48 protein-coding genes, 1 pseudogene and 1 riboswitch are annotated in these 56,676 nt (G+C 53.6%); of the genes and pseudogenes, 25 read left to right on the top strand and 24 right to left on the bottom strand.

The window, feature by feature from the left end; all coding sequences use genetic code 11:
- Window positions 1-253: 253 nt before the first annotated feature.
- The 4 genes from mdh to K4305_RS03905 all read right to left on the bottom strand — a co-directional run bounded on the left by mdh (window position 254) and on the right by K4305_RS03905 (window position 2,446).
- Window positions 254-1,186 (bottom strand): malate dehydrogenase, encoded by a 933-nt coding sequence (mdh, locus tag K4305_RS03920; protein WP_331561053.1) that lies wholly within the window; start codon window positions 1,184-1,186, stop codon window positions 254-256.
- A 153-nt stretch (window positions 1,187-1,339) separates the two neighbouring features.
- Window positions 1,340-1,594: a 50S ribosomal protein L27 gene (gene rpmA / locus K4305_RS03915; RefSeq protein ID WP_331561052.1), complete on the bottom strand. Its 255-nt coding sequence runs from the start codon at window positions 1,592-1,594 to the stop codon at window positions 1,340-1,342.
- A gap of 39 nt (window positions 1,595-1,633) precedes the next feature.
- Window positions 1,634-1,924, bottom strand: coding sequence for a 50S ribosomal protein L21 (gene rplU, locus K4305_RS03910; RefSeq protein WP_331561051.1), 291 nt, complete (start codon window positions 1,922-1,924; stop codon window positions 1,634-1,636).
- An 84-nt stretch (window positions 1,925-2,008) separates the two neighbouring features.
- Window positions 2,009-2,446, bottom strand: coding sequence for a hypothetical protein (locus tag K4305_RS03905; RefSeq protein ID WP_331561050.1), 438 nt, complete (start codon window positions 2,444-2,446; stop codon window positions 2,009-2,011).
- A 135-nt stretch (window positions 2,447-2,581) separates the two neighbouring features.
- Here K4305_RS03905 and mutS point away from each other — a divergent pair, with 135 nt between their 5' ends.
- Window positions 2,582-5,212 (top strand): DNA mismatch repair protein MutS, encoded by a 2,631-nt coding sequence (gene mutS / locus K4305_RS03900; RefSeq protein ID WP_331561048.1) that lies wholly within the window; start codon window positions 2,582-2,584, stop codon window positions 5,210-5,212.
- Between the two features lie 9 nt (window positions 5,213-5,221).
- Window positions 5,222-6,676 (top strand): B12-binding domain-containing radical SAM protein, encoded by a 1,455-nt coding sequence (locus K4305_RS03895; RefSeq protein ID WP_331561047.1) that lies wholly within the window; start codon window positions 5,222-5,224, stop codon window positions 6,674-6,676.
- Here K4305_RS03895 and K4305_RS03890 read toward each other — a convergent pair.
- Window positions 6,669-8,432: an ABC transporter ATP-binding protein gene (locus tag K4305_RS03890; RefSeq protein WP_331561046.1), complete on the bottom strand. Its 1,764-nt coding sequence runs from the start codon at window positions 8,430-8,432 to the stop codon at window positions 6,669-6,671. The two genes, K4305_RS03895 and K4305_RS03890, sit on opposite strands and share 8 nt — an antisense overlap.
- A 78-nt stretch (window positions 8,433-8,510) precedes the next feature.
- Here K4305_RS03890 and K4305_RS03885 point away from each other — a divergent pair, with 78 nt between their 5' ends.
- Window positions 8,511-8,912, top strand: a complete 402-nt coding sequence (locus K4305_RS03885) for a MerR family transcriptional regulator (protein ID WP_331561045.1) — start codon at window positions 8,511-8,513, stop codon at window positions 8,910-8,912.
- Between the two features lie 120 nt (window positions 8,913-9,032).
- Here K4305_RS03885 and K4305_RS03880 read toward each other — a convergent pair whose 3' ends face one another.
- Window positions 9,033-10,133 (bottom strand): bacteriochlorophyll a protein, encoded by a 1,101-nt coding sequence (locus K4305_RS03880; protein ID WP_331561044.1) that lies wholly within the window; start codon window positions 10,131-10,133, stop codon window positions 9,033-9,035.
- A 210-nt stretch (window positions 10,134-10,343) separates the two neighbouring features.
- Between K4305_RS03880 and lnt the strand changes: the two genes are divergently transcribed.
- The gene (gene lnt / locus K4305_RS03875; RefSeq protein ID WP_331561043.1) at window positions 10,344-11,966 is read left to right on the top strand and encodes an apolipoprotein N-acyltransferase; all 1,623 of its coding nucleotides are present in this window, start codon (window positions 10,344-10,346) and stop codon (window positions 11,964-11,966) included.
- 25 nt (window positions 11,967-11,991) lie between these two features.
- Here lnt and K4305_RS03870 read toward each other — a convergent pair whose 3' ends face one another.
- Window positions 11,992-13,161 carry a sigma-54 interaction domain-containing protein gene (locus tag K4305_RS03870; RefSeq protein WP_331561042.1) on the bottom strand — a complete coding sequence of 390 codons (1,170 nt, stop codon included), beginning with the start codon at window positions 13,159-13,161 and terminating at the stop codon, window positions 11,992-11,994.
- A gap of 25 nt (window positions 13,162-13,186) precedes the next feature.
- Complete coding sequence (locus K4305_RS03865; RefSeq protein WP_331561041.1) at window positions 13,187-13,888, bottom strand: SPOR domain-containing protein; 702 nt, start codon at window positions 13,886-13,888, stop codon at window positions 13,187-13,189.
- Window positions 13,889-13,987: 99 nt separating this feature from the next.
- Between K4305_RS03865 and ispE the strand changes: the two genes are divergently transcribed.
- Complete coding sequence (gene ispE / locus K4305_RS03860; protein ID WP_331561040.1) at window positions 13,988-14,866, top strand: 4-(cytidine 5'-diphospho)-2-C-methyl-D-erythritol kinase; 879 nt, start codon at window positions 13,988-13,990, stop codon at window positions 14,864-14,866.
- Here the strand turns inward: ispE and K4305_RS03855 are convergent.
- Both K4305_RS03855 and K4305_RS03850 read right to left on the bottom strand, forming a co-directional pair.
- Complete coding sequence (locus K4305_RS03855; RefSeq protein ID WP_331561039.1) at window positions 14,861-15,724, bottom strand: nitrilase-related carbon-nitrogen hydrolase; 864 nt, start codon at window positions 15,722-15,724, stop codon at window positions 14,861-14,863. The two genes, ispE and K4305_RS03855, sit on opposite strands and share 6 nt — an antisense overlap.
- Before the next feature lie 13 nt (window positions 15,725-15,737).
- Entirely contained in the window at window positions 15,738-17,039 is a 1,302-nt protein-coding gene (locus K4305_RS03850; RefSeq protein ID WP_331561038.1) for an NCS2 family permease, read from the bottom strand.
- 194 nt (window positions 17,040-17,233) lie between these two features.
- Between K4305_RS03850 and K4305_RS03845 the strand changes: the two genes are divergently transcribed.
- The gene (locus tag K4305_RS03845; RefSeq protein WP_331561037.1) at window positions 17,234-17,824 is read left to right on the top strand and encodes a peroxiredoxin; all 591 of its coding nucleotides are present in this window, start codon (window positions 17,234-17,236) and stop codon (window positions 17,822-17,824) included.
- 134 nt (window positions 17,825-17,958) lie between these two features.
- Here the strand turns inward: K4305_RS03845 and proS are convergent, their stop codons facing one another.
- Window positions 17,959-19,404, bottom strand: a complete 1,446-nt coding sequence (gene proS, locus K4305_RS03840; RefSeq protein WP_331561036.1) for a proline--tRNA ligase — start codon at window positions 19,402-19,404, stop codon at window positions 17,959-17,961.
- 51 nt (window positions 19,405-19,455) lie between these two features.
- Entirely contained in the window at window positions 19,456-20,199 is a 744-nt protein-coding gene (locus tag K4305_RS03835; protein WP_331561034.1) for a DUF4412 domain-containing protein, read from the bottom strand.
- A 191-nt stretch (window positions 20,200-20,390) separates the two neighbouring features.
- Between K4305_RS03835 and prmC the strand changes: the two genes are divergently transcribed.
- From prmC to dnaJ, 4 genes are all read left to right on the top strand, one after another.
- Window positions 20,391-21,290, top strand: a complete 900-nt coding sequence (gene prmC / locus K4305_RS03830; RefSeq protein ID WP_331561033.1) for a peptide chain release factor N(5)-glutamine methyltransferase — start codon at window positions 20,391-20,393, stop codon at window positions 21,288-21,290.
- Window positions 21,291-21,517: 227 nt separating this feature from the next.
- Window positions 21,518-22,591, top strand: a complete 1,074-nt coding sequence (gene hrcA, locus K4305_RS03825; RefSeq protein WP_331561032.1) for a heat-inducible transcriptional repressor HrcA — start codon at window positions 21,518-21,520, stop codon at window positions 22,589-22,591.
- Window positions 22,592-22,616: 25 nt separating this feature from the next.
- The gene (locus K4305_RS03820; protein ID WP_331561031.1) at window positions 22,617-23,219 is read left to right on the top strand and encodes a nucleotide exchange factor GrpE; all 603 of its coding nucleotides are present in this window, start codon (window positions 22,617-22,619) and stop codon (window positions 23,217-23,219) included.
- A gap of 57 nt (window positions 23,220-23,276) precedes the next feature.
- On the top strand, window positions 23,277-24,476 hold the full coding sequence (gene dnaJ, locus K4305_RS03815) for a molecular chaperone DnaJ (protein WP_331561029.1): 1,200 nt from the start codon (window positions 23,277-23,279) through the stop codon (window positions 24,474-24,476).
- Window positions 24,477-24,556: 80 nt separating this feature from the next.
- Here the strand turns inward: dnaJ and K4305_RS03810 are convergent, their stop codons facing one another.
- The 3 genes from K4305_RS03810 to K4305_RS03800 form a co-directional block, all read right to left on the bottom strand.
- Window positions 24,557-25,207, bottom strand: coding sequence for a flavodoxin domain-containing protein (locus tag K4305_RS03810; protein WP_331561028.1), 651 nt, complete (start codon window positions 25,205-25,207; stop codon window positions 24,557-24,559).
- A 178-nt stretch (window positions 25,208-25,385) separates the two neighbouring features.
- Window positions 25,386-26,390, bottom strand: coding sequence for a type I glyceraldehyde-3-phosphate dehydrogenase (gap, locus tag K4305_RS03805; protein ID WP_331561027.1), 1,005 nt, complete (start codon window positions 26,388-26,390; stop codon window positions 25,386-25,388).
- 105 nt (window positions 26,391-26,495) lie between these two features.
- The gene (locus K4305_RS03800) at window positions 26,496-27,920 is read right to left on the bottom strand and encodes a UDP-N-acetylmuramate--L-alanine ligase (protein ID WP_331561026.1); all 1,425 of its coding nucleotides are present in this window, start codon (window positions 27,918-27,920) and stop codon (window positions 26,496-26,498) included.
- Between the two features lie 260 nt (window positions 27,921-28,180).
- Here K4305_RS03800 and K4305_RS03795 point away from each other — a divergent pair, with 260 nt between their 5' ends.
- Window positions 28,181-29,299, top strand: coding sequence for a DegT/DnrJ/EryC1/StrS family aminotransferase (locus K4305_RS03795; RefSeq protein WP_331561025.1), 1,119 nt, complete (start codon window positions 28,181-28,183; stop codon window positions 29,297-29,299).
- A 29-nt stretch (window positions 29,300-29,328) separates the two neighbouring features.
- Here the strand turns inward: K4305_RS03795 and K4305_RS03790 are convergent, their stop codons facing one another.
- The 3 genes from K4305_RS03790 to proB are packed head-to-tail and all read right to left on the bottom strand — an operon-like array spanning window position 29,329 to window position 32,384.
- Entirely contained in the window at window positions 29,329-30,018 is a 690-nt protein-coding gene (locus K4305_RS03790) for an ABC transporter ATP-binding protein (protein WP_331561024.1), read from the bottom strand.
- Window positions 30,019-30,022: 4 nt separating this feature from the next.
- The gene (locus K4305_RS03785; protein WP_331561023.1) at window positions 30,023-31,279 is read right to left on the bottom strand and encodes a glutamate-5-semialdehyde dehydrogenase; all 1,257 of its coding nucleotides are present in this window, start codon (window positions 31,277-31,279) and stop codon (window positions 30,023-30,025) included.
- 19 nt (window positions 31,280-31,298) lie between these two features.
- Window positions 31,299-32,384 (bottom strand): glutamate 5-kinase, encoded by a 1,086-nt coding sequence (gene proB, locus K4305_RS03780; RefSeq protein ID WP_331561022.1) that lies wholly within the window; start codon window positions 32,382-32,384, stop codon window positions 31,299-31,301.
- 373 nt (window positions 32,385-32,757) lie between these two features.
- Here proB and K4305_RS03775 point away from each other — a divergent pair, with 373 nt between their 5' ends.
- Window positions 32,758-34,950 carry a cation:proton antiporter gene (locus K4305_RS03775; protein ID WP_331561020.1) on the top strand — a complete coding sequence of 731 codons (2,193 nt, stop codon included), beginning with the start codon at window positions 32,758-32,760 and terminating at the stop codon, window positions 34,948-34,950.
- Window positions 34,951-34,977: 27 nt separating this feature from the next.
- Here the strand turns inward: K4305_RS03775 and K4305_RS03770 are convergent, their stop codons facing one another.
- Window positions 34,978-35,493, bottom strand: coding sequence for a Fur family transcriptional regulator (locus K4305_RS03770; RefSeq protein ID WP_331561019.1), 516 nt, complete (start codon window positions 35,491-35,493; stop codon window positions 34,978-34,980).
- A 280-nt stretch (window positions 35,494-35,773) separates the two neighbouring features.
- Between K4305_RS03770 and def the strand changes: the two genes are divergently transcribed.
- From def to lepB, 4 genes are all read left to right on the top strand, one after another.
- On the top strand, window positions 35,774-36,340 hold the full coding sequence (gene def, locus K4305_RS03765; RefSeq protein ID WP_331561017.1) for a peptide deformylase: 567 nt from the start codon (window positions 35,774-35,776) through the stop codon (window positions 36,338-36,340).
- A 39-nt stretch (window positions 36,341-36,379) separates the two neighbouring features.
- Window positions 36,380-37,327: a methionyl-tRNA formyltransferase gene (gene fmt, locus K4305_RS03760; protein WP_331561016.1), complete on the top strand. Its 948-nt coding sequence runs from the start codon at window positions 36,380-36,382 to the stop codon at window positions 37,325-37,327.
- Window positions 37,328-37,455: 128 nt separating this feature from the next.
- The gene (gene lepA, locus K4305_RS03755) at window positions 37,456-39,273 is read left to right on the top strand and encodes a translation elongation factor 4 (protein ID WP_331561015.1); all 1,818 of its coding nucleotides are present in this window, start codon (window positions 37,456-37,458) and stop codon (window positions 39,271-39,273) included.
- Between the two features lie 156 nt (window positions 39,274-39,429).
- A complete protein-coding gene (gene lepB, locus K4305_RS03750) occupies window positions 39,430-40,260 on the top strand; it encodes a signal peptidase I (RefSeq protein ID WP_331561014.1) in 831 nt (276 codons plus the stop codon).
- Here lepB and K4305_RS03745 read toward each other — a convergent pair.
- The gene (locus K4305_RS03745; RefSeq protein WP_331561013.1) at window positions 40,254-40,667 is read right to left on the bottom strand and encodes a hypothetical protein; all 414 of its coding nucleotides are present in this window, start codon (window positions 40,665-40,667) and stop codon (window positions 40,254-40,256) included. The genes lepB and K4305_RS03745 overlap by 7 nt on opposite strands.
- Before the next feature lie 102 nt (window positions 40,668-40,769).
- On the opposite strand from K4305_RS03745, the gene trpE reads away from it, so the two are divergent.
- The 5 genes from trpE (at window position 40,770) to tpiA (ending at window position 45,588) form a co-directional block, all read left to right on the top strand.
- Window positions 40,770-42,260 carry an anthranilate synthase component I gene (gene trpE / locus K4305_RS03740; protein WP_331561012.1) on the top strand — a complete coding sequence of 497 codons (1,491 nt, stop codon included), beginning with the start codon at window positions 40,770-40,772 and terminating at the stop codon, window positions 42,258-42,260.
- A 31-nt stretch (window positions 42,261-42,291) separates the two neighbouring features.
- Entirely contained in the window at window positions 42,292-43,809 is a 1,518-nt protein-coding gene (locus K4305_RS03735; RefSeq protein ID WP_331561011.1) for a DegQ family serine endoprotease, read from the top strand.
- A gap of 155 nt (window positions 43,810-43,964) precedes the next feature.
- Window positions 43,965-44,444: a transcription elongation factor GreA gene (greA, locus tag K4305_RS03730; protein WP_331561010.1), complete on the top strand. Its 480-nt coding sequence runs from the start codon at window positions 43,965-43,967 to the stop codon at window positions 44,442-44,444.
- A gap of 157 nt (window positions 44,445-44,601) precedes the next feature.
- On the top strand, window positions 44,602-44,826 hold the full coding sequence (locus tag K4305_RS03725; protein WP_331561009.1) for a hypothetical protein: 225 nt from the start codon (window positions 44,602-44,604) through the stop codon (window positions 44,824-44,826).
- Between the two features lie 6 nt (window positions 44,827-44,832).
- Window positions 44,833-45,588, top strand: a complete 756-nt coding sequence (gene tpiA / locus K4305_RS03720; protein ID WP_331561008.1) for a triose-phosphate isomerase — start codon at window positions 44,833-44,835, stop codon at window positions 45,586-45,588.
- A gap of 120 nt (window positions 45,589-45,708) precedes the next feature.
- Here the strand turns inward: tpiA and thiC are convergent, their stop codons facing one another.
- A complete protein-coding gene (gene thiC / locus K4305_RS03715; protein ID WP_331561054.1) occupies window positions 45,709-47,397 on the bottom strand; it encodes a phosphomethylpyrimidine synthase ThiC in 1,689 nt (562 codons plus the stop codon).
- Window positions 47,398-47,467: 70 nt separating this feature from the next.
- Window positions 47,468-47,589, bottom strand: a riboswitch (TPP riboswitch).
- A gap of 133 nt (window positions 47,590-47,722) precedes the next feature.
- On the opposite strand from thiC, the gene K4305_RS03710 reads away from it, so the two are divergent.
- Both K4305_RS03710 and K4305_RS03705 read left to right on the top strand, forming a co-directional pair.
- Complete coding sequence (locus K4305_RS03710) at window positions 47,723-49,072, top strand: BCD family MFS transporter (RefSeq protein ID WP_331561007.1); 1,350 nt, start codon at window positions 47,723-47,725, stop codon at window positions 49,070-49,072.
- 2 nt (window positions 49,073-49,074) lie between these two features.
- Window positions 49,075-50,058 carry a radical SAM protein gene (locus K4305_RS03705; protein WP_331561005.1) on the top strand — a complete coding sequence of 328 codons (984 nt, stop codon included), beginning with the start codon at window positions 49,075-49,077 and terminating at the stop codon, window positions 50,056-50,058.
- A 49-nt stretch (window positions 50,059-50,107) separates the two neighbouring features.
- Here K4305_RS03705 and K4305_RS03700 read toward each other — a convergent pair whose 3' ends face one another.
- Both K4305_RS03700 and K4305_RS03695 read right to left on the bottom strand, forming a co-directional pair.
- A complete protein-coding gene (locus K4305_RS03700) occupies window positions 50,108-53,125 on the bottom strand; it encodes a S8 family serine peptidase (protein WP_331561003.1) in 3,018 nt (1,005 codons plus the stop codon).
- A gap of 39 nt (window positions 53,126-53,164) precedes the next feature.
- Window positions 53,165-53,605, bottom strand: a complete 441-nt coding sequence (locus K4305_RS03695) for a hypothetical protein (protein WP_331561002.1) — start codon at window positions 53,603-53,605, stop codon at window positions 53,165-53,167.
- A 62-nt stretch (window positions 53,606-53,667) separates the two neighbouring features.
- Here K4305_RS03695 and K4305_RS03690 point away from each other — a divergent pair, with 62 nt between their 5' ends.
- Window positions 53,668-53,874 (top strand): hypothetical protein, encoded by a 207-nt coding sequence (locus tag K4305_RS03690; protein ID WP_331561001.1) that lies wholly within the window; start codon window positions 53,668-53,670, stop codon window positions 53,872-53,874.
- A gap of 6 nt (window positions 53,875-53,880) precedes the next feature.
- Here K4305_RS03690 and K4305_RS03685 read toward each other — a convergent pair whose 3' ends face one another.
- Window positions 53,881-54,309, bottom strand: coding sequence for a 6-pyruvoyl trahydropterin synthase family protein (locus K4305_RS03685; protein ID WP_331561000.1), 429 nt, complete (start codon window positions 54,307-54,309; stop codon window positions 53,881-53,883).
- A gap of 601 nt (window positions 54,310-54,910) precedes the next feature.
- Between K4305_RS03685 and K4305_RS03680 the strand changes: the two are divergent.
- Window positions 54,911-56,676: pseudogene (locus K4305_RS03680) on the top strand (hypothetical protein); the annotation flags it as partial.

Genomic DNA, 56,676 nt, shown 5'->3' with positions numbered 1-56,676 from the left:
GAGACGTTATGTATCGGTTATCGGGTTGTTTGGGGATCGTTGTTTTGTTCGGTCGGCCAGAGCGGGGCGTCTGTATTGAGTATAAGGAGCGAGCATGTTGTTGTGCATGTGTTGGCACGAAGTTTGTAGATATAATGGTGAAACTCCTCACGCCCGTGAGGACGATCGGGTGTAATGGGGGACACCCGGTCAAGGAAAAAGCGGCTTCACGGCCGCTTTTTCTTTTTTATGCATGTTCCTCATCCGACGGGTTTCATGCCAGAATGGATGCGAGGCTTTTGCAGTTCTCTTCTACCAGCGCGGCCGATTTCTGCAGCGCTCCGAGTTCGTCGCCGGAGAGATTGATTTCGAGGATCTGCTCGATGCCGTTTTTGCCGAGTTTGACCGGGACGCCGCAGAATATGCTGTCGATGCCGTACTGCCCGCTGAGCAGGGTTGTGCAGGGGAGAATCCGCTTGCGGTCATTGACGATGGCATCTATCATTTCCACTGCCGATGCGGCCGGCGCGTAGTAGGCTGAACCGGTTTTCAGGTGGTTGACGATTTCGATTCCGCCGTTTCTGGTGCGTTCGACTATGGCGTCGATCTGTTCCTGAGGGAGCAGTTCAGTCAGAGGTATACCGGCAACGCTGGTGTATTTGACGACAGGTACCATGGAGTCGCCGTGTCCTCCGAGCACAAAAGCGTTGATATCCTGCATCGAGACGTCGAGCGCTTCGGCGATGAAGCTTCTGAATCTTGCCGTATCGAGTACGCCGGCCATGCCGATAACGCGCTCTGCAGGAAGGTTGCTGATCGAGTGGGCTACATAGGTCATGACGTCGAGGGGGTTCGATACCATGATGAGAATGGGGTTGTGCGAATACCGCATTACCTGCGAGGTTACCTCTCTGATGATCGATGCGTTTTTCTGAAGCAGATCTTCTCTGCTCATGCCGGGTTTTCTAGCAAGTCCCGCGGTAATAAGTATGATGTCGGAGTTTTCCGAGTCTTTGAAGTCGTTCGAGCCGTAGATTCTCGTATCGAACAGCGCGACAGGGCCGGATTCATACATATCGAGCGCTTTTCCCTGAGGGATGCCTTCAACAATATCAATCAGTACGACCTCCTTTGCGAGTTGTTTTTCAGCAATGCGGAGTGCTGCTGTGGCGCCGACGTTTCCGGCTCCGATAACGGTGATTTTCATGAGGCTCTATGTTTAAGGTGTAAAGGAAGCTCTTGTAGCGGCGGTTCGGGATCCTGCCGCTTAAAGCCGGTTTGTGCGATGTAGCATAAAAAAAGCCGCCCTGTGGTGGTAGACGGCTTTTATAAATATAAGCTTAATTTGCTTTAACCCAAATCAGGCAGGGAGGATGTCAACGTGTTTTTTGTCGTTGCGTCCGTTGCGGAACGTTACAACTCCGTCAACAAGCGAGAATATGGTGTGGTCACGACCGATTCCGGCATTGTTGCCCGGTTTGATCACGGTGCCCCGCTGTCTGACGATGATGGTGCCCGCGGCGACTGTCGATCCGCCGGCTGCTTTTACGCCGAGATATTTTGGGTTGCTGTCGCGTCCGTTTTTCGTCGATCCGCCGCCTTTTTTATGTGCCATAGTAAGATATGATTATAACGTTAGCAATCTTTTCGGTTGTCAGAGTGATACCACTTCGATACGGGTCATCTGCTGGCGGTGCCCGTTTCTTGACTGGTAGCGTTTTCTGCGTTTTTTCTTGAAAACGATGACTTTCTCATCCTTGACATGGTCGATAACCTTTACCTGTACGGTTCCGGAGGATTGTAATGATGTATTTTCCCCATCGACAGCCGCAATGGATGTTACCTCCAGGGTTGCGCCGATTTCGGCTTTCTGCTTCGGTACGAAAAGCTTGTCACCCTGTTTTACCAGATACTGTTTATCGGAAATCTTGATCAGCGCCTGCATCTTGCTCGTATAGTTTAGTGATAAAGGGTTTGAATATAGTCAATCATTCTCTCAGGATCAAATTATTTGCCCATTACCGCTGCTTCAAAGCATAAAAAACGTTACGCAGAGCACAAGGGCGAACATGGTGAGAGAAATTGCGAACAGTTTATACCAGTTGCGGAACGATTCGAGGGAGCAGGGGTAGGTCAGAGGCTGAATGGCCCGGATGATGTATCCCATGGTAAGGGCTACCTGCAGCACGATCAGGAGCGTTTTTGCGATAACCCAGAAGGTCCATCCGTGAAACAGGGAGGCAAGCAGAATTCCCGAGAGCACGACGCCGATGAATGCCACGTCTGCGACTTTCGTTTCTCGTCTGATGAACTCCCTGAGAAGACGCCCGTTTTCGAGGGCGTTTTCAGCGGCTCCTGTCAGTCCGGATTCGAGCGTTCTGAGGAGAAAAAGTGATGCGAGTACCGTTCCGAACCATGCGGCAAAGCAGGTGACGTGCACGAAAAGGAGAATGGTTTTAATGTCCATGGATGTGATTTACGGGTTCTTCGGGTTTTATGGAGGCTATTGGGTAAAGTATCGTTCTGTTGAACTGTTGTCAAGCGGCGTGTTGTATATTATGGGGATTGTGCAGTTTTGGGTTCATGAAGAATATTCGATCGTATGAGCGGCAAACGTGTTGAGAACAAAGAGCATTCTCCCATGATGCGCCAGTATCTGGAGGTAAAGGAACGCTATCCGGATCATCTGCTGCTTTTCAGGGTCGGTGATTTCTACGAAACTTTTTTCGATGATGCCGGAACGGTTTCCGGTGCGCTGAATATCGTGCTGACAAAGCGCTCGAATGGTTCGTCGGCAGAGATTCCTATGGCGGGCTTTCCGCATCATGCCAGCGAAGGGTACATTGCAAGGCTCGTCAAAAAGGGGTACAAGGTCGCGGTGTGCGACCAGGTCGAGGATCCCGCCACGGCAAAAGGGATCGTCCGCAGGGAGATCACCGATATCGTCACTCCCGGGGTTGCTTACAGCGACAGCATTCTTGATGACCGTCACAACAATTATCTTTGCGCGGTCGCTTTTCTTCGTTCGGGGCGGCAGCTGCTTTGCGGCGCGGCTTTTATCGATGTGACGACGGCGGAGTTCAGGATCAGCGAACAGCATCCCGACAGGATCGCGGATTTTCTTCGATCACTGCATCCTGCGGAGCTGCTTGTGTCTGCTGCCGATCGAGAGCGTACGGAGCAGCTGCGGGGCCTGCTGCCGCCCGAAACCTCTTTTACGGTGCTCGATGAGTGGCTTTTCAGGGAGGATCATGCTGCCGGGCTGCTTGCCCGTCAGTTCCGGACGCATTCCCTGAAAGGGTTCGGAATTCATGGCAGTCCGGCAGCGAAGATTGCCGCCGGAGCGATTCTGCACTATCTCGAGGAGACGCGTCAGAACAGTCTGCATTATATCACCCGCATCAGGCCGCTGCAGAGCGGCGAGTTCATGACGCTCGACCTGCAGACGAAGAGAAATCTTGAAATTATCTCGTCCATGCAGGACAGTTCGAAGGTCGGAAGTCTGTTGCAGGTGATCGACAGGACGAGAAATCCGATGGGCGCGCGACTCTTACGGCAATGGCTGCAGCGCCCGCTTCTGCATGCTGCTGATATCGTGCTCCGTCAGGATGCCGTTGAGGAACTGAAGAACCTGAAATATCTGCGCGACGGGGTTGCTGAGCTTCTTGCTGAAATCAGCGATCTGGAGCGGGTGCTTTCGCGCATTGCGACCCTTCGCACCATACCGCGCGAGGTACGCCAGCTTGGCGAGGCGCTCTCGGTTATTCCCCGCCTGAAAGAGAGACTTTTCGGAGCGTCTTCCGGGCGTCTTGCCGCGATTGCCGGTTCACTCGAGCCGTTGCCCGAACTTGCGGAGCTGATTGCAAATGCTGTCGATCCGGATGCCGGAGCTTCGATGAGGGACGGGGGGTATATCCGTTCGGGTTATCATGAGGAGCTCGACGCGCTCCGCATGACGGCTTCGAGGGCGAAGGAGCGCCTGCTTGAAATACAGCAGCAGGAGCGTGAGCGAACCTCGATTTCGTCTCTCAAGGTCCAGTTCAACAGGGTGTTCGGTTATTATATCGAAATCAGCAGGGCAAATCTCGACAGGGTGCCTTCGTATTACGAAAAGAAACAGACTCTCGTCAATGCGGAGCGGTTTACCATTCCCGCACTGAAAGAGTACGAGGAGCGGATCCTGAATGCCGAGGAGCGCAGTCTGCTGCTCGAACGGCAGCTTTTCGATGATCTCTGCCGCCGGATTGCCGTTTATGCCGAAGCGATACAGGATATCGCAGCTTTTGTCGCCGAGATCGACTGTCTGGTGTCGTTCGCTCTTTGCGCCGACGAATACGGGTATTGCAAACCCGTCATGAGTGGACAGGGCGGACTTTCAATCGTAAAGGGACGTCATCCCGTGCTTGAGCGGATCATGCCGGCCGATGAGCCTTATGTTGCCAACGACTGTTTTTTCGACGACCGGCAGCGGATGTTCATCATTACCGGTCCGAACATGGCCGGCAAGAGTTCCTACCTTCGCCAGACAGGGCTTATCGTTCTGCTTGCCCAGGCGGGGAGTTTCGTGCCGGCAGAGAGGGCTGAGATCGGTATCGTCGACCGGATTTTCACCAGGGTCGGCGCATCCGATAATCTTGCTTCGGGTGAGAGCACGTTTCTGGTCGAGATGAACGAGGCGTCGGCCATTCTCAATAATGCCACGGAGCGAAGCCTGCTGCTTCTCGACGAGATTGGCAGGGGCACCAGTACTTCGGACGGTCTCGGCATTGCCTGGGCGATATGCGAATACATTCAGCGAGAGATCGGCGCACGTACGCTTTTCGCCACCCATTATCATGAGCTTGCGGAACTGGAATCCCGCATTGCGGGCGTGGTGAACTATAATGCGACGGTCATCGAAACCGCCGACAGCGTGGTGTTTCTGAGAAAGATCGTCAGGGGGGCTTCGGATAACAGTTACGGTATCGAGGTTGCCCGGATGGCGGGCATGCCTTCGGCCGTGACCGATCGGGCCAAAGAGATTCTTGCAGGCATGGATCGTCCTGACGTGGCTGTTCCGGCGGTGCGGGAAAAGATGCTGCAGAGCGTGCAGATCAGTCTTTTCGACGAGATCGACGATCGTCTTCGCCGAGCGATCGAAACGATCGATATTGACCGGATGACGCCTCTCGAAGCCCTGATTGAACTGAAACGGCTGCAGGTGCTCGCGAAAACCGGAAAAGAACCCTGTTAATTTTTTTGTATGAATGGCGAGAAGTCTGTTTTACTGATTTTTGTGCAGGCAAGCAGCGGTGTGGACGGAGCTTCACTGCTCGATGATCAGGCCGGAGGAAGGAGTGTGCTCGGAACGATGCGCGACCGGGCCATGAACGTGCTGATCAAGAGAGCCCAGTTCGCCATTCCGCCGCTTTCCCTGATGATTCTCAGTTCCGTATCGGTTCGCGGAGTACGGCAGGAGATCTGCGATCTCCGGTTTGACGACCTGCCGCTCCAGAGGGGCTGGGATCTTGCCGGAATAAGTGTTCAGACCGGCGCCGTGAAGCCGGCTTTCGAGCTTGCGGCGGCCCTCCGGCGCCTGGGTATCCGTGTTGTGCTCGGAGGGCCCTACGTCACGATTTTTCCTGAACGGTGCCGGGAGCATGCCGATGTGCTTGTTATCGGAGAGGCGGACGATGTGTGGAGCGAAGTGCTCGGGGATCTTGTGTCGGGCACGCTTAAGGCGGAGTACAGGGCGGAGGCTTTTCCGGATCTTTCCAAAGAGCGTCTGGTGCGCAAGGATGCGTTGCGTCCCGGCAGCTATTTTACGACGAACGTCGTGCAGACGACGCGGGGGTGTCCGTACAGCTGCGATTTCTGCAATGTGCATGTCATGAACGGCCACAAGCTTCGGCATCGCCGGATCGACGACGTGGTTAGGGATGTGGAAAGGTATCTGAAAGAGGATAAGCGGATTTTTTTCTTTCTTGACGATACGGTCAATGCCGACGAGGCTTATGCTCTGAAGCTGTTCAGGGAGCTGATTCCATTCAGGATCCGGTGGGTAGGCCAGGCGACGACCCAGCTCGGCGAGCATCCCCGATTGCTCGATATGTTCGCAAGGTCGGGGTGCGGCGCGCTGCTTGTGGGCATCGAGAGTCTGTCGGACGGCAGCAATTTCGCGCACCGGAAATACCATAATCCCTCGGCTCGCCAGGTGGAGTGCATCCGTTCCATACGGAGCGCAGGAATCTGCGTTTACGGGAGTTTCATTTTCGGTCTCGATGGTGATACGCTTGCCATGCCGGAGGCTATAGAAGAGTTTATCGGCCAGACCGGTATCGATGTGCCGGGTATAAACCTGCTTCGACCTATTCCCGGAACCGGAGTATTCGAGCGTCTGGCCGAGGAGGGGCGGCTGCTGCACGACAGCGCCAATCACGATGCTTTCAGGTTCTCCTGGGGGCAGGAGATGCTCTATCGCCCCAAGGGGATTCCTCTCGAGGAGTTCATTCCGGCTTATACGGCCATGACCCGGAGGGTGTTCACTGTCGGCAATGCCCTCAAGCGGGCTGCGCAGGCGCCGACCCTCAGGAGCGCGGTGCTGATGTTCAATATGCTCTATGTGCACATGTATGCGCTCTCGCGCAAGGATCTGAACCGACAGCTTGAGGGGCTTTCGGGCGATGAAGTTCCGGTTTCTCCGCACGCGCTCAACTGAGCGCGAGAATCTCCTCTTCGAGCAGCTGCATGTTGTAGAGTTCGGCGTACAGTCCGTTCTGCTTCAGCAGTTCTTCGTGGGAGCCGTTTTCGGCTATCGATCCTTCGCTGAGCACGAAGATGCGGTCGCAGTTTTTTACCGTCGATATTCGGTGTCCGATCAGAATTATCGTGGTGTCTGGCAGCTTTTTCAGGAGAGCGTCGAAGATGCTTGCTTCGGTTGCGGTATCGACGGCCGAGAGGGCATCGTCGAGCACCAGTATGGCGGGATCGCGGGCAACGGCGCGTGCTATGCATGTCCGCTGTTTCTGACCGCCCGAGAGGTTGATGCCTTTTTCTCCGAGCATGGTCTGATATCGTTCGGGAAACTCCTCGACATCGGGGTGAAGCATGGCTATGCGGGCTGCGTTGGCAATGGTTTCAGGGTCTGTTTTTTCTGCCTGTCCGTAACCGATATTATGCTCAATGGTGTCGGAAAAAAGGAAATTGTTCTGTGGGACGAATCCGATCAGCTGCCGCAGCCGGTCCGGCGGCATCGAGCGGATGTCGCGACCGTCAAGATGGATCGATCCGCCCGAAGGATCGTAGAGACGGGGAATGAGGCTGACAAGGCTTGTTTTTCCTGAACCGGTTGCGCCGACGAATGCGATTTTTGAACCTGGTTCGACCCTGAAGGTGATGTTTTTCAGTACCGGGGCGTCAGGTTGCGATGGATAGTGAAACGATACGTTTCTGAACGAGAGTTCTCCCTTTGGTTTTTCGCTGTGCTTCGCTTCGGTATGCGATGGTTCGGAAGCGGGGATATCGGGAACCGTGGCGAATATTTCGTTCAGGCGTTCCTGCGCAGAAGCGGCTTTCTGGATAATGCCGGTCACCCAGCCGATCGATATGATCGGCCAGCTCAGCATGGAGACATAGACGATGAACTGGGTTATGCCTCCGATCGTCATCTCGTTGCCGATGGCGCCGATGCCTCCTAACCAGATCACCGGTATGAGCGAGAAAGCCGTCATTGCTGTCAGGATGGCGAAAAAGAGCGCCTGCAGTTTTGCCAGTTCAAGGTTTTTGTCGTAGTACTTTCTGTTGAGTTGTGCGAATCGTTGGATTTCAAAGGGTTCTCTTGTGTAGCTTTTTACGATCCGGATGCCGTTAAGGTTTTCCTGGACAAGGTTGGTGAGTTCCGCATAGCTTTCCTGAATGCTTTTCGATCGTTTCTGCATGGAGCGGCCTATCCGGTAGACCAGATAGCTGAGCAGGGGGGCGGGAAGCAGCGCGAAGAAGGTCAGTGCGGGAGAGAGCGCCAGCATCGCCACGATGGCGAACAGGAGCCGGAAGAAGGTGCTGATGGAGTACATGATGCCGGGACCGAGAAAATCCCGCACCGCATTGAGGTCGTTGGTGCCTCTTGAAATAAGTTCTCCGGTGCTGGTCCGGTCGTAAAAACTTCGGGAAAGGAGCTGCAGATGGCTGTAATAGTCGTTTTTGAGGTCGTATTCGATGTGTCTTGAGGTGACGATGATTTTCTGTCGTACAAGGAAGAGGAAGATACCGCTCAGGAGAGCGAAAAGAGTGTACATTGCCGCGTCGCCAAGGATGTTCTCGATGCTGAACGGGCCCTGCATTGCGTCGATAGCGTTGCCGATATACTTTGGTCCGGCTACCGCAAAGATGTTTGTGAGGATAATGAATAGAAAGCCTTCGCCGAGCTGACGTTTATACCTGAGAAGGTAAGGTTTCAGTGCGAGCAGATTTTTCATCCGTTGTGTTTTTGTTATTGCCGTTGTAATGTATAATAAAGCAGATGTAAAAAAAATTTTACCGCGACAGGGAATCGTATGCCGTTCGAAACAAGAAAGAGTTACTATTCCATAGGCGAGGTGAGTCGGATAGCTGGCGTGCCGGCCTATCTGCTGCGTTACTGGGAGGGTTTTTTCACCGAATTGAATCCGGCGAGGGATACGCGCGGTAACCGGCGCTATACCAACAGGGATATCGCCATGGTGCTCAATATCAAGGAGCTGGTCTATGATAAAGGCTACAAGCTCGGCAGGGCGAGCGAGCTTGTCAGAAACGAACCGTTGGAGGTCGATGCCGATCGGAAAACGTCGGAAATTCTCAAGCTTCAGAAACAGATAGAGAGGGAGCAGAAAAAAAGTTCGTCCGTGGAAGACCGCCGGCGTGTGCTTCTGCAGGAAATCCGCGATGAGGTCGAGGATCTGCTGCAGATGCTGGGGTAGTGGGTTGTGGGTTGTGGGGGTTTGAGTCCGATCGGTCTGATTTGCCGGATCGGACTGACTCGATTTCATGCAATAAAAAAGCCGGCTTTTGCCGGCTTTTTTATTGGAGCTGAAGAATGCTTACTGTGCGTAGAGCACTTCGAACTGACCGCAGCCGCCTTTGCAGACGTGCTCGACCCAGCGGGCGTAGGCGCCGCCGCTCCAGCGGTATTCCTCGAGGTTCTGCGAACGGAACTGAGGCGCTGCGTAGCGGATCTTGTATCCTTTCGGAAGTACGATCTTGAGCTGGGTGTCAACCGTGAAGTCGTTGAATTTGCCGACCATGCCGTGGTGCACCAGCGGAATGAGCGGGTGGTTGAGAATTCTGCGGAGTCCGCCGCCTGCGTCTACCGATACGCCGGGGAATTCGCCGTCAACCTTCACTTCAATACCCTGAGAGTCGGAACGGAATCCGGCTTCCACGGAGGCAGGCCTGTTGAGCTTGTCCGACGGGAAGAGTTCCGCCCAGCGGGAGATGGAGTCTACAACACCGGAACCGCCGTGGGAGAAACGCCACCTTGTTACCCCGACCGGCCCTTTATCGCTGCCCTGGGTGCCAATGCTGTTTACCTCTATTTTGGAAATTCTCTGACCGCCTTCGTTCAGCGCTGTGAAGGCTGGACCGATAAACCAGAAATCGCGGATCCAGTCGTTGAACGTACCGGTGCTCGATATGGCTCTGACGGTGCCTTCCCACGTGTCGATGACGTCGTTGTTGTCGAGCGGCACTTTCATGATGATGTCGTGGAACTGACGACCCTGCATGTAGATCGGGTTCGGAACGTTTCTGCGTACAGCGTCGGAGCGGTAGTAGTACATGTTGACAACGGAACCTTCAAAGGAGAAGGAGTGCGAGAAGTCGCCGACAGAAACGGAGCCTTCGCCTACACAGATTCTTCTTTCCTTGGTTTCATTGGCAATATCGGCCTCGACGACCAACTTGTTCTTGGTGCTGTCAACAATCGATTCGATCACTGCCGAAAAGCGCACGAACCCTTTTGCGGGATCGAGAGGCTTGACGTTGATCTTGACGTTACAGTCTGCAGGGAGAAGAGGACTTGCAGGAGGTACGTTGACCTTTGCGCGACCTTTTACCTTTCCCCACGAGCTCGATCCACCCTCGAGGATTATCTCATAATCCGAGTGGGCGGTGGTGGTGTCTTTTGTGCCGAAAAGAGCCATAGTGATTTCTCCTTTTTCTGGTGGCGTTGAAATTGGATATTTTCAGGAAGTACACGGAGTGTATTCCTGTTAAATAACAGCTTGTAATAAATTTAAAGAATAAAAATCAATAATTAAAGGAAAATATATCTCGCCGCCCTTCGTCATTGCATTGATATAATGTATACTGACAGCGGTATTTCCCTTTTCATGCAAACCGTCGAAAATTTCATGCCCGCCAATTTCGGGAAATTCAATGCAGCAACGCTTTCCTGGATCGGGATGCCGGTTCTGAGCGGTATCCTGCTCGGCATTTCATTTCCATCCTATCCTGTCGTCAGACTTGAGATTCTGGCATGGATCGGACTTGTTCCTCTCCTGCTTTCCCTGAAGAGGGATGAGCCGTTCGGGCAGGCTTACCGCAAGGTCTGGTTTTCGATGCTGATCTTTTCCGTCGTTTCTCTGTGGTGGGTCTCTCTTGCCACTTTGCCGGGAGGGATTCTGACCGTAATAGCCGAGTCTTTTTTTCTGACGGTTCCTTTTCTGCCTTTTCTGCTGGTGAAGCGGAAGCGGGGTTACCGTTTTGCCCTTTTTTCGCTTCCTTTTTTCTGGACCGCGTGGGAATGGGCGTACATGGAACAGGATCTTTCCCTCGGATGGCTTACCCTGGGCAATTCCCAGGCAAACCTGACGGGCATGATACAGTATGCCGATATTACCGGCGTCTGGGGCATATCGTTCTGGCTGTTATTGTTCAATGTGCTTGCTGCGCTGTTCTGGCTTGAGAGAAAAGCGGTTCCGATGCCTCGCCGGTCACTTTCCATTCTTCTTCTGCTGATCGCCGTGCCGTTTTTTTACGGATGGAAGGTTTTCAGCGGGGAGGCATCGCATGATTCCCGTTCGGGATCTGTCAGGGTGACGCTTGTGCAGCCGAACATCGATCCTTTCAGCAAGTGGCAGCTTTTTACAGGGCAGGATATGATGGACAGCTATTACCGTCTGACGGGGCGAGCTGTTTTCAGGGATGCTCCCGACCTGGTTATCTGGCCGGAAACCGCTATTCCTTTTTTTATTCTCGATACCGTGAATTCAGGTTATCTGCAGTCGCTTCGTTTTACGCTCAGGGAGTGGAGGGTTTCACTGCTCAGCGGGTTTTCTGATATCGTCTATTACCATCCGGATTCCGAACGGGCAAGGAGCGGAGAGGTCAAGTTTGACAGTTCGAGCGGCCGGCATTTCGAAACCTTCAACGCTTCCATGCTGCTCACTGCCGACGCAGCAGATCCGCAGGTGTATCGCAAGAACAGGCTGGTTCCTTTTGCGGAGCGGGTTCCCTATGTGGAGTATTTCCCGTGGCTTGACCGGTTCACCGTATCTCTGGCCGGCATCAGCAGCTGGGGGCGGGGTTCGGATACTCCGTCTATGGAATTCGATTCGAGGAGGAACGGTAAGGTGAAAACCGCCAATATCATCTGTTACGAATCGATTTTTCCCGGTCTGGTGACGGGGTTTGTCCGTAACGGAGCCCAGTTCCTGACGCTGGTAACCAATGACGGCTGGTATTCGACTTCATATGGCCCTTACCAGCATGCCGCTATTGCAAAACTTCGCTGCATCGAGAATCGCAGGGCCATGGCGCGTTGCGCCAATACAGGCATTACCGGGTTTATCGACCGGTACGGAAGAGTCTACGCAGAGATTCCGTGGTGGGAAGAGCGGACGCTTACGGCTGATGTGCCGCTGTACAGCGATCTGAGCCTGTATACCCGTTTTCCGGATATGTTGCCGAGAGCAGCTGCGCTGGTGTCCGTCGTGTTGGCGGGTGTTGCCCTTTTCGGCAGAGAACGCGGGTAAGCGGTTTTTCCCGTTCGGCAGCCATTCAATTGCCGATTCCGTAGGATTTGATTTTACGGTAAAGGGTGCGTTCAGTGATTCCCAGTGTTTTTGCGGTCAGTCGTTTGTTGTTGCCATTGGCTTTCAGGGTGTCGATAATGGTTTGTTTCTCGATATCCCCGAGAGATGGCGAGGTTGCTTGCTTTTCCGCCGCTCCGGTTTCGGTGCGGGCTGCCGGTGGTTCCTGCGTTTGTGCTGCGGTCTGGCTCGCTGGGCCGGGAAGAAGGAGCGGCGAAGGTTGCGGGCGGTTGTGGAGGAGCAGCTGCAGGAGGTGGCGGATCTCGCTCATTTCCTGGCGAAGCTGAATGATGCTGCTGTATATCAGGTTCAGCTCCTGTTTTTCGGATCGGGACGGGTCGTGAACGAGACTTTTGTGCCGGCTTCGCTGAATGAGATGTTTTTCGAGGATCCCGGATGTTATTTTCCTTCCTTTTTCGAGCACGAGCAGCGAGTCGATGAGGTTTCGCAGTTCCCGGATGTTTCCCGGCCATGGGTAACGAAGCAGCATATCGGCGGCTTCGGCGTCGAATCCTTCGAAGGCGATTCCGTTGCGCTGTTCGGCTTCGCGGACGAAATGCTCGGTCAGCACAAGGATGTCGCGGCCTCGTTCCCGCAGGGGAGGGAGCTGGAGTTCGACGCTTCTGAGCCGGTAGTAGAGATCTTCCCGGAACCTGTTTTCGGCCACTTCCTGATAGAGATTCCTGTTGGTTGCCGCAATGATCCGCGCGTCGGAATAGATGGCCCGGGATGCGCCGACCCGCTGGAATTCACCGGTTTCAAGCACGCGGAGAAACTTGACCTGGGTTTCGGGGGGCATTTCGCCGATTTCGTCCAGAAAGATGGTTCCTCTGTCGGCGCTTTCGAAATATCCTTTTCTGGCCTGCACCGCACCGGTGAATGAGCCTTTTTCATGTCCGAACAGTTCTGATTCAAGCAGTCCCGAAGGGATTGCTCCGCAATTGACCGGTATGAAGTTGTTTGTTGATCGACGGCTGTGTTCGTGGATGTATCGCGCGAGCACCTCTTTTCCGGATCCTGTTTCGCCGGTGATGAGGACGGTGATATCCGTTTCGGCGACCTGCAACGCAAGTTCCCGGAGGCGGATCATGACGCTCGACTGTCCAATCAGAAGGCTGTGTTCTCTTGCGGGTTTCATGGAAATCCTGTTCTGGCGTTGCCGCTTATCTGACAGGCACCGCAACGGAGGTAAAGGGTATGGTGCGGCCGGCATCGATCGCCTGGTTTTCCGATTGCCATGTTTTCCGGAGCCTGACTTTGTGCATACCGTCGTTCTGAATAATCGCCACTTCGCCATAGGATGCGAGCTGCATGGCAAGGTTTTCGGCGTTTGTCCTGTTGCTGAAACTGCCGAACTGCAGGGTGAAGAGCGTTCCTGCGGTATCGGGCCGTAGGGCGGGGCCTGGCATGGTGGTGCTCTCTTTCAATTGCTGAGGTTGTGTTATTGCCGGTTTCTGCGTTGCGGCCTGGGTTTGCGCAGGCGTTTTTTGCGCTGGCGCCGCAACGGCGGGTGGCACGACTTCGGCAAATGCAAGCGGCTGGTTCAGGGCGAACTGAAACGATGAAAGCCTTGAGGTGCTGATTGCGTCAAGGGATGGATCGGGGTATTCCGCAAGCTGTTTCCGGTAGAGGTATGCCGCCTGGGGTCCGTCTTCGGAAAGCAGTGCTTCGACAAGCAGTTTTTCTGAAGGTATGGTGAGGTTCTTCCGGATATTTTCTAATAAATAAACCTTATCTTCACGGACGTACTGCAGTATCTGCGGCGCGTAGGAGGTCTGCGCCGCATGAAGCTCCTGCCCGGATGCCGTGAGCATCGCCAGGAGCAGCGCAATTATGACCGTTCCGGTTTTATGCAGAGAAGACATGGTGTTTGACGTATGTGAGAATTGCTGAATGATTCGCTTTGAAACTCCTGTACCAATATGCCAAATATTTTATTTTTTCTTTAAACTCATCCTGCGCTTATGCATACGCTTTCGGTTAAATCTTTTGCGAAAATCAATCTCGGGCTTCTGATCACTTCGAAACGGGCCGACGGGTACCATACGATAGAGACGGTTTTCGCTCCTGTAGACTGGTTCGATACGCTCGAATTTGCCGATTCCGACTCGCTTGTCATGAGTTGTACCGATCCGGGGCTGCCTGTTGACGATGAGAACCTCTGCCTGAGGGCTGCCAGAATCCTGCGCGAATCAGCGGGCATTGGCAGAGGGGTTTCCATCACTCTCGACAAGAGAATTCCTTTCGGGGCAGGTCTTGGCGGAGGAAGCAGCGATGCGGCGACGGTGCTCAGGACGCTTAACGAACGGTGGAATGCCGGAGCTTCGGCAGACGATCTGCACCTGCTTGCCGTCAGGCTGGGGGCGGATGTGCCGTATTTTCTCGAAATGAACGGCCTTGCTTACGCCAGAGGCATCGGGGACGACCTCGAGGACCTTTCGATGACTCTGCCGTTCCATGTGGTTACGGTTTTTCCCGAGGAGCATGTTTCGACTGTATGGGCTTACAGGAATTTTTATTCGCGGTTCGGACGCGCGGTGCCTGATCTGAGGACACTTGCAAAAAAACTTTGCGTCGATGGCGACCGTTCTGTGCTTGGCGCTTTCGAAAACGATTTCGAACCGGCAGTGTTCGATCATTTTCCCGTGGTGAAAGCGGTAAAACGGGAGTTGCTCGATTACGGCGGGTTTTACGCTTCGCTTTCGGGAAGCGGCTCTGCGGTTTTCGCGCTTTTCGACAGTCGCGATTCAGCCGATACAGCCATGGAGGCTATGCGGCAGCGGGGTTTCAGATGCTGTCTGACGGCCCCTGGTTTTTCAATGGGCCGGCAGCCGTCGTCATGAGAACGGTCTTTTCTCGTTGATGATGTGGTGAAGTTCCGCGGCGAATAGCCCGATGTCTTCGTCGAGGAAATGCGACGAGTGCAGTCGGGTTCGTTTGACCTCGGCGAAATCCACGGCTGCGTCGAGCAGTTCTTCTCTGAAGAGTGGAGCCGCAGCGATAAGTGTGCCGTCCGGTCCGGTGAGGGAGGAGTTTCCCCAGTAGGTGAAGCTGTCTTCGTTTCCTGTTCTGTTCACGCAGGCGACATAGGTGCTGAACAGGAATGCATAGGTTCCTGCGATAGTCTGCCATCGGGAGACGATTGCCGGAGTGCCGATACCCGGTGCAAGGCGAAGCGGGCTCGACATGAGCGCGATGAGCATTTTTGCGCCCTGGTGGGCGAGCAGGTAGGGTACCGAAACATGCCAGAAATCTTCGCAGATGGCTACGCCGATCCTTCCCAGTCGTTTTGAATCGACGGCTCGTACATGCCCTCCGGCGGAAAAATACCGGAGTTCTTCGAACATGCCGTATGTCGGAAGATAGAGTTTTCTGTGGATGCTTTTTCCTTCCCCGTCTTCGAACATGAATGCCGAGTTGTAGACTCCGTAGTCGTCGCTCAGTTCTATACCGCCGCAGATGATGCAGATTTTTTTGCTCAGCAGGCGGAGCGGGTCGAGTTTTTTGTCCCGGATGTGCATGGCTATGTCCTGGGCAGCATCCTGGACGTTGTAGCCGGAGAGCGACAGCTCCGGAAAAATGACGGCATCTTTCCCTGCCCGTATCGCATCTTCTACGATGGCGCAGTGTCGATCGAGGTTTTCGTCGAAATTTGCAAGAACGCTTCCTGTCTGAGCTATTCTTATGGTTGCGCGCAGCATGGGTTCTCCGGTTTCAGTGGTAGGGATAGAAGAGGTAGAAGGCAATCGAGAGCAGGGCGAGAATCCACATGCCCGGGTGCACTTCCCGGATTCTTCCGGTAAGGGCCCGGAGCAGGGCGTAGCCGATGAATCCCGCCGTAATGCCTACCCCGATATTGTAGGTGAAGATGATGAGTATTATGGTCATGAATGCCGGAAAAAATTCGCTGTAGTTTCGGAAGTCGAGCTTCGTTGCCGATTCCATCATGAACATACCGATGACGACAAGGGCCGGACCGTATGCCTGCGAGGGTATCATCGTCAGGAGCGGCGAGAAAAAGAGGGCCAGGAGGAAGAGGCCGGCGACGACCAGAGCGGTGAATCCGGTTCTGCCTCCCTGCTCGATACCGGCAGCCGATTCGATATAAATGCCGGCGGTCGTCGTTCCGAAAATGGAGGCCGCGATGGTCGAGAGGGCGTCGACCATCATGGGTTTTTCGATCTCGGGAAGGTTGTCTTCGGCATCGAGCAGTCCTGCGCGGGAGGAGAGTCCGAAAAGCGTTCCCATGGTATCGACGAAATCCATGACGAGCGTCGTGACGATTACTCCTGCGAATCCCCAGGTCAGCGCTCCCTGAATATCGATGTTCATGAATATCGGGGCTATCGATGGTGGCGCGCTGATTATCGATGCCGGCATGGAGATTTTGCCGAAGCCGAGAAGCAGGAGCGTTGTGCAGGCAATGCCGATGAGAATGGCGCCGGATATCTTCCGGACGAGCAGGATGGTCATGCAGAGCAGCCCGGCCAGGCTGATAAGCACTTCGGGGCGCGTGAGGTTGCCGAGCCGTACCGGTGCGCCCTGTACTCCCAGAGCAATTACTCCCATGTCGTTCAGGCCGATAAAGGCGAGGAAGAGTCCTATGCCGATTGAAAAACTGTGTTTGAGCGAGGAGGGTATGGCTTCTGCGAGCCACTGGCGCAGACCTCCGAGCGTCATGAGCGTGAAGAGCACTCCGCTGATGAAGATAGCGGCCATGGCGGTCTGCCATGAGTATCCCATTATGTTGACGACCGTATAGGCGATAAAAGCGTTTTCGCCCATGTATGGAGCAACGGCAAACGGCCTTTTCGCCCATAGGGCCATCAGGAGGGTGCCGAATGCCGCGGTGAGGATGGTGGCCGTCATGGCGGCTCCTTTGGGAACGCCCGCCGCAGAAAGGATGGCAGGGTTGACGATGATGATGTATGCGAGCGTGACGAATGTCGTGATGCCGGCAAGTGTTTCCTGACGGTATCCCGTACGGTGGAGCTGGAAATCGAAAAAAGATCGCATGGTTTTTTGCTGCTGAGGTAACGAGGCGTCCTGCAAGAAGATACGAATAACGATAATAACGGGATGTATCGACGGGTTTTTTTATTTCATGAAAAAAGTTATATTGGATAAAAATTATCCTGATTATTTTCGTGGCGGTTGTTTCGATATTGCTGAAGTTTTTTCTATAACACAATTATGTAAAGGAGACTGATATGAGTGTATTGGTAGGCCGGAAAGCTCCGGAATTCGACGTGGAGGCTGTAACAGGCGGGTCGCAGTTCGTCGATTCGTGCAAGTTGTCGGATTACAGGGGGAAATATGTCGTGCTGTTTTTCTATCCGCTTGATTTCACGTTTGTCTGTCCTACGGAGCTTCATGCTTTTCAGGAGAAGCTCGACGAGTTTGCAAAGCGTAATGTCGAGGTGATAGGCTGTTCGGTGGATTCGAAGTTTTCGCATCACGCCTGGCTGCGTACGCCTAAAAACCTCGGTGGTATCGAGGGGGTAACCTATACGCTTCTGTCGGATATAAACAAAACCATATCGAGGGATTATGACGTGCTTGCTCCGGATGCGGGTGTGTCGCTCAGGGGGCTTTTCCTTATCGATCGCGATGGCGTAGTGCGTCATCAGGTCGTGAACGATCTGGGTCTGGGCAGGAACGTCGACGAAGTGCTCCGGATGGTGGATGCTCTGCAGTTCACCGAGGAGTTCGGCGAAGTGTGTCCCGCGAACTGGAACAAGGGCGATAAAACCATGAAGCCCGATGATGCGGGTCTGAAGGATTTCTACAAGGATGCCTGAGTGCCGTTGCAGTGTCTGATGTTTTTCCGTTTCCTGTGCGACGGGGAAATATGTAATTCCGGCAGGGCGTTCAAGCTTCGGCTCCTGCGCCTTGCCGGAATCCATTGTTTTGTGCGGTGCCGCCTTATGGTGCCTCAATAGGCTTTTGCGAACACGACCTTCTGTTTTGCCGGGTTTCCCGAAAAGATGCATTTTCCCGGTTCGTTCATGCCGTATTTCCGGATGTAGTCGTCTTCCGAAGGGAGAACCCTGATTGTCGCTTTCGTCTCTTCCTTGATTTTCGCTTCTGTTTCGGCCGTTCCGTCCCAGTGGGCGATAACGAATCCTTTTTCGACTGCAAGCCGAAATTCCTCATAGGTCGTAACCTCGCGGGTGTTGTCGGTACGGAATTGCAGCGCTTTGTCGAACAGGTTCTGCTGGATGTTGTTGAGGATTTCGCTTATCTGGAGATGAAGCGTATCGTCGAGCGCCAGTTCGGTTTTTTCAAGCGTATCGCGGCGTGCCGCAATGCATTTTTTCTCCGCAAGGTCTCTCGGGCCGATTTCGATTCTCAGCGGTATGCCCTGCAGTTCGTATTCGGCGAATTTCCAGCCTGGTGAGTTCTGTTCGCTGTCGTCGACGAAAGCCGGTATGCCCTGTTGATTCAGCATTTGGGCAATGGCTTCGGCTCCGGCGAGCACAGCGCTTTTGTCGCCCCGGAGGATCGGGATGATGACGACCTGCCGGGTGGCAAGCTTCGGAGGAAGCACAAGTCCGCGGTCGTCGGAGTGCGCCATGATGAGCGCGCCGATGAGCCTTGTCGATACGCCCCAGCTGGTGGCCCATACATGGTCGAGCCTGCCTTCTGAGGTCTGGAACTGACAGTCGAACGCTTTGGCGAAGTTCTGCCCGAGGTGGTGCGATGTTCCGGCCTGCAGGGCTTTTCCATCCTGCATCATGGCTTCGATGCAATAGGTTTCGTCAGCTCCGGCGAATTTTTCGCTGTCGGTTTTTCTGCCCATGATGACCGGCAGGGCCATGTACTCTTCGGCGAATTTCTTGTAGATGCCTATCATGCGCATGACCTCTTCGGAGGCTTCCTCGCGGGTTGCATGCGCTGTGTGGCCTTCCTGCCAGAGAAATTCGGCGGTACGAAGGAACAGGCGGGTTCTCATTTCCCATCGGACGACGTTCGCCCACTGGTTGATGAGTATCGGCAGGTCGCGGTATGACTGGATCCACTTTTTGTAGGATGCCCAGATGATGGTTTCCGAGGTCGGGCGCACGTAGAGTTTTTCGGCGAGTTCTTCGCCGCCGCCATGCGTTACTACGGCGCATTCCGGAGCGAAACCTTCGATATGTTCGGCTTCCTTTGCTATATAGCTTTCCGGTATGAAGAGCGGAAAGTAGGCGTTGACGTGGCCGGTTTCCTTGAACATGCGGTCGAGCGCGGCCTGCATTTTTTCCCAGATGGCGTAGCCGTTCGGCCTGATGACCATACAGCCCCGGACATCCGAGTAGTCTGCAAGTTTGGCCGACCTGACCAGGTCGATATACCACTGGGAATAATCCTGACTTCTTGAGGTTATTTTATCTGCCACGGTGCTGTTTTCTGATGGTTTTTGGTTGACATAAGCGGAAAAATATACAGCCTACTCTTCGAACTTTTTCATTTTTTCCATGAGGTTCCGCAGATGTTCCTTTTCTTTGCCGCTGACCGGTTTCGTTCCGGCTTCGGTTTTTGCATATCCTTTCGGTACGCTGAATACCGAGGCGGCAAGCTCTTTTTCCCTGACGGTTCCAAGGTTCATGGTATAGAGTCCGTTCTGGTTGCGCTGTACGATTTTTACAGGAAATCCTTCGATTCCGGCCTCTTTGAGCGTGCGCGCAAGGGATGTGTTCGAAAGCCGGGGATTCTGCGATTGCAGAATGCGGAATGTTGAAAAATCGCCGAGGCCCGAAGTGACCCAGAGCTCGAGTTTTTCAGTGGAGCTTGTCAGGCTTATGTGTTCGCACTCGTATCCCTTGATGGTTTCCTTGCCGAGCCTTTTCAGCTTGTAGTTGCTGTCGAAGTCCAGCAGCGTTGCGTTTTCGGCTGCCGTTCTGAGGTTTACGATACTGTATTTTTTTGTTTCGTGGTTGACCAGCAGGGCTTCGTCCGGACTGTCGGCTTTGGTGATGACGGTAGTTTTCAGCGGTTCGGGAATACGGTTCATGCGCATGACCATATCCATGCGCTGGGCTCCGGTTCCGAAGTAGTAGGTAATATCTGCGTTTCCTCCGGGCATGTTCAGCATCATGTCCATGATGCCGGTGAATCTGGCGGATGCGAAGCCGTTCGGTGAGAACAGCAGGCTGCAGGAGAGGAGCGTCATGAGAAACAGGGCCTTTTTCATCGTAACAACAGCTAATGATTGATTTATTAATATCTTTGTCATACATGACCGATCGTGTCGTCATCAACCTTAAAACTTAACGAATTAATTGCAAAGCCGTTTCCCCAAAACTTTTTTTCTCTGATGTTTGCTTTCGATTTCCTTTGGTGCTGCGGCTTTTCGATCCATTTTTCAGAATTTATCTCTCGTTTATGAATGCGGAACAGCAGAAGCAGTGGTGTATTGTCGATCTTCTGAAAACGACAGCCGGATTTTTTGCGGGCAGGCAGGTCGATGAACCCCGGTTAAGCGCGGAGATACTGCTGTCGCATGTTTTCGGCAAGGACCGGTTGTGGCTTTATCTCAATCACGAACGCCCGGTATCCGGCAGCGAACTTGCAGCCTATCGGGAGCTTTGCCGACAGAGGCTCGAAGGACGGCCTGTTCAGTATATAACCGGAGAACAGTATTTTTACGGCAAACGTTTTCTGGTCGATGAACGGGTGCTGATTCCCAGGCCTGAAACCGAGCTGCTTGTCGAGCATGTTTCGTCCGTGCTGGATTCCCGCAAAGACCGGGATCCAGATTCGGTTTGCCAGGTGCTCGATATCGGTACGGGGAGCGGATGTATTTCCGTTACCCTGGCTCTATTGCTGGGCTATCCGGCCTTTACCGCCATCGACCGTTCGGTTCCGGCCCTTGACGTGGCCCGTTTCAATGCGCAAAAGCATGGCGTGCTTTCGAGGATCAGGTTTCTTGAAGCCGATATGTTCGATGCAGGGCTTGTCGAGCAGTTCGATGCCCGGTTTGATCTCATCGTCTCCAATCCTCCGTATATTCCCGAAGAGGAGTGGGAGGGGCTGCAGAAAGAGGTAAAGGGGTTCGAGCCGAAAGAAGCGCTGGTCACTCCGGACGGAACGGCTTCTTATAAGGCTATTTGCCGTTCGGCTCCCTCGATGCTGAAGACGGGGGGTGAGCTTTGCATGGAAGTACATGCCTATGGCGCCATGAAGGTCAGCGCTCTCATGGAATCGGCCGGTTTCTGCGGCATTATTGTCAGGAAAGACTATTCGGGTAACGACAGGATCGTTTGCGGCACGCTCGCGTACTGAAATTTATTGGAGTAGTACTGCGTTACCATTCCGGGTTTCCTGCCCGGGTTCGGCGGCGGCAGTTGCTATGAAAAAGTTTTATGATCGCGCCCGGATTCTTGATGGTTTTCCGCTTCGTTCGTATACTGTTAGCCGTTTGTTTTCTCGTGCAGGATTATTTATCGTAATATTGCAGATCCGGAGTGTTTTTTCCGGAATGCTGAAGTGAACAGGAAAGGTGCTTGTCCATGGGTGCTCGTGAACTGACCTTGCGGGAACGGCAGGTGCTGGGTATCGTTATCCAGTCGTATATCGTTTCAGCCGCTCCGGTAGGGTCCAGGTATATAGCCAGGAACTACAATCTCGGATTGTCGGATGCCTCTATTCGCAATGTGATGGCGGATCTCGAGGATGAGGGCTTCATAAGCCAGCCGCACACTTCTGCCGGCAGGGTGCCGACAGACAAGGGGTATCGTTACTATGTCGATCTGATCATGGAGGTGCAGCGCATCAATGACGATGAAAAGCGCCGTATCGATGCCGATTTCGGTCAGATAGGCTCCGACAGGAGAGGAACTTCTTCCGAAGTGCTTCTTTCGGCGGCGCGGGTTCTCGGCAGCATATCGCGCCAGCTCAGCGTGGTGCTCTCCCCGGCTTTTTCCACCGCGGTTTTCGAGAAGCTCGATATGGTGTTGCTCAGTTCGTCGAGAATGATGGTTATTCTGTCGATTCGTTCGCTGTTTCTGAAAACCATTCTGATGGAACTCGATATCGCGGTTTCGCGTCATGAGGTCGATCAGGTGACGGCGCTGCTCAACGAACGTCTTGCCGGTCTTACGCTTGCTGAAATCAGAAGGAGCATCGCGGCAAGGCTCAGCGACAGCTCCTGCGATACGTCCCTTCTCGAACGGGTGATCCGTTCGGCAGGCGAATTGTTCGATGAAACGCCCATCATAGAACGGCTCTACATTTCCGGTACCGAGTATATTATCGATCAGCCGGAGTTCAAGCAGCCGGAAAAGGTACGGGATCTCATTTCCATGATCGAGGATAAAACCCGTGTAGCTCAGCTTGTCGGCGTGACTCCTGCGGATGGAGATGCCTTGAGGCAGCAGGGGATGGATGTTTCGATCAGCATCGGAAAGGAAAACATCCAGGGAAACGCAGGGGAGCTGACCATCGTTTCGACACCCTATTATGTCGGCGAAATGGTCGGCAAGCTCGGTATTCTCGGGCCGACGAGGATGGATTATGAGCATGCCGTCAGGGTTCTTAATTATATGGCGGACCGTCTTTCGGCAACATTGTCGGATGTCACGTAAATTTTTTTAACCGGTTTTCATGTTTATGAAAAAGAAAGTATCAACAGACAAGGAACTTCATAATCAGTCAGGCGCATCGTCGGATGTGGAGGATAAGGGCGTTACTGAATCCGGGCATGAAGCGGAGGGCGAGGTGCAGAAGCAGCTGTCGAGAATTCCGGAGCTTGAAGCCGAAATAGCCTCGAAGCAGTCGGAGATCGAGCGTTATCGGGAAGAGCTGCTGCGAAAAGCCGCGGAGTTCGAGAATTTCAGGAAAGTCAAGGAGCGCGAGTCGGTCGCCGCAGGGTCCAGGGCCCTCGAGTCAACGATCAGGGAACTTCTCCCGCTGCTCGACGATCTTAAACGGGTTGTCCGGAATGCTCCCGGGGTGCTTGAGATTACGGCCGAAGCGAAGCCTTACGTAGACGGCGTGGAGTTGCTGAAGAGGAGTTTCGATAACTGGCTTGCTGAAAAGGGGGTAAGCGAAATCGAAGCTGTCGGAAGGAAGCTCGATGTGAATTTTCATGAGGCGATATCCATGATCGATGTTCCGGATACCGAACCGGAAACTATTGTCGAGGAGTATCAGTCCGGCTATCTTCTCGGGGACAGGGTTCTGCGGCATGCAAGGGTAATCGTTGCAAAATAGAATGATGGATTCCACTAATTTATTGTTGGCGTGTGACGCTCTATAGAGATCTGAACTATGAAAAAAGACTATTACGAGGTGCTCGGCGTCAGCCGTTCCGCCTCGAAGGACGATATAAAGAAAGCATACCGTAAGCTTGCCTTGCAGTATCATCCTGACAAGAATCCCGATAACAAGGATGCCGAGGAGCATTTCAAGGAGGTCAACGAGGCTTACGAGGTGCTCAGCAACGACGACAAGCGTCGGCGTTACGATCAGTTCGGTCATGCGGGCGTTGGTTCTTCGGCCGCATCGGGAGCCGGAGGGGCATACGGAGGCGGCGTGAATGATTTCAGCGATATTTTCAGCGCGTTCAACGATATGTTCGGCGGCCGCGCAAGGGGAGGTGGTTCACCTTTCGGATTCGAGGATGTCTTCGGCGGCGGCGGCGGCGCACGACGCGGGCGTGCTTCGGCAGGCATTCCGGGAACGGACCTGAAAATCCGCCTGAAGCTGACCCTTGAAGAGATTGCCAAAGGCGTCGATAAAACCCTGAAGATCAAAAAGCAGGTAGCCTGCAAGGAGTGTAACGGCAGCGGCTCGAAAACCGGCATTTCGGAAACCTGCCCGACCTGTCACGGTTCCGGAGAGGTTCGTCAGGCTTCGAAAACCATGTTCGGCCAGTTCGTCAACATAGCGGCATGTCCGACATGCGGCGGCGAAGGCGGGGTGGTGAAGGATCGCTGTACTTCCTGTTACGGAGAAGGCATCAGGCAGGGGGAGACGACCGTGAAAGTGACGGTTCCTGCCGGCGTTCAGGACGGCAATTATCTGACGCTGAGGGGACAGGGCAATGCGGGTCCGAGGGGCGGTGAACCGGGAGATCTCATTGTGGTTATCGAGGAGAAGCCGCATGAATTGTTCAAGCGCAGCGGCAATGATGTGATTTTCGATCTTGCCGTGAGTTATCCCGATCTTGTGATGGGTACGAAAATCGACGTGCCGACGCTCGACGGGGAGGTGAAGCTTACCATTCCTGCTGCGACGCAGCCGGAAACCATGCTTCGTATCGCAGGGCATGGCATCGGACATCTCAGAGGGTCGGGCCGCGGAGACCAGCTCGTCAGGGTCAATGTGTATGTTCCGAAAGATATTTCCCATAGCGACAGGGAGCTGCTCAGGGAAATGAAGAAATCAGGCGCGTTTTCTCCGTCGGGCAGCAGCGACAGCAGGGAGGAAAAGAGTTTTTTTGAGAAAGCCCGTGATATTTTCAGTTAGCGGGCGTAAAGAGTATCCGATGCTGAAAGCCGGCTCCGAGCCGGCTTTCAGCGTTATGTATCGTTGCTTTGCATGAAGGGTTACAGTCCGCCGGTTTCGGCTTTCGCTTCTTCTACCACTTCGAGGGTTATCTCCCGGTAACCCATCTCTTCGGCGTATTCTTCGGTTGCGATCTTGATCCTGTTGCGGAAGAAGGATGGTATCGCATCGAGCAGTTCGAGCGCTTCGTCCGTCCATTGCATGGAGGCGTTTCTGCGCCGCGTGTCTTTTTTGTACGCTTCGTTCAGTTCTTCGACGAATGATTCCACCACTTCGGGGTCCGAGATCTGTTGCGGGGCGAAAATCTTTTCCGTAAGAATTCTGTTCCGTACCAGATGCATTTTGAGCTGCGGGAGGTAGAGCAGCGTAGCCATAGGTTCCGGACTTCCGCAGGTAAGGAAGAGGGCGATTTTTTTTCGTCTGAGATATTTTTTTAGGTTGCTCTGGATCAGCGCGCCCAGAAGCTGAGAGGAAACGAGAAGGTAGTAGATCGGGGCTCCCATGATGACGACATCGAAATCCTGGATGAAACTGTAGTCGCCGGTTGCCTTGCATCTGGCTTTTTCAACATAGGCTCCGTTTTTCGCCAGTTCTCTGCCAATCGAATCGATCAGCTTGTCGGTCGAACCGCCGGAGGTACGGCTGTCGTAGAGGATAACAGCTCTCATCTGCTGCTGCGTTGCTTGTGTCATGGAAATGATCTGGTTGCGGCTCTGCCGTGTGTTGATGGAATTGTATCTGATTATAATTATAATACATTCGTCGAAAAATCGCTAATCGGCCTGCCCTGAACGGACGGGTAAATCGGACGTATAAAAAAAAAGAGGGCGGTTGTACCGCCCTCCCTGAAAAAAAGATTCGCGCAAGCGCTCAGACGAAGTTCGAATAGATTTCGAGCAGGTCGACCACCCTGGTGGAGTAACCGAGTTCGTTGTCGTACCAGCCGACTACCTTTACCATGTTTCCTGCGCTCATGGTCAGGAGCGAATCGAAGATGCATGAGTGAGCATTGCCGACGATATCCTGGGAGACGATCGGGTCTTCGCAGTATTCGAGGTAGCCTCTCATGGGTCCTTCGGCGGCGGCTTTCATGGCTGCGTTGATTTCGGCTTTCGTCGCTTCACGGTCGAGGATGGCGGTAAGATCGGTAACGGAGCCGTCGGGTACCGGAACTCTCATGGCGAAGCCGTCGAGTCTTCCCGCAAGTTCCGGAATCACTTCGCCGATGGCTTTTGCCGCGCCGGTGCTTGTCGGGATGATGGAGAGTGCAGCGGAGCGCGCGCGACGCAGATCCTTGTGCGGAAGGTCGAGGATGTTCTGGTCGTTGGTGTATGCGTGTACGGTGGTCATGAACCCTTTGGTGATGCCGAAGGTGTCCTGCAGTACTTTCACCATGGGAGCCAGACAGTTGGTGGTGCAGCTGGCGTTCGAGACGATTTCCTCGTTTCCGGTGATGTTGTTTTCATTGACGCCGAGCACGATGGTCGCATCGACCTTGTCTTTTGCGGGTGCCGAGATGATGACCTTTTTTGCACCTGCTGTAATGTGTTTTGCTGCGGCTTCGCGGCTGGTGAAAATACCGGTCGACTCGACAACCAGATCGCAGCCGAGCGCCTGCCATGGCAGCTGGGTCGGGTCTTTCTGCGCCGAGATGCTTATGGTCTGGCCGTTGACGACGATGTTGTCGCCCTCGGTGGAAACCTCGCCCTGGAATTTCTTGTGGGTCGAGTCGTACTTGAGCAGGTGCGCAAGGGTTTTGGTATCGCAGAGATCGTTGATCGCCACGATCTCGAATTTCGGGTTATTCATGGCCTGGCGGAAGACCAGTCGTCCGATGCGGCCGAATCCGTTGATGCCGACTTTTACTTTTGCCATAGGAGCGAATGAAAGTTGTATGGGTTACGTTATCTGCAGAAGCTTGCTGTTGCGATGCATGAAAAAATATCAGACAAGATATAATATCAAAACGAATATTAGCGGTTATTTACCAAATTTGTCAAGAAAAAGTGATTTCAGGTTGCTGAAGCTGCCGTTGCTCATCAGGACTGCCACATCGTTTTCACTGATGATGGTTTCGAGAAACTCGATGATGTCTTCCGGGTAGGCCGTGTTGGCGGTGCCGGCAAGAAAAACCGTTTTGTCCTGTTTTTTCAGTTCTTGTTCAAGCCTTTTCATGTCGAGCTGTCTGTCCGGAGCGTATCGTTCGGGCCGGTGTACCTTTCCCATTATCACTGCCGCAGCCGGGCCGAAACTTGCCGCAAGCTCGTTCTGGAAGATGTTTTGCGCCGTGGTGTTCGATCTGGGTTCGAAGCATGCGATGATCCTGCGTCCGGGGTAGAGTTCCGCTATGGCTTCAAGGGTGGCTTTTATTGCCGTCGGGTGGTGCGCGAAATCCTCGATCAGGGTTATTCCTGCCTTCAGGCCATCGGTGATCTCCATGCGTCGCTTCGGCCTTTTGAAAAGTCTGAGTGCATGGGCGATGTTTTCCATGTGCAGTCCGCAGCGGCTTGCAGCGGCTACGGCGGCAAGGGTGTTCATGATGTTGTGTCTGCCGGCGAGCGGAACGCTCAGCGTTTCCCGGGGATTGCCGTTTCGGCAGATAGTGAAGGTCGTCATGCCGCCGGTTACGGATATGTCGCGTGCGCTCCAGTGGCATCCGTCGCTGAACCCGAACCGTTCGATGCCGCAGAGGGCCCGTGAGGCGACTTCGCAGGCTGCGGGGTCATCGCCGTTGACGATGAGGATGCCTGTGCGGGGAATGATGTTGACGAACTGCCGGAAGCTTTTGCGGATATCTTCGAAAGAGTCGAATATATCGGCATGGTCGAATTCCATGTTGTTCACGATGGCGATATCGGGCCGGTAGAGCATGAATTTGCTGCGTTTGTCGAAGAACGCCGTATCGTATTCGTCGCCTTCGGTTACAAAGAAACCCTGTTCTTTCTGGCCCGAAGGCCTGCAGCCGATCGAGAAGTTTTCCGGAATTCCTCCGACCAGAAATCCGGGGTTCAGTCCGCCGCAATCAAGCAGCCAGGCAAGCAGCGACGTTGTGGTGGTTTTGCCATGGGTGCCTGTTACGACCAGCGAGGTGTTTCCGGTTATGAGCTCTTTTCGAACCAGTTCGGGCATCGAGATCAGTTCGAGGTGGTGGTCGAGCGCATATTCGAGTTCGCAGTTTCCCCTGCTGACGGCATTGCCGACCACGATGAGGTCAGGGAGCGCTGCGTGAATGTTATCTTCAGAGAAACCTTTGAAATAACGGATGTTGTGCGTGTCGAGGTATGTGCTCATCGGCGGATAGAGAGCAGTGTCGGAACCGCTGACGGCATGTCCGAGGCGGGAGAGTGCAACGGCTACCGAAGCCATTGCCGTTCCGCCGATGCCAAGAAAATATATCGAGCTCATGAGTGAAGGGTTGCTTGAAGGGTTTGCCCAGCTTTTTTCTATTGATAGATATACTGAAAATGCGCTTCGATCCCAAGGGGTGAATGGCCGTTTCCGATCATGTCAGGAAAAGCCTTCCGGAGTGTCCTTCAGGGTAAATTGCGGTTCGAAGTGGAAAAGGAGGGCGCAATGGTTATTTTAGATGTTTCACTGCGGCTTCGGCAGTTCTTTTTCTGCGTCCGGCCGATTTTTTCAAGTCCGTTCATTTATTAATATTCGTCATGCAATTCATCGATCTTATCACCCAGAAAAACAGGATTCGTTCATCGCTCCTGCAGCGCTTCGAGGCGATTGTCGATCACGGTCAGTTCATCATGGGACCGGAGGTCGGAGAGCTTGAGCTCCGGCTTGCGGCGTACACCGGCTCGCGTTTCTGCGTTTCCTGTTCTTCGGGTACTGATGCCCTGCTCATGCCTCTTCTTGCCAAAGGAATAGGTCCAGGGGACGCCGTCATTACCACGCCGTTCACCTTTATCGCGACGGCAGAGGTGGTCTGTCTTGCCGGAGCTGTGCCGGTTTTCGCCGATATCGATCCTTCGACCTTCAACATCGATCCCGGGTGCATTTCCGGCGCCGTACGCGTGGCGCGGGAGAGAGGACTCGACCCTAAAGCGATTATTCCTGTCGATCTCTTCGGAGTTCCGGCCGATTACGAGCGACTCGAAGCGGTTGCCGCCGATCATGGCCTCTGGATACTTGAAGATGCGGCACAGAGTTTCGGTTCGTCGTATCGGGGACGCAGGGCCGGAAGTTTCGGGCTTGCTGCCGCGACATCGTTCTTTCCTGCCAAACCGCTCGGGTGTTACGGCGACGGAGGGGCGGTTTTTACCGATGACGAGGAGCTTGACCGGCTGCTCCGTTCGGTCAGGGTGCATGGAAGCGGCGCTGACAAGTACAGCAACGATCGGATCGGCATCAACGGTAGGCTCGATTCGATACAGGCGGCGGTGCTTCTGGAAAAACTCATGATTTTCGATGAGGAGCTCGCAGCCCGTCAGCAGGTTGCCGATGCGTACAGCTCGGGGCTGGGAGAAAAGCTTGTCGTGCCTGAAGTTCCTGATGGTTCGGTTTCCGCATGGGCTCAGTACTCTCTTCTGGCCCGATCGGAAGAGGAGAGGAGCGCGATTATGGGTGCGCTCCAGAAAGAGGGGATCCCTTCGGCTATTTACTACAAGATTCCCCTTCATCTGCAGAAGGCTTTCGATTCGCTCGGTTATCGCCAGGGGGATTTTCCGGTTTCCGAGGAGATGAGCCGGCGTGTGTTTTCCCTTCCCATGCATCCGTATCTGTCGGAAGGGGAGATTGCGAAAATCTGCTCGGTAGTCGCCGGATGCGTCTGAGGACTGAACGTCCGGTCAGGCAGGGGTTTTCAGCATTTCCGAAGCAGGCCGTCTTCCATGTGCAGGCATTTGTCGGCCATTGCCGCGTATTCTTCGTTGTGCGTAACGATGACGAATGATGTCTGCCGTTCTCTCGACAGCTTTGACATCAGTTCGTAGAGCGAACGGCTGTTTCTGCTGTCGAGGTTTCCGCTTGGTTCATCGGCCAGAATAAGCCGGGGATTGTTCATGAGCGCTCTTGCGATGGCAACCCGCTGCTGTTCGCCGCCGGAGAGTTCCGAGGGCAGATGCTCGAGGCGTTCCTGAAGTCCGAATTCTGAAAGCAGCGCTTCGGCGCGTTTTTTCGCTGCCGGCAGCCTGCCGGTGGCTATGAACTCCGGAAGGGCGACATTTTCGAGGGCGGTGAAATCGGAGAGCAGGTGGTGGAACTGGAAGACAAATCCGATTTTTCGGTTGCGGAACCGGGCGAGCTCTTTTTGTGACAAGACGAATTTGCCGTTACGGAAGAGAGGGGCGTCTTCGAAAAGGAGTTCCCCCTGGTCGGGAGCGTCGAGCGTTCCGAGCAGGTTGAGCAGGGTGGTTTTGCCGCTGCCCGATGCGCCGATCACCGTGAGCATTTCGCCCGGTCGTACCGAGAGGTCGATGCCCCGGAGAACGGGTATCGGCGACTGACCGGGCAGAGTGTATGATTTGCTGATGTTTATTGCTTCGAGCAGCATGGTTTCAGAGTGGTCTTGTTTGTCCTTCGCCTTCGATGATCCATTTGTAGCTTGTCAGTTCCCGGAGTCCCATCGGTCCGCGTGCGTGCAGTTTCTGCGTGCTGATGCCGATTTCTGCGCCGAGGCCGAATTGTGCTCCGTCGGTGAATGCCGTCGATGTGTTGACGTAGACCGCGGCGGCATCGACGCGTTTTATGAATTCGGCTTTCGCCAGTGGGTCGTTTGTGATGATTGCTTCGCTGTGCCGGGAGCTGTATCGGGCGATATGCCGGATCGCTTCGTCGAGCGAGCCGACGATCCTGACTGATAGCCTGAGGGAGAGGAATTCGGTGCCGAAATGCTCGGCATGCGCATGTTCAAGCAGGGTTTCGGGATAGATACCCAGAAGCGCCTGGTATGCGGTTTCGTCAGCGTAGATGATGACCTGTTTTTCGGCAAGCGGAGCGACGAATGCCTGAAGATCGTCTATCCGGCCGGCATGTACCAGCAGAGTGTCGAGGGCGTTGCAGACGCTTGGCCTGCGGGTTTTGGCATTGAAGACGATACCGGCCGCCATGGCGGTATCGGCGGTTTTATCGATATAGGTGTGCACGATGCCGGCGCCTGTTTCGATGACCGGCACACTGGCGTTCTGTCGCACGAAATCGATCAGCTGCTGGCTTCCTCTCGGGATGATGACGTCGATATGCTCGACTGCGCTGAGCATGTATCCTGCGGCTTCGCGTTCTGACGGAAGCAGGGTGATGGTATCGGGATTGATTGCGTGACGGTCGAGTATTTCCCTGATGCATTTCACGATGGCGGTATTCGAGGCATGGGCGTCGCTTCCGCCTTTGAGAACGGTAGCGTTTCCCGATTTCAGACAGAGCGCGAAAACGTCGAAGGTGACGTTCGGCCGTGCTTCGTAGATGATGCCGATCACTCCGATCGGTACGGTCGCTTTTTTCAGTTGGAGGCCGTTGGGTAGTCTCCGCTCTTCGAGAACGATGTTCAGAGGGGAGGGTAGCGATGCTACGTTACGGATGTCGTCGGCAATGGCGGCCAGGCGTTTTTCGTCGAGAAGCAGCCGGTCGTAGAGGGGGCTGGACCGGTCCATGCGTTCGAGATCCTGGCGGTTCGCCTCGAGAATCGAGGGCGCTGCCGCCGGAATGGCGTCGGCGAGGTCGAGGAGCACGGCATTGATGACGGAGTCCTCTATGGCGACAAGCTCGCGGCTGGCATTTCGTGCATTCCTGAAGAGGCTGGTGAGGGTTTCCTTCATAGGGTTCCGGGTTCAGCGTTTACTGGATGATATAGAGATAGTCGTAATGTATGAAGGGTTTCTGCCCTTTCTGGCCGATGATCGATCGGATTTTATCGGCGCTGTAGCCGGCCATGCCGTATCCGAGCACGCTTTTGTCAGCCGAACAGATTTTCACGATGTCGCCTTTGAAGAAGCTCCCATCTACGGTTTCGATGCCGACCGGGAGCAGGCTGTTTGCCCGGTCTCCCGAAGTCAGGGCGATACGTGCGCCGTCATTGATCGTTACGGATCCTTTTTCCATGCCTTCGGTGTGGGCGATCCATCGTTTGGGCCCGTAGGTGGGTTTTTCGGGCAGGAATCTGGTGCCGGGGTTCTCTCCGCCGAGAATGGAGAGCAGTATGTCGGGAGTTTTGCCGTTGGCGATATGGACGGTAATGCCGAGACGGGAGAGTTTCTGGGCTATATGGCATTTCGTGAGCATGCCGCCGCGGCCGAATTCCGATTTGCCGGGAGTGATATACTGGTGAAAATGCTTCGTTGAGGGTGGAATTTCCCTGATAATCGAGCAGGTTCCGCTTTTCATGTCGAAAATACCGTCGACATGCGAGAGGATGATGTAACCGTCGACGTGCATCATCGAGGCGATCAGTCCGGAAAGCTCGTCGTTGTCGGTGAACATCAGTTCAGTTACCGATACCGCGTCGTTTTCGTTCACGACAGGAATGATCTGCTGCTGGAGCAGGGAAGAGAAACAGGTACGCATGTTGAGGTAGTGCAGTCTGTCCCGGAAATCTTCCTTGGTGACGAGAATCTGCGCCGTTGTGAGCCCGTGCCCGGCGAACATCGATGTATAGGTGTTTATCAGCTTGATCTGGCCTGTTGCGGCAAGTACCTGCCTTGTCGCGACGGGGGAGAGGTTGCCGGTCATCGTAACGATCGAGCGTCCCGCTCCGACGGCGCCAGAGGAGACCAGAATGACCTGGACGCCCCGTTTCTGCAGTTCGGCTATCTGCGAGGTGAGTCGTTCAAGTACTTCGATGTCCAGATGTCCGTCCCTGGAGGTTATGACGTTCGTTCCGACCTTGACGACGATTTTCCGGTAGATGGGATTTCGGTTCTTCATGGATACGTTGTGCGCTGTTCCTGTCGTAAATCGGTTGTTAGTTGAGCCGATAATAATGAAAAGATAGCTAAAGATATAAAAATGCGGGAGTATAGGATAGGAGGGAGGGTAGTGGGAAGTGGGAAGTTGGAAGTGGGGAGGAGGGAGGAGGGAGGAGATGGGAGGAGATGGGAGATGGGGGGAGGGGGAATAAGATTTTCGTTTCTGATGTTTTTGCAGTCCCTGCTTTTCCTGAGTGGAAGTCTGTGGGGGAAGAGTTTTTTTATTCGCAGCTGCGAATAGCTATCTTAAGGTAAACGGGCAAGCTTAAACGTTTATTTTTAAGCGTTTCCGCAATGCCGGCCTTAGAATAAACCTGCAGACCGTTTATGTTATGCTGTTAGCCGGGCTCTCCGAGATAACTCTTCCGCTCAAGAACCCTGTTCTGCAGTTTTCGCTCATCCTGTTCATCATTCTTTTCGTGCCGTTTTTTCTGAAACGGCTGAAGATTCCGAGCCTTATAAGCCTGATCATCGCCGGCGCCGTCGTCGGTCCGCACGGGCTGAACCTGATGCTGCGCGACAGCAGCATCGTCCTGTTCGGTACGGTCGGGCTGCTTTATATCATGTTTCTTGCTGGTCTGGAGATAGATGTTGCCGATTTCAAGAAGAACAGTGGACGAAGCGTTCTGTTCGGTCTTTATTCTTTTTTGATATCGTTTATTACCGGTGTTTTCATTTCATTGTTTTTTTTGCGGTTTTCCTGGTTGTCGTCGCTTCTGCTCGGCAGTATTTTTTCTTCCTATACGCTCATTGTCTATCCGGTCGTCAGCAAATATGGTATTGCCAGGGATCGTTCCGTTGGTATTGCAGTCGGCGGCACTATGATCACCGATACGCTTGCGCTGCTTGTGCTGGCTGTAGTGGCGGGAAGTTCGACCGGAGAGCTTGGCTCGGCTTTCTGGATCAGGCTCCTGATCGGTATAACGCTTTTCGGTTTTGTTGTCCTGCTGATTTTTCCGGTTATCGCCCGTTGGTTTCTGAAACGTTTCGACGACAGTGTGCTGCAGTACCTGTTTGTGCTCGGCATGGTGTTTTTTGCGGCTTTTCTTGCCGAAGCCGCCGGTGTCGAAGCCATCATCGGTGCTTTTTTCGGGGGTCTTGCGCTTAACAGGCTCATTCCTCATACTTCGGCCCTTATGAACCGCATCCGCTTCGTCGGTAACGCCATTTTCATTCCTTTTTTTCTTATCGGGGTTGGAATGCTTATCGATGTTCGAGCTTTTTTCAAGGATTTTGAAACCATCAATCTTGCTGCGGTGATTATTGTCGCAGCTGGTTCGGCAAACTATTTCACTGCATGGATTACGCAGAAAATCTACGGCTTTTCGGTTGATCAGCGCAGAGTCATTTTCGGACTGATCAGCGCTCATGCGGCCGTAGCGCTTGCCACGGTTCTTATCGGGTACAATACCATCACCGGCTATACGCTGGACGGGATGCCGGTACGGCTGCTCGAAGAGTCCGTTCTGAACGCGACAATTCTCTTTATTCTTGTGTCGTGTACGATTGCCACTATCGTGGGTGAAAAAGGCGCGCAGAATATAGCGTTTGCCGAACAGGCCGATGAAGCTGCCAATAGCTGGATTGCCGACGCCCAGAAAAGAATTCTCATGCCCCTGAACGATCCGGAAACGGTGGAAGAGCTCGTCAGTCTGGGTATAACGCTGAAATCGCCGAAAATACTCGACGGACTTTTCGCGCTTCATGTTGCAGACAGCAGCGAAACGGAAGGCACTGCCGGAAAGCATGGCGAAAAGCTGCTTGAAAAAGCCGCGGTCGCAGCCGCTTCGACAGATAATCGTCTTTCGGGCCTTCTGCGTTATGATAGCAGCATTCTGAATGGTATCGATGGTGTCGTCAGGGAACAGAAGATCACCGATCTTATTCTGGGTCTTCATCATCAGCAGGGGCTGACTGATTCGTTTCTCGGCAGTCTTTCGGAGATGCTTCTGGTCACCTGCAATGTGACGACCTTCATCTACAGGCCGGTTCAGCCGCTGACCACCATCAAGCGTACTCTGGCGGTCATTCCTCATGGCGCTGAAAGTGAAGAGGGGTTCAGCCTGTGGAAGGATCGTCTGGCGAGCATGGTGAGCAATACCGGATCAAAACTCGTTTTTTATGCGGACAGGCAGACGCTCGCTTTTCTCAAGGAGCATCATGCGGCCAGTTTTCCCAATGCCGAGTACAAGTTGTTCAGAAATCTCAACGAGTTTTCCGGTCTGGCCAAGGAGATCAGGAGCGACGATAATCTTGTTGTTGTGATGAGCCGGAGGAATTACCAGTCGTATCATTCGAGGATGGCTAAAATACCGTCGTATCTCAGCCGCTATTTCAGGAAAAACAGTTTCATTCTGATTTACCCCGTTCAGAACAGGATCGAGGATGATGTCCCAGAGTTTCCTGAGCTGACGTTGCCCGAAAGGTTCAGGTTGGATGTCGGTCAGGTCGGCATGAAGTTTGGGGATGCTTTGAAACGTATTCCGTTCAATCGCGTTTCGGTTCGTTTGAAACGTAAGCCTTAACGTTATCAGGGATATGAAGTGACGCTTTCAGGACGTCGCTGGCTGCGTCGCATGTTCGTGGCAATGCGTCCCATCCGCTGCCGCCAGACAGGTTCCGAAGACCTGCAGACTGAAGCTTTCGAGTGCGAAACCGTTTTTTCTGCACAGTGTTTCAAGGAGCGAGGCCAGCTTTTCGTCTGTGACTTCCACTACCTTGCCGCATTGTTCGCAGATGATATGCAGGTGGTTGGCGACTCCGTGCGATTTTTCGTAGTGGGTGTGTTTGTGGCCGAGGTCGATTTTTGTGACCAGATGGCATTTGAAGAGCAGGTCGAGCGTATGGTAGACCGTAGCTCTCGATATGCTCATTCCTTTTTTCTTCAGACGGACGAATATTTCATCGGCATCGAGATGGCTCGAGGCTTTGTAAAGTTCGCGCAGAACGATAAGCCGTTCGGTCGTACAGCGCATGCCGTGTTCTTTCATGTACGTCTTGAACAGCGTTTCGGCCTGTACAAGCTTTTCGCTGCTCTCTTTTCTGCTCTGTGATGGTTGTCTCGTCATTGAGTAGGGCGGTACAGTTAACGTGTTGTCTTTGTTTTGTCTTGATATGTTACAACGAATTTACAAATTTTTATGCCTAATGTCGGTTTTTCCGCTCATCGAGTAAACAGGAAACCTTAAGCAGCCTGTTTCCGGTTGTTTTTTGGTTCGGGATATATCGGTTTTCTGCACTGAAAATCTTTAATTCATTCAGGCAGGAAAAGCGGTCGCAACTTTTTACGGAGTCGGCAGGTTGCGGGAGAAAACATTTTATAACAAGCTTACCGCATTGCGAAATACCATGATCGTGCCAATTACTTTATACAGCGACGATATTCTCCGTCAGAAAGCGGTTCCGCTGGAAGGTATCGATTCCTGCGTGAGGGATCTGATCGGCAATATGTTCGAAACCATGTACAATGCCCCCGGCATAGGGCTTGCAGCTCCCCAGGCAGGAAGTCCCCTCCGGCTGCTCGTGCTCGATATTTCCTGCATGAGGGAGTATGCACATGTCAAGCCTATGGTCGTGATCAATCCGGTCGTACTTTCTTCGAGAGGATATCTTGCCATGGAGGAGGGCTGTCTGAGTATTCCCGGAGTGCAGGGAGATGTCGTCAGGCCTGCCGTCATCAGTCTCCGGTACCGTAACGAGGAGTTTGCGGAGCAGACCATGGAGTTTTCCGGTATGCTGGCGCGCGTGCTGCAGCATGAAATAGATCATCTCGACGGCAGACTCTTTGTCGACAGGTTGCAGAAACGCGATCGGAGAAAGGTTCAGAAGCAGCTCGATGCGATCGCTTCCGGCAGCTTCGCCGCTTCTTATCCTGTTGCGGAGATTTCCTCTTCAGGTTGTGCCGCGAATGGTTGAAGGAGTAGTCCGATAATTATATTTACCCCGTTTTCGTTCATGAGAATAGTTTTTATGGGTACGCCGGAATTTGCGGTTCCTTCTCTCAGACGGATAGTCGCCGCAGAGGATGGTTTCGATGTCGTGCTTGTCGTGACCGGTCAGGATAAACCCCGCAGAAAGCAGCATGACAAGCCGGAATTTTCTCCGGTTAAAAAAGCGGCTATTGAACTCGGTCTCAATGTTTACGAAACCGACGATCCGTCGAGTTCCGCATTTGCCGATGCAGTCGCTGCGGCAAGGCCCGAGGTGATCGTCGTTGCCGCGTTCCGCATATTGCCGCCCGAAGTGTACAATCTGGCGTCTTCAGGGGCTTTCAATCTTCATGCATCGCTTCTTCCGGCATACCGGGGCGCGGCCCCGATTAACTGGGCGATCATCAGGGGAGAAACGGTGACCGGCATAACGACGTTTTTTCTGCAGGAGCGTGTCGATACCGGCAGTATTATTCTTACCCGGGAAGTGCCTTTGCTGCATGAAGACAATGCAACGACGCTTGCGGGCCGGCTGTCGGAAGAGGGTGCGTCGCTCGTCGTCGAGACCTTGCGCGCTATCGCTGCCGGTTCGGTTCGGCTTCGTCAGCAGGATGACCGGCTTGCATCGAAAGCCCCGAAACTGACCCGCGAGAATACGCGTATCCGGTGGGATTCTCCAGCCTCGGACCTCTGCAATTTTATCAGAGGCCTTGCCATGAAGCCTGCCGCCTGGACTACATTCAATGGTAAAAACATGAAGGTTTTCCGTGCGGCGCATGCCGGCGATAACCGGGCGGGGGGGGGAGTGCCGGGAACGGTGCTTATTTACGACGGGCGACTGCTTGTTTCTGTCGGTGATGGATGGATCGAAATTCTTCAGCTTCAGCTCGAAGGCAAGAAAATCATGGATGCGTCGGAATTCCTCAGGGGGTTCCGTCAGAACGAGTATCCCCAGCCTCTTGTGCTCGTGTAGTTGCCATGCCATCGCTTTTATTTCGTATATTCCCCGACCTGAAACAGCAAGGGGCTTTCGATGATTCGCCAGCGGTTTGGGGCTGAGTCGGGCCGGATGCCCTTTCCATGAAATTAAACGCTCTTTTTATGTCCCTTTCTTCTCCGGAAGTCAGCCGTACGCGCAACTTCTGTATCATAGCCCATATCGATCACGGAAAATCGACGCTCGCCGACCGTCTGCTCGAGGTAACCCATACGCTTGATCGAACACAGATGGGTTCGGCACAGGTCCTTGACGATATGGATCTTGAAAGGGAGAGGGGAATAACCATCAAGAGCCACGCAGTGCAGATGAGGTATCGTGCCGCCGATGGCGATGAGTACATTCTGAACCTCATCGATACTCCGGGGCATGTCGATTTCAGTTATGAAGTGTCCCGTTCTCTTGCGGCATGCGAGGGTGCGTTGCTTGTGGTCGATGCGACACAGGGGGTCGAGGCGCAGACTATCGCAAATCTTTACCTTGCCATCGACGCAGGACTTGAAATAATTCCGGTCATCAACAAGATCGACCTGCCTTCTTCGGATGTCGAAGGGGTGGCTTCGCAGATTATCGATCTGATCGGTATCGATCGCCAGGAGATCCTCCAGGTATCGGCAAAGGCTGGACTGGGCATCGATGAGCTTATGGCGGCCATCATCGCCCGCATTCCCGCGCCAGCGGATAACAAGCGGCTGCCTCTGAGAGCGCTGATTTTCGATTCCGTATTCGATCCCTACCGCGGTGCGGTCGTCTATCTGAGAGTCGTTGACGGCGTGCTGCGCAGAGGTGATCGGGTGAAGTTCTTCGCCAACGACAAGTTGTACAGCGCGGACGAGATCGGCACCATGAGCCTGAAGCGACAGCCGAAGGAGGAGCTTGCCTCTGGCAATGTCGGGTATCTGATCTGCTCGATCAAGGATGTGAAAGACGCGAAGGTGGGCGATACCGTGACGCATGCCGATGCTCCTGCCTCCGGGCCGCTTTCAGGGTACAAGGATGTGAAGCCGATGGTCTACAGCGGTCTTTATCCAGTTAACTCCAACGAGTTCGAGGATCTTCGCGAGTCGCTCGAGAAGCTTTCGCTGAACGATGCGTCGCTTGTCTATACTCCGGAAACATCGGTCGCCCTCGGTTTCGGTTTTCGTTGCGGCTTTCTCGGTCTTCTGCATATGGAGATCATTCAGGAGCGTCTGGAGCGGGAGTACAGCGTAAACATCATTACGACGGTACCTAACGTGGAGTACCGCGTCATTCTGACCAATTCCGATGTGGTGGAAGTTGACAATCCTTCGAAGATGCCTGAAACATCGAAGATAGCCAGGGTCGAGGAGCCATATGTGAGTATGCAGATCATTACGCTTTCCGAGTATATCGGCAATATCATGAAGCTCGGCATGGAGCGGCGGGGGGAGTATCGGAATACCGATTATCTCGACAGCACGAGAGTGAACATGCATTTCGAGTTTCCGCTTGCCGAAATCGTTTTCGATTTTCATGACAGACTGAAGTCCATTTCCAAAGGGTATGCTTCGATGGACTATGAGTATATCGGCTACAGGGAATCGGATCTTGTCAAGCTCGACGTGCTGCTCAACGGCGAAGCGGTCGATGCGCTTTCCATCATCGTGCACCGTTCGAAGGCCTATGAGTGGGGTCGCAAACTCTGCCAGAAGCTCAAGGGCATCATTCCGAAACAGATGTACGAGGTTGCTATCCAGGCGGCTATCGGCAGCCGCGTCATTTCAAGGGAGACCATTTCGGCAATGCGCAAGAACGTATTGGCAAAATGTTACGGCGGCGACATAAGCCGCAAGCGCAAGCTCCTCGAGAAGCAGAAGGAGGGCAAGAAGCGCATGAAGCAGGTCGGCAGGGTGGAGGTGCCGCAGGAGGCCTTCCTCGCCATTCTCAATATTGACGAATAGGGGGGGATTGAGTGCTGAGTGCTCAGTGATGGGAGGCAGGAGATGGGGTGCTTTTATTTTTCTGTTCGCGATTTTACAATATATCGTGCATGAATCGCATGAAAAAATCGTCCAACAACCGTGTTTGTATAATTCACTATTTAAACTGTCGATACCGTGAGCGCTGAACAGCAGAAACCGGTTAAGAAGCATACGAAAGAGTGGTTTGACGCGCTCATTATAGCTGCGATTATTGCCACTGTGCTGAGAATTTTTGTCGTCGAATCGTACAGGATTCCAACAGGTTCCATGGAAAATACGCTGCTTGCGGGCGATTTTCTTTTTGTGAACAAATATGTCTATGGCGCCAAGGTGCCTTTTACCGATTACAGGCTTCCTGGTGTCGACAAGGTGGAACGGGGGGACGTTATCGTGTTCAAGTTTCCGAAAGACAGGTCGCTGAACTATATAAAGCGTTGCGTTGCCGTGAGCGGCGATACCATTGAAATACGGGATCAGCAGGTGTACGTGAACGGTAATGCGGTCCATCTGCCTGAACATGGACAGTTTATGGGGCAGAAAATGCCGCCGGGAGCTGCGGATTTCCAGATTTTTCCGAGGTTCTCGACTTTCAACAAGGATAATTACGGCCCATTGCGTATTCCTCGTAAAGGCGACGTGATCGATCTGAACGAAAAAACTTACCAGCTCTACAGTTCGCTTGTTGCCGACGAAGGGCATGATATATCGCTTATCGATGGCCGCGTCTATGTTGACGGTGTTCTTTCCACTGCCTATACCGTAGAGGATGATTATTATTTTGCCATGGGGGACAATCGCGATAACAGTCTTGACAGTCGTTACTGGGGGTTTCTGCCAGGGCGTGATATCCTGGGTGAGGCGATGATGGTTTACTGGTCGTGGGATCCGAACCGTTCGCTCCTTTTCGATCCTGCAGGAAAACTTACGTCGATCAGATGGGGCAGGGCCGGCATGGTGGTTCACTGAGCTTTCGGTTCGTGCTTTCTGATTTTTTCACTGGCTATCGATGCGGACTGTCTGAGTATGGCGTTGCTGAAGAGCGTTTTTTGAAGATCCGGCATATCGAACGACAGTTCTTCGAGGTTTGTCTGAAGTCGCTGGTTTTCAGGGCAGCCGGAAGTCGGAATGATTTCGATTTTCCGGATTGTGATGGCGTCCAGACCTAACGAGGGGCTTACGGCTCCTATGGTGATACGGTGTGTCCCGCCCCGATAGCGTTGCTGTATCTGTTCTTTGAATGTTCCGTTCAGGCGAACGGATATGGCGCCGTAGAGGGCGAGATATGCAGAGAGATAAAGGATGCCGGGTGAAAGAAGCAGCGCCTTGATCCATGAGGATGGAGTTATGGTATGTTGGTGTGATCTGAGGGTCATGGTCAAGGGTCGATGGCTTAAGCGCTTGTGGCACCGGGTCTGCATCGCTTGTCCATGATACGATTTTTTTTTAATGCTTTTTATAAATCGGTTCTCTTTTTTATGTCAGTACAATACCGGGTTCCTTCGTTCGTTCTCAAACCCGTTATACGGGAAGTCCATGCCGATACGGAGACGCCGGTTTCGGTTTATCTGAAACTTCAGCGCTCTTTGTCGTGTCTCCTTGAATCGGTTGAAGGAGAGGAGCGTCTGGCACGTTTTTCTTATATCGCGATCGATCCGGTGGCCGTTCTTCGGGGAACCGTAGGAAAGGAGCCCGTGCTCGATGTGCTCGATGACCGTTTCCGTTCCCTCCAGTCAGTCGTTGCAGGGGAAGCCTCGCTTCGGGCTGTTATCGACCGGGTTCTTCAGGAGTTCGATACGATCGAGCTTCCCGGCAGGAAAAACGGTTCGCCGCGCATGATCACCTCAGGCGTTTTCGGTTACTTCAGTTACGATGCCATGCATCTTGTCGAAAAAATTCCCGAGCCGGCACTTCCCGATCCTGCCGGCATGGATGATATCGTGCTGCTTTTCTGCGACACGCTTGTGGTTTTCGACAATATCATGCGAAAGGTATTCATAGCAACCAATTATCTCGATGAAAGCGACAGGGGGCTGGCCGAAGCGAGGCTCGATGCCATAGAGGAAGAGATGCTGCGCCCGCTTCAGCGCGACGAGGTGGTCATGAAGCCCGAATTGTCGGCTGCGGTTGTATCGAATACTTCAAGGGAGGCATATCTTGCGAAAGTGGAAAAAGCCAAGGAGTACATTCTTGCAGGCGATATTTTTCAGGTGCAGATTTCGCAGCGTCTGCGCCGTCCCCTCACCACGAGGCCGTTCGACGTTTACCGGATGCTGAGGACGGTCAATCCTTCGCCGTATCTCTATTATTTCGATCTTGGGGAGGCGAAGATCGTGGGGTCGTCTCCCGAGCTTCTTGTGAAGGTGCAGCGCGATGCCGAGGGGCGCCGCATCGTCGATACCCGCCCGATTGCGGGTACGAGAAAGCGGGGCAATACTTATGAGGAGGATGCGCGCATTGCCGAAGAGTTGCTTGCTGACGAGAAAGAGTGCGCCGAGCATCTTATGCTGATCGACCTCAGCCGGAACGATATCGGAAGGATTGCCAAGGTCGGTACGGTGGAGACGAACGAGATGATGATCATCGAAAAATATTCTCATGTCATGCACATCGTCAGCAATGTACGCGGAGAGCTGCGCGACGATCTCGGCACTATGGAGGCCTTCTGGTCGTGTTTCCCTGCCGGAACGCTTACCGGTGCGCCGAAAGTGCGGGCAATGGAGATTATTTACGAGCTGGAAGAGGAAAAACGGGGGATTTACGGCGGTGCGGTGGGCTACCTTGATTTCAAGGGAAATCTTACGACGGCAATAACCATCCGCACCATGGTTGTCAGGGATGGTACCATCTATTTTCAGGCGGCAGGAGGAATTGTCGCCGATTCGAAGCCTGAGAGCGAATATGAAGAGACCATGAACAAAATGCGGGCGGGCCTTACCGCAGTCGAAAACATCGAGGCTTTACTGTAACGATACCTCATAGCAAAAACCCGAATTTACCATGAAAAAGAAACGAATCAGTATGAAATCCCTCCTGCTTGTGCTTGTCGGCATAGTTGTCGGGGGTCTTGTTTTTGCCAATATGGAGTTTACTTTTCCCGGCACGAACGTTCCTCTCGCCTTGAGCAACAAGCCCAATTACGCCACGGCCAAAAATAATTTCGAGAACTATCCTATCCAGACGCTCAGGGATTTCAACGAGGCGTTTGTGAGGATAGCCGAGTCCGCGACTCCTTCGGTGGTGACGATTTTTACCGAGAAGACCGTCAATCGCAGGAGCATCAGCCCGTTCGAGTTTTTCGGGCGCAGCCCTTTCGAGGAGTTTTTCGGTACGCCGAGAGGCGGCAGCTCCAACGAGCGCAAGGAGGTGCGGCGGGGACTCGGTTCCGGGGTGATCGTCTCTTCCGATGGATATATTCTCACAAATAACCATGTTATCGATAAGGCTGATGCCGTTTACGTACGTACTTCGGATAACAGGAAGCTCGATGCCAAAGTCATCGGCACAGACCCGAAGACCGATCTTGCCGTGATCAAGGTGAACGCAAAAGGGCTCAAGCCGATCATGATAGGCGACAGCGACCGGCTAAGGGTGGGCGAGTGGGTCATCGCGATCGGCAGCCCCCTCGGGGAGAGCCTTGCGCGTACCGTTACCCAGGGTATCGTGAGCGCCATCGGCCGTTCCAATGTCGGGCTTGCAGATTATGAGGATTTCATCCAGACCGATGCGGCCATCAATCCGGGCAACTCTGGCGGACCGCTCGTGAACATAAATGGCGAACTGGTCGGCATCAATACGGCCATTGCAAGCCGTACCGGTGGTTTCGAGGGGATAGGGTTCGCCGTGCCGTCCAACATGGCACAGAAAGTGCTCACCTCGCTCATCACAACAGGCAAGGTTACCCGCGGGTATCTTGGCGTGAGCATTCAGGATATCGACGAGAATATTGCCAGGGGGCTGCAGCTTCAGGCCGGACAGGGTGTTCTGGTCGGTACGGTCGTCGAGGGCAGTCCTGCTGCGAAAGCCGGTATCAGGACAGGGGACGTGATTGTGGATTTCAATGACAGGAAATCGACGTCGAGCGTCGAACTTCGCAATGAGATTGCAGTTCTCTCGCCCGGTTCTGTCGTCAAGATCAGAATTCTTCGCGACGGCGAGATCAGGGTATTCAATGTCAGGCTCGAAGAGCAGCCGGCACAGGTCGCTGCTGCGGCATCTTCAAGTCAGGAGAGTACCGACGAGCTTGGATTCAGGTCGCAGGAGATGACGCCGCAGCTTGCCCGACAGTTCCAGGTAAAGCCTGAATCAGGAAAGGTGATCGTCACGGCGGTCGATCAGTCGAGCAACGCTTTTCGGGCCGGACTGCGTACCGGAGACGTGATCGTCTCCGTGAACAGGCAGGCGATGACTTCTTATGCCCAGTATCTGGCCATCATGCGGAAGATCAAGAGCGGTGATCTGGTGTTTCTCCTGATCGACCGGCGCGGCAGCAAGGTCTATTTCGCATTCAATGCATAAAAGTTTCTTGTCCTGAATCATTTTGAGTTGTACATTGAGAGGAAGTAAAGTCAGCCCAGGGCCGCTGGCTTTACTTTTTTTGTTGTCGTTTATCATGCACGTTCCGCCTGAACCGATGATGGTCGATTTCCGCTAACTTTTTAGAAGCATGTATCATGAGTGACAGAATTTACCTGACCAGAGATGGATACAACAGGCTCAAGGATGAGCTTTATGTGTTGGTTCATCAAACCAGAAAGGAGGTTCTGGAGAAAATAGCCGAAGCACGTTCTCATGGTGACCTGAGTGAAAACGCAGAGTACGATGCGGCAAGAGAGGAGCAGTCACAGACCGAGGCACGGATCGCGGACCTTGAAAACAAGCTTTCGACTGCAACCATTCTCGATCCGAAGCAGATCAAGACCGACAAGGTGTATATCCTGACTTCGGTCAGACTCAGAAACCTTCAGGCTGAAGACGAGGTGATCGAATACACTCTTGTATCGTCTGAAGAGGCGGATTCCGATCTCGGCAAGATATCAGTCCGTTCTCCGGTCGGCCGTTCGCTGATCGGCAAAACCGTGGGCGAAAAAGTGCAGATAACGGTTCCTAAAGGCCAACTGCATTACGAGATCCTCGATATTTTCGTGAAGTGATCTTCTTTTTTTCGTCGCACATGTCATAGAAGTCATAGAATTTTACCCTGCATTTCCTTAACGGAGTGCAGGGTATTTTGCATTACGAGTAAATGGCGCGGTAAAAGCCGGCCTTTTATTATATTCAGGAGCTTGTTCAACAAACCATCGCTTACTTATGGGTAAACGTCAGATCATCTACCGTTCCGCCGAGATCGGGGGAAACCAGTCGCTCGTGAACCGCGAAGTCAATCTCGTCACCAGGGAACAGCGTGTGTGGCATGGAGTAGTCACCTCGGTCGGCAGCAGCGAGATCGAACTCAGGGATGCCCGAAAAGGCAGACATACTTTCATTATCTCAGAGATCGACAGGATCTTCGATGAGGTAAAAACTGATTATTAAAATACTATGAAACGCAGAAACATTGTTGCCGGCAACTGGAAGATGAACCTTACCGTTGCGGAGTCGAAGGAGCTTGCCTCAGCGGTTCTTGCCGAAATCGGCGAGGGATTTTCAGGATGCGAGGTGGGGGTGGCTCCGACGTTCGTTGCCCTGTCCGAAACGGGTAAGGTTATCGAATCGGGGTCCCTCTTTCTTGCTGCGCAGAACTGCCATTTCGAAAATGACGGCGCGTATACCGGCGAGATTTCTGCAAGGATGCTGCTTGCCGCAGGGTGCAGTTACGTAATCATAGGCCATTCGGAGCGTCGGCAGTTTTTCGGTGAAACCGATGTGATAGTTAATCGTAAGGTCAGGAAAGCGCTTCAGGAAGGGCTCAACGTCATTCTCTGCGTTGGCGAAACGCTGGAGGAAAGAGAGGGAGGCATTACCGGCGACGTGGTGACCCGGCAGGTAAAGGGCGGACTTGATGGTATTGCCGGGATCGGTGAGCTGGTGATTGCATACGAACCGGTATGGGCTATCGGCACCGGCAAGACCGCAACGTCGGAGCAGGCGCAGGAGGTGCATGCCCTTATACGCAGGACGGTCGCCGAACTTTACGGAACCGAAGCTGCAGACTGCTTGAGGATTCAGTACGGAGGAAGCGTCAAGCCTTCCAACGCTGCTGAGCTGTTTGCCATGCCGGATATAGACGGCGGCCTCATCGGCGGCGCAAGCCTTAATGCGGCCGATTTTGCGGCTATCGTTCGGGCAGCCTGCTGAAATTGATTATACAGCGATCAATCAAAAAGGTGCCCCGCGAGGGCACCTTTTTCGTTTCAGCGGCTCTTTTCAGGGACAACAGGGACAGTTATCAGATCTGACCACTGCGGGTACCTGTTTTCACTTTGCCTGCGAGCGTTTCATGGAGCAGAAATCGGGGCCGCACATGGTGCAGAAGTCCGGGTTCTTGTCCGTGCGGCCGCTGGCGGCCATGCTTTCGGAGTGCAGTTCTCTTGCTTTTACCGGGTCGATCGAGAGGTTGAACTGGTCTTCCCAGGCAAATGAGTAGCGTGCGCGGCTCATCAGCTCGTCCCTGAGCCATGCTGCCGGGCTGCCTTTGGCTATGTCGGCGGCGTGAGCGGCAACCCTGTGCGCCACAACCCCGTCGCGAACGTCATTTCGGTCCGGCAGTCCGAGGTGCTCCTTTGGCGTGACGTAGCAGAGCATCGAACACCCGAGCGCTGCGATGAGCGTGCCGCCGATGGCCGAGTTGATGTGGTCGTAACCTGCAGCTATGTCAGTGGCAAGCGGGCCGAGCGTATAGAAGGGGGCTTCGTGGCACCATTCGAGCTGTTTTCGCATGTTCTCTTCCACGAGGTTGAGGGGTACATGGCCGGGTCCCTCGATCATGACCTGCACATCTCGTTCCCAGGCCCGCAGAGTCAACTCGCCGAGTATCTTCAGTTCGCCGAACTGCGCTTCGTCGTTCGCGTCGGCGATGCAGCCGGGTCGCAGTGCGTCGCCGAGAGAAATGGCGATGTCGAAGCTTCTCATGATATCGCAGATCTCGTCGAAATGCGTGAACAGAAAGTTTTCCCTGTTGTGTGTCCTGCACCATCGGGCCATGATAGAACCTCCTCGTGAGACGATGCCGGTAATGCGCCGATCGGCATGGGGCAGATGTTCCTGCAGAATTCCTGCATGGATGGTGAAGTAGTCCACTCCCTGCATGGCCTGTTCGACGAGCGTGTCGCGGAAGAGTTCCCAGGTTAGATTCTCTGCCACGCCCCCGGCTTTTTCAAGCGCATGGTACATGGGCACGGTGCCTATGGGTACCGGAGAGTTGCGCAGGATCCATTCGCGTGTCTGGTTGATGTTGGCTCCCGTGCTGAGGTCCATGACGGTATCCGCCCCCCAGCGGCAGGCCCAGACCGCCTTTTCAACTTCCTCCTCGATGGAGGAGCCGAGAGCCGAGTTGCCGATGTTGGCGTTGATTTTTACCCTGAAGTTTTTTCCGATGATCATCGGCTCCAGTTCCGGGTGGTTTATGTTTGCGGGAATGATGGCTCGTCCTGCCGCAACTTCATCGCGCACGAATTCCGGGGTCAGTGGCCTGAATGTTTTTCCCCCTACGGAAAATTTTGTGATCCACTCTTCGAGCGACTGGTTTTCGCGGATCGCGACATATTCCATTTCCGGCGTTATGATCCCCTTGCGTGCATAGGCGAGCTGGGTTATGGATTCGCCTTTTTTTGCCTGCAGCGGGGTTCTTCTGTTCGTGCGCGACAAGTCGCTGCCGGCCGAAGGAGAGGGCTCTTTTTTGTCAGTATCAAAATTCCAGCTGTCCCGTACCTGTTTGATGCCCTGTTTCGGGTCGATGCCGACCGCAGGATCCGAATAGGGACCGCTTGTGTCGTAAAGCGGAATGGAAGAGAACCCCATGCCCCGGCAGGTGTAGGTTTTTGAGAGCGTAACGTTTCTCATGCCGACCTCTATCGGGTGGATCGTGCCTTTTATGTGGATTTTTTCCGATGCGTTTCCGTACATGCGGTGTTCGGGGCAGAAAATGTTTTCCGAAGGGATAGTCATGGCAACAGGTATAACGGGAGAGGATGGAAGCGATACTGCCCGGAAGGGAAAGAGAAGCGTGAGACCGAAGAGGGAGTGCTTCATCTTTTCTTGCGGCAGCATTACCTGCATCAAGTTTAAAGGGTTTGATCTCAGCCGCTTTCCGGTGTTTTTATTCTGTTCCGGAACAAGGCAGCACCCCCAAGATGATCGTTTTGTCATTCAGAATAAATAAAAACCTTTTGATTTACAAGAGGTGTCACTGGAACATTGCTTGTGCGGCACTGGAATTTATGTAAATTGTGGGCTTCACGACGATTTGACAAGCCATATCCGATTGCTTTCTATGAAGACGTTGAATCTGATCCGCCTTTCAATGTTCCAGATGGGTTTCGGCATCATGCTCGGTTTTCTGCATGATACGCTCAACCGGGTGATGACCACGGATCTCGGGATCTCTTCGACTATCGTATTCGGTCTTATAAGTCTCAAGGAACTGCTGGCCATATTCGGCGTCAAGGTATGGGCCGGAAATATGTCCGATCGGTCTCAAATTTTCGGTCTTAAGCGTACCCCCTATGTTCTGCTCGGCCTTCTGAGCTGCGCGGTTTCGTTCATGTTCTCGCCGGCGGCGGCCTATGAGGTGAGCATTGCGGGAAAGACATTTTCCGATACGCTGTTGTCCATCGTTACCGATGTCGGACTCCTGAAACTGGCGGTTATTTTTCTTGTTTTCGGTTTTGGCCTGCAGGTCGCCACGACGGCTTATTATGCGCTGATAGCCGATACAGTGGGCGAGGAGCATATCGGCAAGGTGACCGGAGCGAGCTGGACCCTGATGGTACTTACCACGATCGTCGCGAGCAGAATAGTCGGTTCCTATCTTGACGTTTACACACCCGAACGGCTTATTTTCGTGGCAGAGGTAGGTGGTCTTGTTGCGCTCTGTATCGGTCTTTTTGCTGTTTTTGGCATCGAGAAACGCAACAGTGAGGTGAAACCGGGTGCGGAAAAGCATTCCATGACGTTTATTCAGTCGATCAGGCTTCTTTCTTCTTCGCCGAAAACGTTGCTGTTCGCATTCTATGTTTTTGTCTCCATTTTCGCGCTGTTTGCAAACGAAATTGTCATGGAGCCTTTTGGCGGCGATGTTTTCGGTATGCCTGTCGGTACCACGACGAAGCTGTTCCGGCCGACCATGGGAGGGACACAGCTTGTTTTTATGCTGATTGTCGGTTTCCTGCTCAACAGGATCGGCCAGAAGCGAGGCGCTCTCATCGGCAATATTTTTGGTATCGCAGGTTTCGGTATGCTGATAGCCGCAGGTTTTCTTCGCGACGAGCAGTTTCTGCGAATCGCTCTCGTCGTTACCGGGGTTGGGCTTGGCGCTGCCAGCGTCTCGAACATTTCAATGATGATGACTATGACAGCGGGACGAAGTGGTATCTATATAGGCCTTTGGGGTACGGCGCAGAGCCTTGCGATTTTCGTCGGTCATTTCGGTGCCGGCATTGTCCGTGATGTCGTCTATTTGCTCTCGGGAGCATATGTCTGGGCTTATGCGGCAATATTTTTTATGGAAATCGTGGCTTTCAGTGTTGCGATTCTGCTTCTCCCCCATATTTCAAAAGAAGCGTTTGAAAAGGAGAGCAAGACGAAGATTTCTGAAATTTTAGCGCGCGGGGATTCTGTATAGAGATGCCATTCGACCAGAAAAGGGAACAGCCCGGAAGCCGGCATGTCTACGGGCCGGTCTCTTCAAGAAGGCTGGGTCAGTCGCTCGGGGTGGACCTGGTGCCGATGAAGAGCTGTACCTGGAACTGTATTTACTGCCAGCTGGGTCGTACGAAACATTATGTGACCGAACGGCGGGAGTTTTTTCCGCTTGAGGAGATCGTTGCGGAGATTCTTGCCGTTCTGAAGTCAGGTGTGCCTGTCGACTGGATCACGTTGGTGGGATCGGGCGAGACCATGCTCTACAAGGGAGTCGGCGCTCTGATAGCCGATATTAAAAAGCATACTGACATTCCTGTGGCCGTCATCACCAACGGGTCGCTCTTTCATCTTCGTGAGGTTCGCGAAGAGCTTCTGGGTGCCGATGCCGTGCTGCCCTCTTTCAATGCCGGTTCGCCCGCCTTGTTCGAGCTGATCGACCGTCCGGCGCCGGGGTTCACCTACGAGCGGCATCTCGACGGTCTGGTTCAGTTCGGAAAGGAGTATAAGGGGAAGTTGTGGGTCGAGGTCATGCTGATCAAGGGGCTCAATGATACGGACGAAGCTCTTTGCGACATCGCGGAGGCGTTGCGGCTTGTTGATCCCGATATGGTGCATCTGGTGCTGCCGACCCGTCCGGCTACCGAAGAGCAGGTGGCGGTGCCGGACAGGGATAGTGTCGAGCGTGCTTTCGAGGTGCTTTCTTCCGTCGCTACAGTGATGCATCCGGTCAAGGGCAGGATGGCGCTTGAAGGGGCCGAAGACCTGCTTGCAGCAGTATCGGCAATCGTCTCCCGCCACCCGCTTCAGGAGCGGGAACTGCTTGACGCTCTGTTTTCGCGTTTTTCCGGAGACCGTTGCGCTGCCTCCGGGGCGCTCGCCGAATTGTATGCCAGCGGCAGGTTCGACAGGCATATGCAGGCAGGAGAGGTATACTGGATATCCCGTCAGCAGGGGCTTCGGTCGTGAACTCCGAAGGGCACGGCGACGCTTCCGGCCGTGCCCCCATGATCGATGCTTACAGTACGAAATCGTTTGCCGTGAGCGTACTGACGCCGAGTACCATGATGTCGAAATCGGCTATGCGGTCGCCGTTCACGTCGCCGGAAACGATAGCGTGGCCGCCTTCGGCCGTAATGCAGAGCTGTCCTCGTACTCCGGTGAATGCGCTGACGATAGCCGAGCTGAACGCCTGATCCCGCCACCGGTATATGTCCGCATCGATGCCTGAGAGGTCGATCTTGTCGCCCTGTGAGAAATCCGAAATGATATCCCGTCCGTTTCCCTTTCCTGCCTCGGCGACCGTTCTGAAAATGAACCTGTCGTCGCCGCCGCTGCCGATGAGGATGTCCCTGCCGGTTCCTCCTGTGAGTTTGTCGTTTCCGGTTCCCCCTGTGAGTATGTTGTCAAGGCTGTTGCCCGTTCCGGTAAACGATCCGGTTCCGGTATACTCGAGGTTTTCGATATGTGAGCCAAGCGTCCATGAGGAGAGCGTCGAGAGAACGGTGTCGATGCCTTCGCCTGAGTTTTCATAGGTACGGTCTCCGGTGTTGTCGACAATGTAGATATCGTTTCCCTGTCCGCCGTACATTGAGTCGCTGCCCTTGCCTCCGTCGAGCAGGTCGTCGCCGTCCATGCCGTAGAGCTTGTCGTTTCCGCCAAGTCCTTCAATTCGATCATCTGCCGCTGTGCCCCGCAGCGTTTCGCTGCTGCCTGTTCCGGTTATGAGGTTGACGGAGGAGATTGTCGAGAAGTTCAGTTGTGCCGGATCGTTCAGGCCGGCAAAGCTGTTTCCGTAAAGATCGGTTATGGCGTTTTCTTCGATGATAACGTAATACGAACTGCTTTTTCCGAAGTCTGCCGAAGGATCGATCGTTACCGTATTGCCGGAAAATCGTACCTGCGAGGTATCGGATGCCTGCAAGACGCTCCATTGGGTTCCTGCAGCGCTTTGGATTATTATGCGGCCGGTTCCTGCCCTGACTTCTTCATCGAAGGTCAGGGTAATTGCGGCATCGGTCGCAACAGCTGTGGCGTTGTCCGCAGGGGTCGTGCCGGTAAGAGAAGGTGGGCGGGTGTCGGAGGGAATCCATCCTGCTGACGGATCATCTATGGTGACGTCGTCGAAACGGATCAGTTCCATTCCGATTAGGGTGTCCGTTCCGAATTTTCCGGAGCGGCTCGCTACGGTGGTGACGCCATCGAGGGATGTTACCTCGTAATCGTCGCGTTTTCCGACGAATACTGCAGTGTCGAGGCCGCTTCCTCCTTCGAGCCTGTCGTTGCCCCGCATTCCGGAAAGGATGTTGTCGAGTCCGTTGCCGATGATAAGATCGTTTCCGTCACCGCCGACAGCATGTTCGATCTCCGATCCCTGGGCGATCTCGATAAAAATACTGCCATCGATAAGCGATGATGCCCCGGCATTGAGGTTGATCGTCAGATTTCGGTACATTGCGGCGCAATTTATCCAGTCGTTGCCGTCGTCGGTATCCGAAAGGGTTTTGCGTTGGGACTGACCGCTGGTCGAGAGCACCTGAAGGATTTCGTCGGTATAGTGATAGACGTCGTCGGCCGTTGCCGCCGAACCGTATCCGGTGAAAGAAAGGGAGTGAAGGGTTCCGAAGTCTCCGCGGCTGGCATCCTCTATCTGCAGCGTCCAGGTTCCCTTGCTCGATTCGCCCTGCAGACCGTCGATGCCGAAGGCGTATGTCAGTCCGTAATCGGATGTCGAGGCGTTTCCCGAAGAGCCGTTGTAAAGCGACATGCTTGTGCCCTCAGGCGAGATGAGCCATATCCTCAGGTCGGGATAATAGCTGTGCGTCAGCGATACCGTCAGATCGATATGCTCAAGATCGATTTCCTGGTTGACCTGGAAGGAGTATGATAGTGTCGAGAGATCGTTGATCGTCCATCCGATCGATACGGTTCCGGTTGTCGCTGCGGCTTCATTCGATGAGACGGCGGCGTCAGGGTAGAACAGCTGCCATGCTTCCGCCATACGGACGGCGTTGAATGCGCTGACCACGCCATAGCCGTAGTCTTCGCTGTAGTGCAGACCGCCGCCGTTCCAGTCGGCTGCGCCGTTCCATTTCCATGCATGGTTTTCGTTTGTCTTTACGCCCGTGTAGAGGCTTCCCGTTCCCGTTGCGGAGTAACTCAGGATTTTCCGGATATCACGCCATCCGAGATCGGGATCAGCTTCGAGCATCAATGCCGCGACGCCGGCTGTAATGGGAGAAGATGCCGAGGTTCCGCCGAACTGGTTGGTATAGTCTCCGTTCAGCAATCCGTCATAGCCAGTGTCAAGGCCGGGAAGGTCTGTCGTTACCGATCCTGCAGGCGCAGAAAGCAGGATATGCGATCCGTATGATGAATAGGATGCGGCCTGACCCGAGCTGTCTACGGCTGCGACAGTAAACGTGAAGCGGGATGCGTCGAGGGAGTCGCCGTTTCCGTCGATGTTGCTGTTGCCTGCTGATTTGAAGTTGACGGTTCCAAGTCCGTTGCGGCCGTTTATCGCCGATGCCTGGAATTTTGCTATGTCACCGCGGATATCGTAATCCGGGGAACTGCCGTAGCTGTGGTTGGTTATATCGAATGACGAAAGAGCGTTGAGTGTAAGGATATAGCGCGACCAGTTGCTGTTGATGTCGTCCGCTCCGCCGAATATCCTGACGCTGGTCAGCGTGGAATCGAAAGCGACACCAACGCCGCCCGTGCCGTTATCGTCCGCAGCTATGAGTCCGGCTACTGCCGTACCGTGTCCGTTTGCGGTTCCTGAGGGCAGACCGTCGTTGAGGGTTCCTCCTACGGTAACGTGGTTGCCGGGATCATAGTTATCCGCAAGGTCCCAGTGGGAGCTCTCGACGCCGTCGTCCCATATTCCGACCTTCACACCGCTGCCTGTATAGTCGGCCCAGATCCGTTCAATGCCCGATGTGTTTCCGGGAGTCGTGAACCCGAGCCTGCCGATCATAGAAAAATGCCACTGGCTTGCCAGCAGCGGATCTCCCGGTCTGTACGTATCTGCCATAGCTGAGTCCTCCGGTATTTTGGTTGCGGCACAAATTGCTCACCTTTCCCGCTTCCCGGAATCGTTTGCGCTTTCAACTTTTTCGACGCTGAAAGCCCGTTCTCCCTGCTGGCATGAAGAAAACCTGACAAATCTGCCCGTGAGGTCGAGCCATGTTCCGCTCGGGTATTCGTTTTTTCTGATACCCATCAGCGGAAAACGGTCTCCGTTTTCGGTGGTCAGCAATGGACAGACGATTCCTCCATCAGTCACTATGCCATGAATCCTGATTTGTTCTGCTGCAGCGTTTTTTTCTGCCATGACGATGTCCGGAACTGTGTTTGCGAGAAGGAACGGCAGCAGGATCATGCGTTTTACCGGAAGCAGCCATGCATGCCTGTTCGTGTCGCGCTCAGCCCCGCCGGACGGACGTGGTTTTCCGGTCGACAGATCCTTATCCGGATGTCTCGCAATGGCGTGATACAATAAGGGGGTACACATACGATACTCCTTTTCCCTTATACGGCAGTTTGCGAATGTGCTGAAGGCAATCCAAAACTGATATGGCCGGCCGAACCATCAGAAGAAAAGACCGGGCAAACGCTTTGGGGTTGATGCCGACGGCTATGTACTGCAAAAAAACAACAATCAGGTATTTAGGGGGTTCGATTGGAATGGAAACAGGAATGGTTATCCTTTCCTTCAATCCACAAAGAAATTTACCGTTTTTATCCGAATTGCGAAAAAGTATTTGTTTTCAAGGTGATTGACAACGTTCATTTTCCGTTGAAGGTCGCCCAGTTGTTCGGCGTTTCATACCAGGTCACCTCCTTCAGCAGCACTCCGGCCGGCAGTTTGTGATGAATCTGGTCGAAAGCCCATTTTGCGAGGCATTCGGCGGTAGGAGGTTCGTCGGTTATCAGTACCCGTGTATTGCGCTTCATGATAAATTCCAGATCTTCATGGTCTTCCTTCCAGACGGCAAAGCCATGATCAAGAACGTCGTGAATGTGGCGGATCATGATATCTTTCAGGAATTTGAAGTCCATCACCATGCCTTCTTCGCCGTCTCCTTCTTTCTGTATTACCGGGCCTTCGACGGTTGCGACAACGACGCCGCGATGCCCGTGAAGCTGATTGCAGAATGAAAAGCTGTTCGGAAGCGTGTGGCCGTAATCGATCTCGATTTTACGTGATATGCGCATTGTCTGTTCTGTCTGTTTCCTGGTTCGATTCAGCCCAGTGTACGTAAAATTTGCCTTTTTTCGATGCGAATCGGGGTTCTTCCTGGTGTGACGTACTAAAATGTGTTATGTGGTGTATATAAGTGTCTGTTAGTTGCGTAGTATAAGCGTCTCGTGATTGTATCAGATTGATACGATTGAGATGCGTATTGTTTTATTATGAGACATTTTTTCCATTGCGCCGATTACGAAAGAACGGCATATCCTGAGGTTTAGCTTGTCCGGCTATTCCTATAAACACGATAGTATCGTCATAGTACTGCAAGCTGCCGCAGTATTTCTGGCATGATTCTTGTTGCTTTGCTTTTTAACGTCGATCTGATGATCGTGTTTTTTGGCATTTCAGCGGATTCTTCTGAGGGCGGTTATTGCAGCGCGGGTCATTGCGACCGCTGCTCCTATCCTGCCTTCCCTCATAATTCCCCCACTGAAGGATCGAACGGTTTCTTCAGCGCCCCCTCTTCAAGATCCTCCTGATTTCATTCCGCCAGATTTCAACGCGTGCAGGTTGTTGTTTGTCGGTATACACTATTATTACTTATTTATATCCTTTTATACGATTATGCATACCCAGGGGAATTCACCAGTCGCATCCGTTGCGTCCATCGACGGTAAAGTTTTCGTACAGCAGGAAGACGGTTCCCGGCGCCTTCTCAAACGAGGGGATAAAGTCTATGAAGGCGATATCGTAATCGCTGAAAATGGTTCGAAGGCGGTACTCAGGGCCGAAAACGGATCGATCAGGAACGTAGAGGGCAATCAGTCCATCAGGCTTTCGGCAGCACAGTTTTCCGATGACAACCGGCTCGATGTATTCGGTGAAGAGACCTCTGGTTCTGACAGGAAAGATAGCGGAAAAACAGTACAGGGAGACGACCAGCATCACGGATTTGTGCGGGTCGAAAGAATCGACGAAACGCTGGGCGAAACCCCTTACCGGTTTACGTCACTAACCGGCGGGTACGATCCTTCGCTCGAAGGTCGTAACTCACAGCTCGACGCCTTCCTTGATGGCCGCGCGACGCATGATCCCCGCATTGTTATGGGATTCAGCCCTATCGAGCCTCTGGAGCGCGAAGAGGCGAAGAGAATCTACCCCGAATTCATTTCCGATAAACGTATCCGAAATACCGTTCCCAAAATCGGCGTGCCTGAAGACCGGGAGGTCCGCGAAGAACACGTTGAGACTTCCGGTTCAACCGGCACGGATCCCGATCAGGAGCTTGTACAGGTTACAGGTTCTCTCGGCGTCGTCTATGCCGGGGAATCTCTCGATACCACTTTTTTTGAAACCGCTTCGCTTCCGGTTCTCTATTCTGACGGACAGCAGCTTGTTTATGAGATCAGCAACGACGGCCATACACTTGTAGCCTCCACCGATAAAGGCGCCACGATTTTTACCGTTGATATTCTCAACCCGAACGACCGGAACGGAGGCCAGTCCTACAGGTTCGAACTCTTCGACCAGCTTGACCACGATCCATTGCAAGGCGAAGGGGTGACTATTCCGATCGAATTCAGCTTTTTGGTTAAAGATCAGAGCGGTGATACCCTTACGGGTACGTTCACCGTTACTGTTTATGATGACACTCCGATTGTCACAGAGAGCGATGTATCCGGCAAGGTCTGGGAAGATGCGCTTTCAACGTCTGCAGGAGAGCTTTCGGACGGCAATCCCGACGGCGACGAGGGCGAATCTTCGACTGCTGCGAGCATTGGACGAGGCGGATCGGGCGAACCGCTCACGACGCTTGTAACAGTTGGCGCCGACGATCCTCCGACGTTCGGGTTTTCCTCGACCGAAAGCAGCGAAATAGCCGCGGTGCTTGGTGAGCTGAAGTCAGCCGATCAGGATCTGAGTTATCGGGTTACCGATATGCTCGCGCTGGACGGCGTGACGGTTATCGGGCAGAGGCTTGCCGGGTATGTTGCAGGTACTCCCGAACGCGAGGTCTTTACGCTTGACGTCTACAAGAACGGCGAATGGGATTTCCATCTCAACGACCAGCTCGACCATTCTGACGCATCGGGTGACGATGGTTTGCTGACGATCGATTTCACCGGTATCCTGCAAGCGACCGACGCGGACGGCGACACGGTGGCGTTCGAGCAGGAGAGGCAGTTTTTCATTGATGTCGAGAACGACATCCCGTCGCAGACGACCGGCATAGCGCAGGGTTACGTGGAAGAAGAAGCGCTGAGCGGCGGCAACCAGGACACGTCGGACATCACCGGCATCGATGGCGACAGTGCCTACAACACGAACAACGCGGTATGGCAGGGCACGCTGAGCGGTCTGTTCAGCGCGGGCGCCGACCAGCCGGGCAG

This window comes from Chlorobium sp. (genome assembly GCF_036528655.1).
In the GTDB taxonomy this organism is placed as follows: Bacteria; Bacteroidota; Chlorobiia; order Chlorobiales; family Chlorobiaceae; genus Chlorobium.
The sequence above is the reverse complement of the archived record's forward strand: the minus strand, read 5'-3'. Positions and strand labels throughout refer to the sequence as shown.

Bases quoted from the DNA above. Each gene is read 5' to 3' on its own strand.
- K4305_RS03695 (WP_331561002.1), bottom strand. From the start codon at position 53,605: ATGTGTACCCCCTTATTGTATCACGCCATTGCGAGACATCCGGATAAG.
- greA (WP_331561010.1), top strand. From the start codon at position 43,965: ATGAGTGACAGAATTTACCTGACCAGAGATGGATACAACAGGCTCAAG.
- fmt (WP_331561016.1), top strand. From the start codon at position 36,380: ATGAGAATAGTTTTTATGGGTACGCCGGAATTTGCGGTTCCTTCTCTC.
- K4305_RS03745 (WP_331561013.1), bottom strand. From the start codon at position 40,667: ATGACCCTCAGATCACACCAACATACCATAACTCCATCCTCATGGATC.
- K4305_RS03735 (WP_331561011.1), top strand. From the start codon at position 42,292: ATGAAAAAGAAACGAATCAGTATGAAATCCCTCCTGCTTGTGCTTGTC.
- def (WP_331561017.1), top strand. From the start codon at position 35,774: ATGATCGTGCCAATTACTTTATACAGCGACGATATTCTCCGTCAGAAA.
- K4305_RS03770 (WP_331561019.1), bottom strand. From the start codon at position 35,493: ATGACGAGACAACCATCACAGAGCAGAAAAGAGAGCAGCGAAAAGCTT.
- K4305_RS03710 (WP_331561007.1), top strand. From the start codon at position 47,723: ATGAAGACGTTGAATCTGATCCGCCTTTCAATGTTCCAGATGGGTTTC.
- dnaJ (WP_331561029.1), top strand. From the start codon at position 23,277: ATGAAAAAAGACTATTACGAGGTGCTCGGCGTCAGCCGTTCCGCCTCG.
- K4305_RS03785 (WP_331561023.1), bottom strand. From the start codon at position 31,279: ATGAAGGAAACCCTCACCAGCCTCTTCAGGAATGCACGAAATGCCAGC.
- K4305_RS03700 (WP_331561003.1), bottom strand. From the start codon at position 53,125: ATGGCAGATACGTACAGACCGGGAGATCCGCTGCTGGCAAGCCAGTGG.
- gap (WP_331561027.1), bottom strand. From the start codon at position 26,390: ATGGCAAAAGTAAAAGTCGGCATCAACGGATTCGGCCGCATCGGACGA.
- K4305_RS03870 (WP_331561042.1), bottom strand. From the start codon at position 13,161: ATGAAACCCGCAAGAGAACACAGCCTTCTGATTGGACAGTCGAGCGTC.
- K4305_RS03775 (WP_331561020.1), top strand. From the start codon at position 32,758: ATGCTGTTAGCCGGGCTCTCCGAGATAACTCTTCCGCTCAAGAACCCT.
- K4305_RS03905 (WP_331561050.1), bottom strand. From the start codon at position 2,446: ATGGACATTAAAACCATTCTCCTTTTCGTGCACGTCACCTGCTTTGCC.
- K4305_RS03865 (WP_331561041.1), bottom strand. From the start codon at position 13,888: ATGTCTTCTCTGCATAAAACCGGAACGGTCATAATTGCGCTGCTCCTG.
- K4305_RS03790 (WP_331561024.1), bottom strand. From the start codon at position 30,018: ATGCTGCTCGAAGCAATAAACATCAGCAAATCATACACTCTGCCCGGT.
- K4305_RS03895 (WP_331561047.1), top strand. From the start codon at position 5,222: ATGAATGGCGAGAAGTCTGTTTTACTGATTTTTGTGCAGGCAAGCAGC.
- hrcA (WP_331561032.1), top strand. From the start codon at position 21,518: ATGGGTGCTCGTGAACTGACCTTGCGGGAACGGCAGGTGCTGGGTATC.
- lepA (WP_331561015.1), top strand. From the start codon at position 37,456: ATGTCCCTTTCTTCTCCGGAAGTCAGCCGTACGCGCAACTTCTGTATC.
- K4305_RS03810 (WP_331561028.1), bottom strand. From the start codon at position 25,207: ATGACACAAGCAACGCAGCAGCAGATGAGAGCTGTTATCCTCTACGAC.
- K4305_RS03885 (WP_331561045.1), top strand. From the start codon at position 8,511: ATGCCGTTCGAAACAAGAAAGAGTTACTATTCCATAGGCGAGGTGAGT.
- mutS (WP_331561048.1), top strand. From the start codon at position 2,582: ATGAGCGGCAAACGTGTTGAGAACAAAGAGCATTCTCCCATGATGCGC.
- K4305_RS03880 (WP_331561044.1), bottom strand. From the start codon at position 10,133: ATGGCTCTTTTCGGCACAAAAGACACCACCACCGCCCACTCGGATTAT.
- K4305_RS03855 (WP_331561039.1), bottom strand. From the start codon at position 15,724: ATGCTGCGCGCAACCATAAGAATAGCTCAGACAGGAAGCGTTCTTGCA.
- K4305_RS03835 (WP_331561034.1), bottom strand. From the start codon at position 20,199: ATGAAAAAGGCCCTGTTTCTCATGACGCTCCTCTCCTGCAGCCTGCTG.
- K4305_RS03890 (WP_331561046.1), bottom strand. From the start codon at position 8,432: ATGAAAAATCTGCTCGCACTGAAACCTTACCTTCTCAGGTATAAACGT.
- K4305_RS03850 (WP_331561038.1), bottom strand. From the start codon at position 17,039: ATGCGATCTTTTTTCGATTTCCAGCTCCACCGTACGGGATACCGTCAG.
- K4305_RS03685 (WP_331561000.1), bottom strand. From the start codon at position 54,309: ATGCGCATATCACGTAAAATCGAGATCGATTACGGCCACACGCTTCCG.
- prmC (WP_331561033.1), top strand. From the start codon at position 20,391: ATGAATGCGGAACAGCAGAAGCAGTGGTGTATTGTCGATCTTCTGAAA.
- K4305_RS03845 (WP_331561037.1), top strand. From the start codon at position 17,234: ATGAGTGTATTGGTAGGCCGGAAAGCTCCGGAATTCGACGTGGAGGCT.
- K4305_RS03725 (WP_331561009.1), top strand. From the start codon at position 44,602: ATGGGTAAACGTCAGATCATCTACCGTTCCGCCGAGATCGGGGGAAAC.
- mdh (WP_331561053.1), bottom strand. From the start codon at position 1,186: ATGAAAATCACCGTTATCGGAGCCGGAAACGTCGGCGCCACAGCAGCA.
- K4305_RS03820 (WP_331561031.1), top strand. From the start codon at position 22,617: ATGAAAAAGAAAGTATCAACAGACAAGGAACTTCATAATCAGTCAGGC.
- trpE (WP_331561012.1), top strand. From the start codon at position 40,770: ATGTCAGTACAATACCGGGTTCCTTCGTTCGTTCTCAAACCCGTTATA.
- lnt (WP_331561043.1), top strand. From the start codon at position 10,344: ATGCCCGCCAATTTCGGGAAATTCAATGCAGCAACGCTTTCCTGGATC.
- rplU (WP_331561051.1), bottom strand. From the start codon at position 1,924: ATGCAGGCGCTGATCAAGATTTCCGATAAACAGTATCTGGTAAAACAG.
- tpiA (WP_331561008.1), top strand. From the start codon at position 44,833: ATGAAACGCAGAAACATTGTTGCCGGCAACTGGAAGATGAACCTTACC.
- thiC (WP_331561054.1), bottom strand. From the start codon at position 47,397: ATGACTATCCCTTCGGAAAACATTTTCTGCCCCGAACACCGCATGTAC.
- K4305_RS03800 (WP_331561026.1), bottom strand. From the start codon at position 27,920: ATGAGCTCGATATATTTTCTTGGCATCGGCGGAACGGCAATGGCTTCG.
- ispE (WP_331561040.1), top strand. From the start codon at position 13,988: ATGCATACGCTTTCGGTTAAATCTTTTGCGAAAATCAATCTCGGGCTT.
- K4305_RS03690 (WP_331561001.1), top strand. From the start codon at position 53,668: ATGGCCGGCCGAACCATCAGAAGAAAAGACCGGGCAAACGCTTTGGGG.
- rpmA (WP_331561052.1), bottom strand. From the start codon at position 1,594: ATGGCACATAAAAAAGGCGGCGGATCGACGAAAAACGGACGCGACAGC.
- K4305_RS03705 (WP_331561005.1), top strand. From the start codon at position 49,075: ATGCCATTCGACCAGAAAAGGGAACAGCCCGGAAGCCGGCATGTCTAC.
- K4305_RS03795 (WP_331561025.1), top strand. From the start codon at position 28,181: ATGCAATTCATCGATCTTATCACCCAGAAAAACAGGATTCGTTCATCG.
- proB (WP_331561022.1), bottom strand. From the start codon at position 32,384: ATGAAGAACCGAAATCCCATCTACCGGAAAATCGTCGTCAAGGTCGGA.